The 57671-nt window shown below is 44.1% G+C and carries 57 protein-coding genes (2 of these 57 running past the window's edge); 32 read left to right on the forward strand and 25 right to left on the reverse strand.

Going from position 1 to position 57671, the window contains the following annotated elements; translation table 11 throughout:
• The 17 genes from A391_RS0103150 to A391_RS0103230 form a co-directional block, all read left to right on the forward strand.
• Positions 1-1143, forward strand: partial view of a UDP-N-acetylmuramoyl-L-alanyl-D-glutamate--2,6-diaminopimelate ligase gene (locus tag A391_RS0103150; RefSeq protein ID WP_019897274.1) — the 3' portion only. It extends 321 nt beyond the left edge of the window; 1143 of the gene's 1464 nt are visible here — the last part of the coding sequence; its start codon lies off the left edge, out of view; it ends in the stop codon at positions 1141-1143.
• A complete protein-coding gene (locus tag A391_RS0103155) occupies positions 1140-2492 on the forward strand; it encodes a UDP-N-acetylmuramoyl-tripeptide--D-alanyl-D-alanine ligase (protein ID WP_019897275.1) in 1353 nt (450 codons plus the stop codon). The genes A391_RS0103150 and A391_RS0103155 overlap by 4 nt, the downstream gene beginning before the upstream one ends.
• An 18-nt stretch (positions 2493-2510) precedes the next feature.
• Positions 2511-3614 (forward strand): phospho-N-acetylmuramoyl-pentapeptide-transferase, encoded by a 1104-nt coding sequence (gene mraY, locus A391_RS0103160; RefSeq protein ID WP_019897276.1) that lies wholly within the window; start codon positions 2511-2513, stop codon positions 3612-3614.
• Between the two features lie 15 nt (positions 3615-3629).
• Entirely contained in the window at positions 3630-4988 is a 1359-nt protein-coding gene (gene murD, locus A391_RS0103165; protein WP_019897277.1) for a UDP-N-acetylmuramoyl-L-alanine--D-glutamate ligase, read from the forward strand.
• On the forward strand, positions 4985-6148 hold the full coding sequence (gene ftsW / locus A391_RS0103170; RefSeq protein ID WP_019897278.1) for a putative lipid II flippase FtsW: 1164 nt from the start codon (positions 4985-4987) through the stop codon (positions 6146-6148). The genes murD and ftsW overlap by 4 nt, the downstream gene beginning before the upstream one ends.
• Positions 6145-7236, forward strand: coding sequence for an undecaprenyldiphospho-muramoylpentapeptide beta-N-acetylglucosaminyltransferase (murG, locus tag A391_RS0103175; protein WP_019897279.1), 1092 nt, complete (start codon positions 6145-6147; stop codon positions 7234-7236). Before ftsW ends, murG begins: the two co-directional genes overlap by 4 nt.
• Complete coding sequence (murC, locus tag A391_RS0103180; RefSeq protein ID WP_019897280.1) at positions 7233-8678, forward strand: UDP-N-acetylmuramate--L-alanine ligase; 1446 nt, start codon at positions 7233-7235, stop codon at positions 8676-8678. The genes murG and murC overlap by 4 nt, the downstream gene beginning before the upstream one ends.
• Positions 8675-9565, forward strand: coding sequence for a UDP-N-acetylmuramate dehydrogenase (gene murB, locus A391_RS0103185; RefSeq protein WP_019897281.1), 891 nt, complete (start codon positions 8675-8677; stop codon positions 9563-9565). Before murC ends, murB begins: the two co-directional genes overlap by 4 nt.
• Complete coding sequence (locus A391_RS0103190; protein WP_019897282.1) at positions 9565-10470, forward strand: D-alanine--D-alanine ligase; 906 nt, start codon at positions 9565-9567, stop codon at positions 10468-10470. The genes murB and A391_RS0103190 overlap by 1 nt, the downstream gene beginning before the upstream one ends.
• Entirely contained in the window at positions 10460-11293 is an 834-nt protein-coding gene (locus tag A391_RS0103195; RefSeq protein ID WP_019897283.1) for a cell division protein FtsQ/DivIB, read from the forward strand. The genes A391_RS0103190 and A391_RS0103195 overlap by 11 nt, the downstream gene beginning before the upstream one ends.
• A 19-nt stretch (positions 11294-11312) precedes the next feature.
• The gene (ftsA, locus tag A391_RS0103200; RefSeq protein ID WP_019897284.1) at positions 11313-12551 is read left to right on the forward strand and encodes a cell division protein FtsA; all 1239 of its coding nucleotides are present in this window, start codon (positions 11313-11315) and stop codon (positions 12549-12551) included.
• A 110-nt stretch (positions 12552-12661) separates the two neighbouring features.
• Positions 12662-13840 carry a cell division protein FtsZ gene (gene ftsZ, locus A391_RS0103205; protein ID WP_019897285.1) on the forward strand — a complete coding sequence of 393 codons (1179 nt, stop codon included), beginning with the start codon at positions 12662-12664 and terminating at the stop codon, positions 13838-13840.
• A gap of 163 nt (positions 13841-14003) precedes the next feature.
• The gene (lpxC, locus tag A391_RS0103210) at positions 14004-14933 is read left to right on the forward strand and encodes a UDP-3-O-acyl-N-acetylglucosamine deacetylase (RefSeq protein WP_019897287.1); all 930 of its coding nucleotides are present in this window, start codon (positions 14004-14006) and stop codon (positions 14931-14933) included.
• A 69-nt stretch (positions 14934-15002) separates the two neighbouring features.
• Positions 15003-15185 carry a hypothetical protein gene (locus tag A391_RS0103215; RefSeq protein WP_019897288.1) on the forward strand — a complete coding sequence of 61 codons (183 nt, stop codon included), beginning with the start codon at positions 15003-15005 and terminating at the stop codon, positions 15183-15185.
• A gap of 61 nt (positions 15186-15246) precedes the next feature.
• Complete coding sequence (locus A391_RS0103220; protein ID WP_232416132.1) at positions 15247-17196, forward strand: lytic transglycosylase domain-containing protein; 1950 nt, start codon at positions 15247-15249, stop codon at positions 17194-17196.
• A gap of 157 nt (positions 17197-17353) precedes the next feature.
• Positions 17354-18301, forward strand: a complete 948-nt coding sequence (locus A391_RS0103225) for a complex I NDUFA9 subunit family protein (protein ID WP_019897291.1) — start codon at positions 17354-17356, stop codon at positions 18299-18301.
• A 38-nt stretch (positions 18302-18339) separates the two neighbouring features.
• Complete coding sequence (locus A391_RS0103230) at positions 18340-19548, forward strand: multifunctional CCA addition/repair protein (RefSeq protein ID WP_029143960.1); 1209 nt, start codon at positions 18340-18342, stop codon at positions 19546-19548.
• Between the two features lie 90 nt (positions 19549-19638).
• Here the strand turns inward: A391_RS0103230 and A391_RS0103235 are convergent, their stop codons facing one another.
• From A391_RS0103235 to A391_RS0103265, 7 genes are all read right to left on the reverse strand, one after another.
• The gene (locus A391_RS0103235) at positions 19639-19860 is read right to left on the reverse strand and encodes a DUF2788 domain-containing protein (protein WP_019897293.1); all 222 of its coding nucleotides are present in this window, start codon (positions 19858-19860) and stop codon (positions 19639-19641) included.
• 22 nt (positions 19861-19882) lie between these two features.
• The gene (locus tag A391_RS13670; RefSeq protein ID WP_019897295.1) at positions 19883-20512 is read right to left on the reverse strand and encodes a DUF1294 domain-containing protein; all 630 of its coding nucleotides are present in this window, start codon (positions 20510-20512) and stop codon (positions 19883-19885) included.
• Between the two features lie 12 nt (positions 20513-20524).
• Positions 20525-21082 carry a nucleoid occlusion factor SlmA gene (gene slmA, locus A391_RS0103245; RefSeq protein WP_019897297.1) on the reverse strand — a complete coding sequence of 186 codons (558 nt, stop codon included), beginning with the start codon at positions 21080-21082 and terminating at the stop codon, positions 20525-20527.
• A 28-nt stretch (positions 21083-21110) separates the two neighbouring features.
• Entirely contained in the window at positions 21111-21740 is a 630-nt protein-coding gene (locus tag A391_RS0103250) for a pyrimidine 5'-nucleotidase (protein ID WP_029143961.1), read from the reverse strand.
• A gap of 104 nt (positions 21741-21844) precedes the next feature.
• Complete coding sequence (gene argB / locus A391_RS0103255) at positions 21845-22729, reverse strand: acetylglutamate kinase (protein WP_019897300.1); 885 nt, start codon at positions 22727-22729, stop codon at positions 21845-21847.
• Between the two features lie 61 nt (positions 22730-22790).
• The gene (gene argA / locus A391_RS0103260) at positions 22791-24407 is read right to left on the reverse strand and encodes an amino-acid N-acetyltransferase (RefSeq protein WP_019897301.1); all 1617 of its coding nucleotides are present in this window, start codon (positions 24405-24407) and stop codon (positions 22791-22793) included.
• A gap of 120 nt (positions 24408-24527) precedes the next feature.
• Positions 24528-25040 carry a class I SAM-dependent methyltransferase gene (locus A391_RS0103265; RefSeq protein WP_019897303.1) on the reverse strand — a complete coding sequence of 171 codons (513 nt, stop codon included), beginning with the start codon at positions 25038-25040 and terminating at the stop codon, positions 24528-24530.
• Positions 25041-25195: 155 nt separating this feature from the next.
• Here A391_RS0103265 and A391_RS0103270 point away from each other — a divergent pair, with 155 nt between their 5' ends.
• The gene (locus tag A391_RS0103270) at positions 25196-25579 is read left to right on the forward strand and encodes a surface-adhesin E family protein (RefSeq protein WP_019897305.1); all 384 of its coding nucleotides are present in this window, start codon (positions 25196-25198) and stop codon (positions 25577-25579) included.
• Positions 25580-25617: 38 nt separating this feature from the next.
• Here A391_RS0103270 and A391_RS0103275 read toward each other — a convergent pair whose 3' ends face one another.
• Positions 25618-26352, reverse strand: coding sequence for a 16S rRNA (uracil(1498)-N(3))-methyltransferase (locus A391_RS0103275; protein WP_019897306.1), 735 nt, complete (start codon positions 26350-26352; stop codon positions 25618-25620).
• Positions 26353-26454: 102 nt separating this feature from the next.
• Here A391_RS0103275 and A391_RS0103280 point away from each other — a divergent pair, with 102 nt between their 5' ends.
• From A391_RS0103280 to ppa, 10 genes are all read left to right on the forward strand, one after another.
• Entirely contained in the window at positions 26455-27021 is a 567-nt protein-coding gene (locus A391_RS0103280) for a thioredoxin family protein (RefSeq protein ID WP_019897308.1), read from the forward strand.
• A gap of 9 nt (positions 27022-27030) precedes the next feature.
• Positions 27031-28851: an AMP-dependent synthetase/ligase gene (locus A391_RS0103285; protein ID WP_019897309.1), complete on the forward strand. Its 1821-nt coding sequence runs from the start codon at positions 27031-27033 to the stop codon at positions 28849-28851.
• Between the two features lie 55 nt (positions 28852-28906).
• Positions 28907-30007, forward strand: a complete 1101-nt coding sequence (locus A391_RS0103290; RefSeq protein ID WP_019897310.1) for a Gfo/Idh/MocA family protein — start codon at positions 28907-28909, stop codon at positions 30005-30007.
• Between the two features lie 227 nt (positions 30008-30234).
• Complete coding sequence (tkt, locus tag A391_RS0103295; protein ID WP_019897311.1) at positions 30235-32220, forward strand: transketolase; 1986 nt, start codon at positions 30235-30237, stop codon at positions 32218-32220.
• 195 nt (positions 32221-32415) lie between these two features.
• Positions 32416-33435, forward strand: coding sequence for a type I glyceraldehyde-3-phosphate dehydrogenase (gene gap, locus A391_RS0103300; protein WP_019897312.1), 1020 nt, complete (start codon positions 32416-32418; stop codon positions 33433-33435).
• Between the two features lie 11 nt (positions 33436-33446).
• The gene (locus A391_RS0103305; RefSeq protein ID WP_019897313.1) at positions 33447-34628 is read left to right on the forward strand and encodes a phosphoglycerate kinase; all 1182 of its coding nucleotides are present in this window, start codon (positions 33447-33449) and stop codon (positions 34626-34628) included.
• Positions 34629-34730: 102 nt separating this feature from the next.
• Complete coding sequence (pyk, locus tag A391_RS0103310) at positions 34731-36167, forward strand: pyruvate kinase (protein WP_019897314.1); 1437 nt, start codon at positions 34731-34733, stop codon at positions 36165-36167.
• Between the two features lie 188 nt (positions 36168-36355).
• On the forward strand, positions 36356-37258 hold the full coding sequence (locus A391_RS0103315; RefSeq protein ID WP_019897318.1) for a phosphoribosylaminoimidazolesuccinocarboxamide synthase: 903 nt from the start codon (positions 36356-36358) through the stop codon (positions 37256-37258).
• Between the two features lie 34 nt (positions 37259-37292).
• Positions 37293-37589: a YkvA family protein gene (locus A391_RS0103320; RefSeq protein WP_019897320.1), complete on the forward strand. Its 297-nt coding sequence runs from the start codon at positions 37293-37295 to the stop codon at positions 37587-37589.
• A 102-nt stretch (positions 37590-37691) separates the two neighbouring features.
• The gene (gene ppa / locus A391_RS0103325; RefSeq protein ID WP_019897322.1) at positions 37692-38240 is read left to right on the forward strand and encodes an inorganic diphosphatase; all 549 of its coding nucleotides are present in this window, start codon (positions 37692-37694) and stop codon (positions 38238-38240) included.
• Between the two features lie 73 nt (positions 38241-38313).
• On the opposite strand, the gene A391_RS0103330 is transcribed toward ppa, so the two are convergent.
• The 3 genes from A391_RS0103330 to A391_RS0103340 form a co-directional block, all read right to left on the reverse strand.
• A complete protein-coding gene (locus A391_RS0103330) occupies positions 38314-39006 on the reverse strand; it encodes a VIT1/CCC1 transporter family protein (protein ID WP_019897324.1) in 693 nt (230 codons plus the stop codon).
• Positions 39007-39214: 208 nt separating this feature from the next.
• Positions 39215-41242: a sodium-translocating pyrophosphatase gene (locus A391_RS0103335; RefSeq protein ID WP_019897329.1), complete on the reverse strand. Its 2028-nt coding sequence runs from the start codon at positions 41240-41242 to the stop codon at positions 39215-39217.
• Positions 41243-41469: 227 nt separating this feature from the next.
• Positions 41470-41889: a DciA family protein gene (locus A391_RS0103340; RefSeq protein ID WP_019897331.1), complete on the reverse strand. Its 420-nt coding sequence runs from the start codon at positions 41887-41889 to the stop codon at positions 41470-41472.
• 38 nt (positions 41890-41927) lie between these two features.
• On the opposite strand from A391_RS0103340, the gene A391_RS0103345 reads away from it, so the two are divergent.
• The 3 genes from A391_RS0103345 (at position 41928) to A391_RS0103355 (ending at position 45982) form a co-directional block, all read left to right on the forward strand.
• Complete coding sequence (locus A391_RS0103345) at positions 41928-42896, forward strand: M23 family metallopeptidase (RefSeq protein WP_019897333.1); 969 nt, start codon at positions 41928-41930, stop codon at positions 42894-42896.
• Between the two features lie 150 nt (positions 42897-43046).
• Positions 43047-45770, forward strand: a complete 2724-nt coding sequence (secA, locus tag A391_RS0103350) for a preprotein translocase subunit SecA (protein ID WP_019897335.1) — start codon at positions 43047-43049, stop codon at positions 45768-45770.
• Positions 45771-45784: 14 nt separating this feature from the next.
• Positions 45785-45982, forward strand: coding sequence for a DUF1289 domain-containing protein (locus A391_RS0103355; RefSeq protein WP_019897336.1), 198 nt, complete (start codon positions 45785-45787; stop codon positions 45980-45982).
• Positions 45983-45999: 17 nt separating this feature from the next.
• Here the strand turns inward: A391_RS0103355 and A391_RS0103360 are convergent, their stop codons facing one another.
• The 14 genes from A391_RS0103360 to rsxA all read right to left on the reverse strand — a co-directional run bounded on the left by A391_RS0103360 (position 46000) and on the right by rsxA (position 56797).
• Complete coding sequence (locus tag A391_RS0103360; protein ID WP_019897337.1) at positions 46000-46779, reverse strand: DNA-binding domain-containing protein; 780 nt, start codon at positions 46777-46779, stop codon at positions 46000-46002.
• A 13-nt stretch (positions 46780-46792) separates the two neighbouring features.
• Positions 46793-47713, reverse strand: a complete 921-nt coding sequence (locus A391_RS0103365; RefSeq protein ID WP_019897338.1) for a DUF692 domain-containing protein — start codon at positions 47711-47713, stop codon at positions 46793-46795.
• A gap of 23 nt (positions 47714-47736) precedes the next feature.
• The gene (locus A391_RS0103370; RefSeq protein ID WP_019897339.1) at positions 47737-48063 is read right to left on the reverse strand and encodes a hypothetical protein; all 327 of its coding nucleotides are present in this window, start codon (positions 48061-48063) and stop codon (positions 47737-47739) included.
• 72 nt (positions 48064-48135) lie between these two features.
• A complete protein-coding gene (locus A391_RS0103375; protein WP_019897340.1) occupies positions 48136-48393 on the reverse strand; it encodes a zf-HC2 domain-containing protein in 258 nt (85 codons plus the stop codon).
• Positions 48394-48403: 10 nt separating this feature from the next.
• Entirely contained in the window at positions 48404-48961 is a 558-nt protein-coding gene (locus A391_RS0103380) for a sigma-70 family RNA polymerase sigma factor (RefSeq protein WP_019897341.1), read from the reverse strand.
• Position 48962: 1 nt separating this feature from the next.
• On the reverse strand, positions 48963-49400 hold the full coding sequence (locus A391_RS0103385) for a DUF1841 family protein (RefSeq protein WP_019897343.1): 438 nt from the start codon (positions 49398-49400) through the stop codon (positions 48963-48965).
• A 7-nt stretch (positions 49401-49407) separates the two neighbouring features.
• Positions 49408-50487, reverse strand: a complete 1080-nt coding sequence (locus A391_RS0103390; protein ID WP_019897344.1) for an FIST C-terminal domain-containing protein — start codon at positions 50485-50487, stop codon at positions 49408-49410.
• Complete coding sequence (gene nth, locus A391_RS0103395; RefSeq protein WP_019897346.1) at positions 50484-51149, reverse strand: endonuclease III; 666 nt, start codon at positions 51147-51149, stop codon at positions 50484-50486. The genes A391_RS0103390 and nth overlap by 4 nt, the downstream gene beginning before the upstream one ends.
• A 17-nt stretch (positions 51150-51166) precedes the next feature.
• Complete coding sequence (locus A391_RS0103400; RefSeq protein WP_019897349.1) at positions 51167-51865, reverse strand: electron transport complex subunit E; 699 nt, start codon at positions 51863-51865, stop codon at positions 51167-51169.
• Positions 51862-52524: an electron transport complex subunit RsxG gene (gene rsxG / locus A391_RS0103405; RefSeq protein ID WP_019897351.1), complete on the reverse strand. Its 663-nt coding sequence runs from the start codon at positions 52522-52524 to the stop codon at positions 51862-51864. Before rsxG ends, A391_RS0103400 begins: the two co-directional genes overlap by 4 nt.
• An 8-nt stretch (positions 52525-52532) precedes the next feature.
• Entirely contained in the window at positions 52533-53552 is a 1020-nt protein-coding gene (gene rsxD, locus A391_RS0103410) for an electron transport complex subunit RsxD (RefSeq protein WP_019897352.1), read from the reverse strand.
• Positions 53553-53604: 52 nt separating this feature from the next.
• The gene (rsxC, locus tag A391_RS0103415) at positions 53605-55512 is read right to left on the reverse strand and encodes an electron transport complex subunit RsxC (RefSeq protein WP_019897357.1); all 1908 of its coding nucleotides are present in this window, start codon (positions 55510-55512) and stop codon (positions 53605-53607) included.
• Entirely contained in the window at positions 55509-56087 is a 579-nt protein-coding gene (rsxB, locus tag A391_RS0103420; protein WP_019897358.1) for an electron transport complex subunit RsxB, read from the reverse strand. Before rsxB ends, rsxC begins: the two co-directional genes overlap by 4 nt.
• A gap of 116 nt (positions 56088-56203) precedes the next feature.
• The gene (gene rsxA / locus A391_RS0103425; RefSeq protein ID WP_019897359.1) at positions 56204-56797 is read right to left on the reverse strand and encodes an electron transport complex subunit RsxA; all 594 of its coding nucleotides are present in this window, start codon (positions 56795-56797) and stop codon (positions 56204-56206) included.
• Positions 56798-57229: 432 nt separating this feature from the next.
• Between rsxA and dapA the strand changes: the two genes are divergently transcribed.
• A protein-coding gene (gene dapA / locus A391_RS0103430; RefSeq protein ID WP_019897360.1) for a 4-hydroxy-tetrahydrodipicolinate synthase crosses the window boundary here: on the forward strand, positions 57230-57671 show its 5' portion. 434 nt of this gene lie beyond the right edge of the window; 442 of the gene's 876 nt are visible here — the first part of the coding sequence; its start codon is at positions 57230-57232; its stop codon lies off the right edge, out of view.

Raw genomic sequence — 57671 nt, forward strand, 5'->3', positions numbered from 1 at the left:
GTGAGCCAATGGATTGCGCAGGCCATGCAAGCTTTGGGTGAGAAAACGGCAGTTATTGGCACCATAGGCAGCGGTTTTACCGATGTTAGCGGCAACGGCTTAGTGGAAACCAGTAACACCACACCAGATGCGATTTTGTTGCAAAAAATGTTGGCAGATTATGCCAATCAAGGTGCTGTAGCGGTTGCGATGGAAGTTTCATCGCATGGCTTAGATCAAGGCCGTGTGAATGCGATTGAGTTTGATTTTGCCGTTTTTACTAACCTGACGCGTGACCATCTGGATTATCACCAAACGATGGACGCTTATGCGAGTGCGAAGCGTAAGTTATTTGATTGGCCAAGTTTACGTACTGCGGTAGTGAATGCTGATGATGATTTTGGCAAAGAGGTGGCGGAGTCGTTGCGTGTAAGTGGTAAGTCATTAGTGACTTACGGTTTGATGCAGGGTGATGTACGTGCGGACACGCTGACGTTGAGTGCTAACGGAATTAGTATACAGGTGATTACGCCGCAGGGTGTGGCAGTGCTAAGCGCGCCAGTATTGGGGCGGTTTAATGCTTATAACTTGCTAGCAGTGCTGGCAACCTTATTGGCGCGCCAAGTGCCATTAGGTGACGCGATATCTGCTATTGCACAGATTAAGCCTGTGGCTGGACGTATGCAGCAATTTGGTGGAAAGGATAAGCCGTTAGTGGTAGTGGATTATGCACATACGCCTGATGCTTTGGAGAATGTGTTAGTGAGTCTGCGTGAGCAAACGCAAGGTAAGTTAATTTGTGTGTTTGGTTGCGGTGGTGATCGTGACGCAGGTAAGCGTCCGCTGATGGGTTCGATTGCTGAAAAGTATGCACACCATGTGGTGGTGACTAGCGACAATCCGCGTAATGAAAACCCTGCTTTGATTATTGAGCAAATCGTTAATGGTATGACGGTGTTGCCAAGCATCGCGCCTGATCGTGCAGTTGCGATTCAGCAGGCAATTAAGTTTGCGAATAAGGATGATGTTGTGTTGCTGGCGGGCAAAGGGCACGAGGATTATCAGGAAATTGGCGGCTTAAGAACGCCATTTAGCGATATTGCCGTTGCGCAGTCTGCATTATTGAATTGGGTGCCTGATCAGGCAATGGCGGTGGGTGAATGATGATGTTATCAGAAGCAGCAGCGGCATTAGGCGTAAAGCACGTGGGTGCTGATGTGCAATTTACCTCTGTGGGTAGTGATAGCCGCAATATTGTGGCGGGTCAGTTATTTGTGGCGCTTAAAGGTGCGAACTTTGATGGAAATACTTTTGCAAAAGAGGCACTAAAACTGGGTGCCGTGGCTGTGCTGGTTTCTGATAAGACCGTGCAAGTTGAACCTCGGTTGGTCGTTGCGGATACGAGACTTGCCTTGGGTGAGTTAGCTAAATACTGGCGCGGAAAATTTAACGTTCCTGTGGTTGCAGTGACAGGAAGTAATGGCAAAACGACCACCAAGGAAATGCTGACGGCTATTTTAAGCGTTGCTAGTCAGGGGCGTGAGTATGTGCACGCGACCTATGGCAACTTAAATAACGATATTGGTCTGCCGCTGACCTTGCTCAAAATGAACCCAAGTCACCAATATGCTGTGCTTGAAATGGGCATGAACCATTTAGGTGAAATTGACTATTTAACACATATTACCAAACCCGATGTGGCGTTAATTAATAACGCAGGCATAGCGCATATTGGTGAGCTAGGCTCGCGTGACAATATTGCCAAGGCAAAGGGAGAGATTTTTGCCGGATTAAAGCATGACGGTATCGCCGTGATTAATGCAGATAGTCATTATGCTGGGTACTGGAAGTCACTAAACCCAAAAAGAAAAGTAGTGACTTTTGGTTTGAGTAAAGCAGAAAATGTAAGTGCACACTATCAAGCAGGTGAAGGTTTTAGCTTGATGACATTGTCTACGCCAGTTGGTGAACTAAGCGTTAAGTTGAATGTGCAAGGTGAGCATAATATTAGTAATGCCTTAGCCGCAAGTGCAACGGCTTATGCCTTAGGTGTCTCGCTTGCTGATATTGGACGTGGCTTAGAAAGTTTCACAGGCGTATATGGACGCTTGGAGCGTAAAGCGGGTGCCAATGGGTCAGTTGTGATTGACGATACGTATAACGCGAATCCAGACTCAATGAAAGCGGCTATTGATGTGCTGGCGAAGCTAACTGGCAAAAAACTGTTGATATTAGGTGATATGGGTGAATTAGGCCCAGATGCGAAAAATATGCATACAGAAGTTGGGGCTTACGCCAAGGCCGCAGGCTTAACAACACTTTATTGTTTAGGTGATTTAAGTGTAGAGGCCGTGCGAAGTTTTGGAAGTGGTGCTGAGCATTTTGGCTCCCCTGAAGCCATCACTCAGGCTGTATTGCCACAACTTGAGACGGGCGTCACTGTGTTGGTTAAGGGTTCGCGTTTTATGCAAATGGAGCGTGTGGTGAATTTGTTAGTGGAAAACAAGAAGTAGCGAATTGGGAGACAAAAAATGTTACTAGAACTAGCACAATGGTTAGCACATGATATTCGTGGGTTTAATGTATTTAACTACATTACCTTGCGTGCAGTTTTAGCCACGCTGACTGCTTTATTGATTTCATTGATGGTAGGGCCAACCTTAATTCGTAAATTGACCCAATATAAAGTGGGTCAGGCCGTGCGTGATGATGGACCACAAACGCATTTGATTAAAGCGGGTACACCAACCATGGGTGGCGCATTGATTTTGGTGTCAATCGCGATATCAACTTTGTTATGGGCTGATTTAAGTAATCGATTTGTTTGGGTGGTGCTGTTTACGACACTAGGTTTTGGCATTATTGGCTGGGTGGATGACTGGCGCAAAGTGGTACACCGTAACCCTAAAGGCTTATCAGCTAAAGAGAAGTATTTTTGGCAGTCAGTGGTTGGTTTAAGCGTTGCTGTGTTCTTGCAGCAAACAGCTGTTACACCAGCAGAAACGACCTTGCTGATTCCATTCTTTAAGAATCTAGCCATTCCACTGAGTGGCTTGGCTTTTATTGTGCTGACCTATCTTGTGGTGGTTGGTAGCAGTAATGCAGTGAATCTCACTGATGGTTTAGATGGTTTAGCGATTATGCCAACCGTGATGGTCGCGGGTGCGTTAGCGATTTTTGCGTATGTGACTGGCCACTTATATTTCTCTAAATACTTAAGTATTGCTTACGTGCCAGGCGCAGGTGAATTGACTGTGTTCTGTGCTGCCATGGTGGGCGCGGGCTTAGGCTTCCTTTGGTTTAATGCATATCCGGCTGAGGTATTTATGGGCGATGTTGGCGCGCTTGCATTAGGTGCGGCCCTAGGGATTGTTGCGGTGGTGGTGCGTCAGGAAATCATCTTATTCATTATGGGTGGCGTGTTTGTGATGGAAACTTTGTCGGTAGCAGCACAGGTGACTTATTTTAAATATACCAAGCATAAAACCGGTACGGGTAAGCGCATATTTTTGATGGCGCCGTTGCATCACCATTACGAGCAAAAAGGCTGGAAAGAGACGCAAGTCGTAGTGCGATTCTGGATCATTAGCATGATGTTGGTATTAATTGGTCTTGCCAGTCTGAAAATCAGGTAATTAGTGAAATTAAACATGCAAATTGCGTTAAAAGACAAAAATGTATTAGTGCTTGGCCTCGGCGATACCGGGTTGTCGGCATTGCGCTGGCTAAATAGCCAAGGCGCCTGCTTGTCTGTAGCAGATACTCGTGCAGTGCCGCCTGGGCTGGATACACTGAAAGTGGAGTTGCCTGACGCGATTGTGTATACCGGTGCGTTGAAACCAGCTGTGTTTGACGGTGTGGATTTGGTTGTGATTAGCCCTGGTGTAGCACTGAGTGAGCCTGAAATACAAGCTGCAATTGAGCGTGGTGTGAAGGTGGTGGGGGACGTTGAGTTGTTTGCGCAATATCGTCCAGCCAGTGCTAAGTTGATTGCGATTACAGGAGCTAATGGCAAAACCACAGTGACTACCTTGGTTGGTGAAATGTGCAAGGCTGCTGGTTTAAAGACTATTGTCGCTGGCAACATTGGTTTGCCAGTACTTGATACCTTAAGTATGGAAGCACCAGATGTTTATGTGCTGGAGCTTTCTAGCTTTCAGTTAGAAACAACCAATAGTTTGTTAGCAGATGTAGCCACCATGTTGAATTTATCTGAAGACCATATGGATAGATATGACAGCATGCAAAGTTATGCTGTGGCTAAAGCGCATATTTTTTACCAAGCAAAATTACAGGTATTAAACCGCGATGATGCATGGAGCATGATGATGTCACGCGCTAAGTTGGCACAAGTGACATTTGGCTTAGATGCACCAGAAGATGAACAAAGCTATGGGATTAGACAAGCGGATGGTGAGGCTTGGTTGAGCTATGGCAAGCAAGATTTGATGAATGTTAGCGATCTTAAAATCGCTGGTTTGCATAATGCAAGTAATGCGTTGGCTGCTATGGCACTTTGCCGTGGCATTGGTTTGGAGTTTGCGCCGATTATTCAGACTTTATATAACTTTAAAGGTTTGCCGCACCGTGTGGAGTGGGTCGCCAATATTGATGACGTTGATTATTACGATGACTCAAAAGGCACTAATGTTGGAGCAACCTGCGCAGCCTTATCAGGCTTGTCGCAAAAAGTTGTGTTGATTGCCGGTGGTGATGGCAAGGGGCAAGACTTTTCGCCACTTAAAGAGGCAGTGAGTGCTAACGCACGTGCGGTAGTGTTAATTGGTAGGGATGCGCCGTTAATTGACGCCGAGCTGTTATCAACTAATGTGCCGTTGTATCACGCGGCGGATCTGCCAGAGGCCGTGACGATTGCTAAGAAAATGGCACAAACGGGTGATGCCGTACTGTTATCTCCAGCCTGCGCCAGCTTTGATATGTTTAAAAACTATGTGCACCGCGCAGAAGTGTTTGTGGCAGCAGTGAAGCGTATGGAGCAGGCCATATGATTACCACGATGCTAAACCGTGACCGCATCAACTCCCCTAGCTACGATCAAAGCTTGCTATGGGTGACATTGATTCTGCTAGGGATTGGTTTGGTGATGGTGTATTCAGCATCGATTGCAATTGCTGAGTCAGATAAAGCACTTGGTTATAACAGTAGTTATTACTTGGTACGTCAAACGATATTTTTGATAGTGAGTTTAACTGCTGGGTTTATTGCATTTAACGTACCGATGGCGTGGTGGCAAAAAATGGCGCCGTATTTGTTTTTGTTGGGTTTGGCATTGTTGGTATTAGTGTTGATACCAGGTATTGGCAAGGTAGTGGGTGGCAGTCGCCGTTGGTTGTCATTGTTTGTAATTAACCTACAGCCCTCTGAGTTTATGAAGCTATTCGCCGCCATGTACGTGGCAGATTACACCGTGCGTAAGGCTGCGGTGATGGATAGCTTCACCAAAGGCTTTATGCCGATGCTGTTTGTGATGTTGCTTGTTGGCGGCCTGTTATTAAATGAGCCTGATTTTGGTGCGTTTGCTGTGATTGCCGCAATATCAATCTCCATTTTGTGGTTAGGCGGTATTAACGCAAGAATTTTTGGCGGCTTGATTGTGTTGCTAGTGGTTGGTTTTGTGTTCCTGATTTGGAGCTCACCTTATCGTCTAGAGCGTGTGATTGGCTTTATGGATCCATGGGCAGATCCATATGGTAAAGGATACCAACTCTCACATGCATTAATCGCCTTTGGTCGCGGTGAGTGGTTTGGTGTGGGCTTAGGTGCCAGTGTGGAGAAATTACTTTATCTGCCAGAAGCGCATACAGACTTCTTACTAGCGGTGATTGCTGAAGAATTAGGCTTTATTGGTGTACTAACTGTGATTGGCCTATTTGTATGGATATTAATGCGTGCGTTTGGGATTGCTAAAGAAGCAATTGAAAATGAACGCTACTTCTCAGCTTTGTTGGCACAGGGTTTAGGGGTCTGGATTGGTGTGCAAAGCATTATCAATATGGGTGTGAACATGGGCTTGTTGCCAACCAAAGGGTTGACGCTACCTTTAATGTCGTTCGGTGGTAGTGGCATTTTGGCTAACTGCGTTGCACTTGCCATATTGCTACGTATTGATTTTGAGAACCGTCGACTTCAAAAAGGGCTGCCAGCATGAGTAAGGCAACAACCAAAACTTTGATGGTGATGGCTGGCGGTACTGGTGGACATGTCTATCCTGCTATGGCAGTGGCTGATACGTTGAAAAACGAAGGCTGGAATATCGTTTGGCTGTGTACGCAAGGCGGCATGGAAAACAAACTGATTGCGGACAAAGCTTACGATAAAGCCATGATTACCATGCAAGGTGTGCGTGGCAATGGCCTATTAGGTTGGTTGTTATTGCCAGTGAAGTTGGTAAAAGCATTTAGCCAGAGCTTGAAAGCATTAAACCAGTATCAACCAGATGTGGTGTTAGGCATGGGTGGTTTTGCAGCATTTCCAGGCGGATTGATGGCGAAATTGCAAGGTCTGCCATTGGTGATACATGAGCAGAACTCAGTAGCTGGCTTAACAAATAAAGTATTGGCAAAAGTGGCTACACAGATTTTAGCTGCATTTCCCTCAGCATTTGGACAGAAAGCGCTATTGGTAGGTAATCCTGTACGTGCGGATATTTCAGCGATAGCAGCGCCAGCGCAACGCTTTGCAAACAGAACAGATGCACTAAGGTTGTTGATTGTGGGTGGTAGCTTAGGCGCGCAAGCGTTGAATGAGGTGATTCCGCAAGCATTGGCAAAGTTACCAGCAGACCAACGTCCGCAAGTGGTACACCAAGCTGGCGTGAAGCATATTGAGGTATTGCAAAACAATTATAAGCAAGCAGGCGTTGTCGCAGATGCGCGTGCTTATATCGATGATATGGCAGCCATGTATGCATGGGCGGATTTTGTGATTTGTCGTTCAGGCGCGTTAACCGTGGCTGAGGTTTCAACTGCGGGTTTGGGCTCGCTAATGGTGCCGTTCCCTTTTGCGGTAGACGACCACCAAACAGGCAACGCCCAATACTTAGCAGATGCAGGCGCCACAATATTGGTGCAACAAAAAGAATTGAGTGTAGAGAAATTGACGCAGATATTAAAAGAATTGAATCGTGAAAAATGCCTAGAAATGGCTAAAAAAGCACGCGCATTAGGCAAACCAGAAGCTACCGCCGATGTTGCAAAAATTTGCGTACAAATGGCAGTGCAAGGAGGTGCAGAATGAAACATAAAGTAAAAAATATCCATTTTGTTGGGATAGGCGGCTCAGGCATGAGCGGGATTGCTGAAGTGCTCATTAACTTGGACTTCAACGTCAGTGGTTCGGACTTAGCCTCTAATGCAACGACCAAACGCTTGGTTGCCTTTGGTGCAACGGTTTACCAAGGTCATGAAGCAGGAAATGTGAAAGATGCTGATGTGGTTGTGGTGTCATCTGCGGTAAATGAGGCCAACCCTGAGGTTAAAGCGGCACGAGAGAAAAAAATTCCAGTGGTGCCACGTGCGCTCATGCTGGCGGAACTCATGCGTTTTAAACAGGGCATCGCTGTAGCTGGCACACATGGCAAAACGACCACGACTAGCTTAATCGCCAGTATCTTGGCAGAAGCAGGCATGGATCCAACTTTTGTGATTGGTGGAAAATTAGAAGCAGCCAATGCTAATGCCAAACTGGGAACAGGTGAATATATTGTTGCTGAGGCAGATGAGTCCGATGCTTCATTTTTACACCTAACACCTGTGATGGCAGTGGTCACCAATATTGACCAAGATCACATGGATACCTATGAACACAGCTTTGAAAAACTAAAAAGTGCGTTTGTAGAGTTTTTACAGCAATTGCCGTTCTGGGGCATGGCAGTGGTGTGTGTAGATGATGCCAATATCCGCGAAATACTACCACGCGTGACTAAGCCAGTGATGACCTATGGCTTGAGTGAAGATGCGCGCATCCGTGCTAAGAATGTGCGCGCCGATGATGGCAAGATGCACTTCACTGTACAACGCATTAACGGCGTGACGACTGAGTTTGATGTGACCTTGAATTTACCAGGTAACCATTATGTATTAAACGCGTTGGCCGCGATTGCGATTGCTAGTGAATTGAATGTGCCGGATGCTGCCATCATTAAAGCCTTAAAAGAATTTAAGGGTGTGGGTAGACGTTTTGAGCGCTATGGTGAAGTGCCAGCAATGCCACGTAATGAAGCCAATCATGGCACGTTTACATTGATTGATGATTATGGGCACCATCCTGTAGAGATGCAGGCGGTGATCGCAGCTGCGCGTGGCGCATTCCCAAATAGACGTTTAGTGATGGCATTCCAGCCCCATCGTTATACGCGTACTAGAGATTGTTTTGAAGACTTTGTAAAAGTGCTGTCTAGTGCCGATGTTGTGTTGCTAACAGAGGTGTACTCAGCGGGTGAGGCACCGATTGTTGCAGCCGATGCGCGCTCGCTAATACGGGCGATTCGTGTCGCAGGCAAGGTGGAGCCTTTATTTGTAGAAATGACAGATGAATTGCCACAAGCCATTTTAGATGTTGCACATGCTGATGATGTGGTGATTGTGATGGGGGCGGGTTCGATAGGTCAGGTTGCGTTAAAGACCAAAGAGTTGCAGTTGAATAAGGTATCGCAATCAAAAGGAGTAGCTGCTGCATGACTCAGCACACAGGAAAACTGCTTTTAAATGAGCCATTGGCGCGCTATACCAGTTGGCGCGTCGGAGGACGTGCGGATCAACTTTATATTCCAGCAGATTTGGAAGACTTACGTCATTTTTTACAAAGTCTGGATGAAGCTGAACCAATCTACTTTATAGGTTTGGGATCAAACTTATTGGTACGAGATGGTGGTGTGCGCGGCACGGTAGTGTTGATGCATAACGTGTTAACTACACTACAAATGGATGGCGAAGCTGTCTATGTAGAAGCTGGTGTGACTTGTGCCAAATTAGCAAAATTTTGCGCTAAAGAAGCTAGGCAAGGCGCTGAGTTTTTTGCGGGGATCCCAGGTACTTTAGGTGGCGCACTAGCCATGAACGCAGGCTGTTATGGCAGTGAAACATGGAATGTAGTGAAGCGTGTAACGACGATTAATAAGCGAGGTGAGCTTAACACTCGAGATGCAGCTGAGTTTATTCCGAGCTATCGACATATTGATATGCCAGTGTCAGATGAGTGGTTTGTGGCAGCATGGTTAAGACTAGAGCATGGCGATGCGCAAGAGTCGGCACAGAAAATTAAAGGATTGCTAGCAAAACGTCTTGCCGCTCAGCCATTGAATCAACCAAGCGCTGGTTCTACATTTAGGAATCCCCCGGGTGATTTTGCGGCAAGGCTAATAGAGGCGAGTGGATTAAAAGGCTACATCATTGGTGGTGCGCAAGTGTCTGAAAAGCATGCCAATTTTATTGTCAACATTGGCGGTGCAAATGCTTTGGATATTGAACTGCTGATTCAGCACATGCGAGAAACTGTACTAGAAAAACAAGGGGTTGCACTTCAACAAGAAGTTAAAGTGCTAGGCGAATTAGAGGTAAGAGAATAATGCAGGGTTTTGGAAAAGTAGCAGTGTTGTTAGGTGGTAAGTCTGGCGAACGTGAAGTTTCGCTTAAAAGTGGCGCGGCTGTGCTTGCAGCATTGCAAAGACAAGGGGTTGATGCCCATGCGTTCGACCCTGCCACAAGACCATTACACGATTTAGAGTCATTTGATTTAGCCATGATTTCATTGCATGGGCGTTTTGGTGAAGATGGTGCGATGCAAGGGGCTTTGGAGTTATTAGGTATTCCATACACGGGTAGTGGTGTGATGGCATCCGCGATTGGTATGGATAAATGGCGCACCAAAATGATGTGGTCAGCAGCTGGGGTGAGCACTCCAGCATTTGAAGTAGTGACTGCAGATTCAGATTTTGACGCGATTGAAAAAAAACTAGGTTTACCTTTGTTTGTAAAACCAGCCAATGAAGGCTCCAGCATTGGCATTAGTAAAGTAAAGCAGGCCGGTGGCCTTAAAGCGGCATATGAGTTAGCAGCTAAGTCTGACCCCTTAGTAATTGCTGAGCAATTTGTTGGCGGTGGTGAATACACCGTAGGTATTTTGGGTAATCAAGCACTCCCGATTGTGCGCATAGTGCCAAAAAATGAATTTTATGATTTTGAAGCTAAATACTTGCGCGATGACACAGAGTACAGATGTCCATCTGGCTTGAGTGCAGAAAAAGAAGCACTTATCCAGCAAGAGGCATTGCTTGCATTTAATACGATAGGTTGCCAAGGCTGGGGGCGTGTAGATTTTTTAATGGATGAGGCAGGTAAGCACTACTTTTTAGAGGTGAACACTAGCCCAGGGATGACAGATCATAGTTTGGTACCAATGGCAGCGAAAGCCGCTGGTATTAGCTTTGATGAGTTAGTGGTGAAGGTGTTGAGGTTGGCGCATGTGGGATAGGCCTGCATTACTCAACTGGATAGCAAACCTACTGTACGCATTAAGTATGGTGGCGGTGTTATATGCAGTGGTGTATGTAGTCGTGCATTTGCCGATTTTTCCACTTCGAGAAGTGAAGGTGGATGGAGAGCTGCGCCATGTAAGCCGTGAGCAGGTGAAACTGATTGTAGCAAAGCATTTAAAAGGCAATTTTTTTACGCTGGATTTAATTAATGCACGTGATGCGTTTGAAAAATTACCATGGGCCCGCAACGTAAGTGTGCGTCGTCGCTGGCCAGATAAATTGGAAGTAGTGATTGAAGAGCATCAAGCGCTTGCACGTTGGGGTAACACTGCATTGGTGAATAAGCAAGGAGAGCTATTTCATGCGGCTTCTAGTAGTGATTTGCCAGTATTTTATGGCCCAGACAATGGCGTGATTGAAGTGGCATCGCAATATGATGCTTTAAGCCAAGTGTTGAAAACCGCTAAGTTAGAAGTAGCTACGTTAGCGCTAACACCTAGACGCGCATGGCAGATTACAACAACCAACGGCATCGTGCTTGAACTGGGTCGAGTGGAGATGCAAGCAAGGCTAGAGAAGTTTGCCAATATTTATAGCAGTACATTGGTTGGCTTGAATAAAAAAATTGCATATGTGGATTTGCGTTATCCGAGTGGATTTGCGGTGCGCAGGCCCACCGAGGCGATTAGTACAGAAAAAGAAAAAGTTGCGAGTGTAGCAAGTGACCATCAAGCAACAGATATTGCCAGCAAAAAGACGGCTGACATAAAAGGTATTAAAAGCGAAGCAATAAAAAAACGCACGGGAACCGTGACCTAATTCACGGAAGGGATGAAGAATGAGCAGAATAAAAGAAGATAAGAATTTGATTGTAGGCTTGGATATCGGCACATCTAAAATTGTGGCGATTGTTGCCGAGTTGCAGCCAGAAGGTACCTTAAAGGTGATTGGCTTAGGCCAGCATATTTCACGCGGTCTTAAAAAAGGCGTGGTCGTGAATATTGAATCTACGATGCAATCTATTCAGCGAGCTCTAGAAGAAGCTGAGCTGATGGCTGACTGCAAAATCAATAATGTCTATACCGGCATTGCAGGCAGCCATATCAAGAGCCTTAACTCACACGGTATGGTCAAGATTAAAGATGCTGAAGTCTCTCAAATGGATGTAGACCGTGTGATTGAAACCGCGCGCGCGATTGCATTGCCAGCAGACCAGCAAATTTTGCATATTCTCACTCAAGAATTCATTATCGACGGCCAAGAAGACGTGCGCGAGCCATTAGGCATGAGCGGCATGAAGTTAGAAGTAAAAGTGCATATCGTGACTGGTGCCGTCGCTGCCGCCCAGAATATTGTGAAATGCATTAAGCGCTGCGGTATTGAAGTGAGTGATTTGATCTTACAGCCTTTGGCTTCAAGTCTTGCAGTGCTGACAGAAGATGAAAAAGAGCTAGGTGTTTGTTTGGTTGATATTGGTGGCGGTACTACCGATATCGCAGTATTCAAACAAGGGGCAATTCGCCATACCGCTGTGGTGCCAATCGCTGGCGACCAAATGACAAATGATGTGGCGGTTGCTTTCCGCACACCAACACAATCAGCAGAAGATATCAAGATTAAGCACGGTTGTGCATTACGCCAACTAGCAGACCCACGTGAAGTGGTGGAAGTGCCAGGCGTAGATGGTCGTGATCCACGTCAGTTATCAGTGCAAACCTTAGCTGAGGTGCTAGAGCCAAGAGTAGTAGAGCTTTATGAGCTAGTGTTGAATGAGTTACGCCGTAGTGGCATGGAAGACATGATTGCATCAGGCATCGTCATCACTGGTGGTTCAGCGATGATGCGCGGCATGGTGGAGTTGGGTGAAGAAATATTCCATATGCCTGTACGTTTAGGCATGCCACGTTATGTCGGTGGCTTATCTGAAGTGGTGAGCAATCCGCGCTACGCGACAGGTGTGGGTCTAGTATTAATGGGTAAGCAACAGCTAGAACGCCATTTAACTGGACAAATGGAATCAAGTTCATTTGGACGAATTTTAGAAAGAATGAAGAGTTGGTTCCAAGGTAATTTCTAAAAGTTACCTTAGTAACAAGTAGTTTTTAAGTAGTCGTAAGTGTTTAGCAGTGAAAAGTAGTAAGGCAGAAGTAACAGTTAAAGTGAACGCTAAAAAGAGGAGGCAGTAAAATGTTTGAGATTATGGAAAAAAATTCGCAAGAAGCCGTGATTAAGGTCATTGGTGTTGGTGGTTGCGGCGGCAACGCAGTTGCGCACATGATTGAAAAAAATGTGGGTGGCGTTGAATTTATTTGCGCGAATACTGATATGCAAGCTTTGAAAAAGAGCCAAGCAAAAACAGTATTGCAAATTGGCGAGGCAATGACACGCGGCTTGGGCGCAGGTGCAAAACCTGAAGTAGGTCGTGAAGCTGCATTAGAAGACCGCGACGCAATTGCAGAGCTGATTGAGGGTGCTGATATGCTGTTTATCACTGCAGGTATGGGTGGCGGTACAGGTACAGGTGCTGCACCAGTGATTGCACAAATCGCTAAAGAAATGGGTATCTTAACGGTTGCAGTGGTGACTAAACCTTTTGCATTCGAAGGAAAACGCACTAAAGTCGCATCTGATGGTCTAGATGAATTATCAAAGTATGTAGATTCACTGATTGTGATTCCTAACGAAAAATTGATGGAAGTATTAGGCGAGGACGTACCGTTCCTGGAAGCATTTAGGGCGGCTAACGATGTATTGCACAATGCGGTATCAGGCATTGCCGAAATCATTAATTGTGCAGGTATGGTGAACGTTGACTTTGCTGACGTACGCACTGTAATGTCTGAAATGGGTATGGCAATGATGGGTTCTGCACTTGCAACAGGCCCAGATCGTGCGCGTATCGCGGCTGAGCAAGCGGTGGCAAGTCCATTGCTTGAAGATGTCAACTTAGCAAATGCGCGTGGCGTTTTAGTGAACATCACCACTTCAAGTGCTTTCAAAATGAAAGAGTACTACGATGTGATGAACACGATTAAAGCATTCACAGCAGAAGATGCAACCGTGATTGTAGGTAATGTTTTTGACGACAGCATGGGTGATGGTTTACGCGTCACCATGGTGGCAACAGGTTTGACAGGCGCACAACGCCGTCAGCAAAAACCAGAGTTGCGTGTGATGCCACAACAAGTAGTACGTGATGGCACCACTAACCAACCGATTTTTGTTGGTAACGCAAACATCACTACTGATGATGAAGCGCCAGCAGTGTTTGGTTCAAATAGCCGTCGTGCGCAAGTTGAAGCAATGAAAATGTCAGGGGTTGAAGAATATGACATCCCGGCATTTTTACGTAAACAAGCTGACTAATTAACATCGCACTAAGGGTTAATGCTGATAGGGCAATGTAGCCAGCGAAATGCTGTCGCCTTGAATTATGTTATTATTTAATTGATTCGTAAGGCAAATAGTTAGGCTTTAAATGTTGGCTAGTGTGCTGTACAGAAACTTAGAGAATGGAAATTGATTAGGCATGTTAAAGCAACGTACACTTAAAAAAGCGATAAGCGCCACAGGCGTTGGGTTGCACAATGGCGAAAAGGTTACTCTTACCCTCCGCCCAGCTGCACCTAATACTGGTATTGTTTTCAAACGGGTTGATCTGCCTCAACCTAATGAAATCTTGGCAACTCCTGGCGTAGTGCATGACACAAGAATGTGTTCTGCGCTAGAGTCCAATGGCGCACGCGTTGCAACAGTTGAGCATGTGATGTCTGCACTTGCTGGTTTGGGTGTCGACAATGTGTATGTAGAGGTTGATGCTTCTGAAATTCCAATTATGGACGGAAGCTCAGGCCCTTTTGTATTTTTATTGCAAGAAGCGGGTATCGTTGAACAAGCGGCCGCTAAAAAATTCATACGGATTAAAAAGACGGTAGAGGTCAAAGAAGGTGATAAATGGGTCAGGTTTGAGCCTTATCACGGCTTTAAAATTGACTTTACGATTAATTTTAACCATCCTGTATTCGAGCATTCTGGCAACAATGTCAAAATAGATTTTGCTGCCGATTCTTATATCAAAGAAATCAGTCGTGCACGTACATTTGGCTTTATGCACGAGGTTGAATATTTACGCTCCAATGGTTTAGCGCGCGGTGGAAGTTTAGATAACGCGATTGTGTTGGATGAGTACCGTGTATTGAATGATGATGGTTTGCGTTACGACGACGAATTTGTTAAACATAAAGTGTTAGATGCGATTGGTGATTTGTATATGTTAGGCCATCCAATATTAGGGGCTTTCTATGCTTATAAGTCAGGTCATTCATTAAATAATCAATTGTTGCGTGCACTCATGCAAGATGAAACTGCTTGGGAATATACAACTTTTGAAAAGCAAGAAGATGCTCCAGCAACCTTCTTGTCTCAGCCTGCACAATTGCAGGCAAACCCTGTGTATTAAAATCGTTAGACAAAAGTCACTGCGCTTAAACAGTCAAGTAAGATTAGTCATTATTAAGAGGAGGCGTATATGTTAATGATTCGCCTGATATTCGTTTTATTAGTGATTACCGCCATGGTGTTGCTAGGCTTGTATTTATTATCAAGCGACAAAAAGTATCTGCATTACTTCAAACAAACCATTAAATATACGTTCTTCTTGGTCATTGTCACCGCTGTATTCTTTGTGTTGCGTCGTATTCTTTATGTTTAGCCTATTCAAAAAACGATTAGACCTATTTCCATCGCGATATATTAGTAAGCTTTGCTTAGCCTTGTTGCTGTTATCAGGCAATGTTGCGGCAATGTCATACCAAGCGTTGTTTGAGCACGCACGTGAAGCCTATGCCAAAAGAAATGAACTAGCTTTGGCTGAAGATGTTAATCAGCTTAATGAACAGCAATATATATTGGCGCCTTATGCCGCCAATTGGCTAATGTTGCTTAGGTTAGATCAAGCTGATAATGCTGAAGTGCAAGCATTTCTTACGCAGTATGCTGATATGGCTTTTGTGGATCGTTTACGCGGTGAATGGCTTAAGAAACTAGGAAAGAAGCAAGAGTGGTCATTGTTTTTTGAGCATCACCAGAACTTTAAACGAGCTGATACTGCAGTTGAGTGTTATGCATTGTATGGAAAAAGTCAGCTTGAGCATCAAGATGTGGCTGCCCAAGTTAAAAAAATCTGGTTGAGCTCTGCAGACCTGCCAAGTAGTTGTACACCACTGTTTGACGCAATGCAGCAGGCTGGGGAGTTAGCTAATAGCGATATTTGGGCAAGATTAAGGCTAGCCTTGCATGATGGACAGTTGAATGTTGCTAAGAGCATTATTTCTCGCTTGCCATTATTTGATAAAAACAATATTGAACTGCTGGAAGTAGCAAAGCAAACGCCTAAGCTGTTACTTACTAATAAAACAGTGAATGTCAGAATTAACAACAAGAAAACTGTTTTAAAGACACCTTCGTTTAAGGCGCGAGATGACATAGAAGTTAATCTGTATGCGCTTGATGTGTTGGCGCGTAGCAATATCGACGATGCAGTCGCAGTCAATTTGCAACTTCAGCAGCAATGGTCAAAACCTGATGCGGCGTTTGCATGGGGCCGAATTGCTTATCATGCTGCACGTAAGCATCACCCTCAAGCGCTTGAGTATTATGCAAAAGCGCGTGAAGCTTCGTTAGATAAAGAGCAGCTGGCATGGATGACACGTGCAGCTATGCGCGCACATGATTGGGATGTGCTGTTAGAAGCAATTAGTAAGATGAGCGCTGAGCAGCAGCAGGAAGGTGCATGGCGTTATTGGAAGGGCCGCGCGCTAAAGGAAAAATCCATACTGGTTGAAGCCAATAAAATATTGGGCCCGCTATCTACTGAGCGGCATTATTATGGCTGGCTGGCGCTTGAGGAACTGGATAGCGTGATGAATAGCCCACAGTTGCAATATACCCCAAGCGAAATAGAAGTGACGGCCATCGCTAGCCAGCCTGCGATTAAGCGCGCATTTGAGTTGCAAAAACTGGATATGCGCTGGGAGGCTAAGGCTGAATGGGTATGGGCAACCCGTGATTTTGATGACAAGCAGCTACTTGCTGCGGCAGAGTATGCACAGCGTCAAAAATGGTACGATGTGGCAATCAGTACTGCAGATAATACTAAGCAGTTACATGACTTTAATTTACGTTATCCAACACCATATCGTGATTTATTTAGAGCAGCCGCTGTCAATGAGAACGTAGATGAAGCTTGGATTTATGGCTTAACTCGTCAAGAAAGCAGATTCATGCATTATGCAAAATCTGGTGTTGGTGCCTCTGGTTTAATGCAGTTGATGCCAGCGACTGCAAAATGGGCAGCTCAGCGTATGGGATTAAGTGATTACACCCATGACATGATTCACGATTTAAAGTTTAATGTTGGCATTGGTACTTACTACATGCGTTATACCTTAGAGGTGATGAATGGTCAGGCGGTGATGGCAACGGCGGCATATAATGCTGGGCCTAGTCGTGCACGGCGCTGGGTAGCTGACGAACCCTTAGAGGCAGCGATTTACGTAGAGACGATCCCTTTTGGTGAAACCAGAAGCTATGTACAGAAAGTGATGGCAAATGCGCAGATATACGCGCCAAGATTAGGCCTTCCAGTACAAAGTCTAAAGGCGAGAATGGGCACTGTTCCTGGACGGATCACGTCCGAAGTGATTTTGGCGGATGTGGAGTAATGGCTCTGTATATGTAGAGGCTCTGTCAATAATGAGTGAGCAGTTTAAATTGAATAATGTGAGTAGTAATTAATGATCAAGTCATTGCCATATCACCAAAGTTCGGTAGATAACTGGCGATGTTTTAGAGTGAAACAGAGAAGTCAGAAGGATTGTCATGCAATTAAAAAAAATATGTGTGTTGGGTGGTTCTGGGTTTGTTGGTAGTGCTATCGTTGCTAAGTTAGATGCTGCAGGATACCAAGTCACAGTGCTAACGCGCAGAAGAGAAACTGCCAAGCATCTATTTTTGTTACCTAATGTTAATGTGGTTGAGTGTGATGTACTGGATTACCACGCACTTAATGCCGTACTGAGAGGTGTTGATGCTGTGATTAATTTGATTGGTATTTTGCACCAAAGTCGTCGTTTAAGTTTTAATACTGTTCACCACCAATTGCCAGCGCAACTTGCAAAGATTTGTGCTGATTTAGGTATCAAACGCCTCATTCAGATGAGCAGTCTACGTGCGGATGAGAATGCCCCAAGTCAATATTTGCGCTCAAAAGCCGCTGGTGAAACTGCACTAAAAGCACTGCAAGATAAAATTAACATCACAATATTTAAGCCCTCCATTATTTTTGGGCGTGGTGATCAATTTACTAATCTTTTTGCGACATTGATTAAATTACTGCCAGTGGTGTTACTTGCAAAACCCAACGCTAAATTTCAGCCTATTTGGGTAGAAGATGTTGCCAGCTGTTTTGTGAATAGTTTAGAAAACAGCGATACTTATGGTCAAACCTATGAGTTGGCTGGACCTAAAGTGTACACATTCCGAGAGTTGTTGCAGCAGATCATGGTTGTGTTGGCAGTTAAACGCACGACTATTGGCTTAAACAATACGCTTTCATATTTGCAGGCATTGATAATGGAGTTTCTGCCGGTTAAGTTAATGTCGCGAGACAATATCAAGTCAATGGAAGTCGATAGCGTTAGTCAGCACCCACTACCTGCAATTTTGGCAGTAGAGCCAAGTGCATTAGAGGCGGTGTTGCCAGAATACTTGGTAGATCGCACAGCGCGTGGCGCTTATGATCGTTTCCGCAGCGTGGCAGCACGTTAACTTGGGCTGGTCACTTAGCTAAAGTAATGGTTAGTGTTATGCAAACCTACATTGTTGGTGGAGCAGTCCGTGATGAGTTGTTAGGCTATCCTATCAAAGATAAAGACTATGTCGTCGTTGGTAGCACGCCAGAGCAAATGGTGGCGGCAGGCTTTAGACCAGTAGGTAAAGATTTCCCCGTATTCTTACACCCTAAAACGCATGATGAATATGCACTTGCACGTACAGAGCGTAAAACTGCAAAGGGCTATAAAGGATTTGTCGTGCATGCGTCGCCAGAAATCACATTGGAGCAAGACCTAGCAAGACGTGATTTAACAGTGAATGCTATCGCAAAAAATGAGGTGGGGGAGTTTATAGATCCCTTCCACGGCATTAATGATATCAAGTCTAAAACACTACGTCACGTGAGTGATGCTTTCGTAGAAGATCCAGTACGTATCTTACGTATTGCGCGTTTTTCTGCGCGTTTAGCAGATTTTAATATAGCTCCAGAAACCTTAAGTTTAATGCAACAGATGGTAGATGCTGGTGAGGTTGATGCACTCGTAGCAGAGCGCGTATGGCAAGAGCTTGCCAAAGGCTTAATGGAGAAAAAACCTGCGCGCATGTTTGAAGTGCTACGGTCGTGTGGTGCATTAAAAAGGATTATTCCCGAGTTGGATAATCTTTGGGGTGTTCCACAGCCACCTCAACATCACCCTGAGGTGGATACAGGCGTTCATGTCATGATGGTGCTTGATTATGCGGCACAAAAAGCTTTTTCATTGTCTGTGCGCTTTGCTGCGTTAATGCACGACCTTGGCAAAGGAACTACCCCTAAAGAAATACTACCACGACATATTGGGCATGAAGAGCGTGGGGTGCACTTGGTGAAAGATGTATGTAAACGCTTACGGGTGCCTAATGACTGTAAAGAACTTGCAGTGATGGTGGCTAAATTTCACGGTAAGTTATATCAGTCATTAGACATGCGTCCTAGTACATTATTAGAGTTTTTAATCCAGCTAGATGCAATTAGACAGCCAGAAAGATTCAACGGGTTCTTACAAGCATGTGAGGCAGATTCACGTGGCAGAACTGGGTTGGAAAATTGCCCCACGCCAGCGGCAGATTTAATGCGTAAAGTGTTAGATGCTGCATTCACTATCGATGCAGGCGCTATCGCCAGTAAACAAAGTGATGTGGAAAAAATCAAGATTGCAATTTTTGAGGCAAGAGTCGAGGCGATTAAGCGTGTGCTTTAGGTAAGTATCCAGTTTGATCAATCATGTAGATGCGAAAGTGGAGTATATTTAAGTAGCTTTGGCTTTGAGGATTTAATTTCAAGATTGATTTTATATGCCAAGTGCATTCTGAATAAAGTATTTTGCTACATAGCCTACTAGGCCAAAAGTTAGGCCAAGAAATAGAACAAATGCACCAAACTTACCGGCCTTTGATTCCCAAGCTAAGTGACCAACAATAAATAACATCAGCAACATTAAACCACCTACACCAAACGTCATACCAAATTCGGTGATTTGTGCTTCAGTAAAACCAAAAATTGTACCTTCCAACTTTATCTCCAGTGTATCTAAGCTAAATATGATATTTCGTGAGATGAAAAATCAAAATATTTTGTAAGTAAGGCAGTGCATACAGCATCACCGCGCTGCAGTTTATTAAAACAGTATGTTTGTATGTCACTACAAAAGATTGCTTCTTGTGTTTATGGTTAAAAAGTTTCTGTGCTACATATGCACTAGGCCAGCTACCAATTAAGCTTAACCAGTGTAGTGTAGATTCTGGCGTCCGCCAAGCCTTCTTAATGGCGGATGTTTTATCTTGATAATAGTACAAAAAAAGTAATAAATTAGCGCCAAATAACATCAACGTAAAAGTAACGGGTAGCACTCCTTTGAGTGTTCTTTCAATGACTAATAAAAAAAATATCAAGATGAATGCTAAAAAAGCCGAACTTAATTTCGTCGGCTGTTCAATCTTGTTAACGTTTGCTGACTTGTTAAGGTAGGCCACATGAGTGGCACGGAATCTTCCTCTGCCATCTTTGATTAACTCGTAACTAATTTGCTCATTAACCTCGGGTCTTTTATTTAAAGGATGTATGTCTGAAATATGTAGGAACACATCTTTGCTATCACTTGTTGCACGAACAAATCCAAAACCCTTGTCGTCTTGCCATTTAATAATTTTTCCTTGATAACGCATTATTAAATGATGTTATAGAAGATTGGGGAGTTGTTGCTCAATAAATTCGGTAGGCTTGCGTTTGAAGCCACTTTTAGCATATTGGTTCCATCTGCCAATAATGTAGCAAATAATTAGATTTGCTTGCGCTTCTGCATCATTCTTATGGCCAGTCTGTGCTTCAGCAATGCGTAAACATTGTTTTAGTGTGACTTCAATGCGGTCGTAAAGTTGGTTGATACGCAATTGTAGCTTGTCATCTTCATTCACCAACGCATCACCAATCAGCACGCGTGTCATGCCAGAGTTTTTTTCTGCAAATACCATGAGCATGGTCACAATGCGTTGTATTTGTCTGAGGCCTTCAGGCTCCTCTGCGCTGATTTTATTAATCAGACCGAAAATAGTTTCTTCAATAAACAGAATCAAACCTTCAAACATTTGTGCTTTATTAGCAAAGTGGCGATAAAGTGCAGCCTCAGATACTTCTAATTTTGCGGCTAATGATGCTGTGGTGATTTTTTCTCTTTTTGGAGATTCCAGCATTTTTGCCAAAGTTTCTAAAATTTGTTGTTTACGTTCGCCTGCCATATGATTTTCCTAACAAATGATTTTTTAATTATATCTTAATGTGAGTAAGTGCTAACACTGACGGTAGTCGATAATCTACAAAATTTGGTTTATGTAGCTTTTTAGATATCCAAATTGTTTTCATCCCTAGGCGTTTGGCTGTCATGAGTGCTGGAAGACTATCTTCTAGCATGACACAGTCACTTGCTTTGGCGTTAATCGTTTTGAGTAAGCGTTGAAAACCACGTGCGGAAGGTTTTGCATGAAACTGTGTAGACTCAACACTAAAAACAATTTCAAACACATCTGCAATTCCTAGTAGCTCGAGTACTCTGATAGCGTAACTTCTTGGCGCGTTAGTGAAGACTAACTTACGGCCTGTGAGTGAATTTAACATGTGTTTGAGTCGTTTGGTCTGAATGACCATGTCGGGTAGCGTCGTTAAACGGTGCGTTTCATGTAAAAAATGATGTGGGTTTGTGCCGTGATGCCGCATTAACCCTTTGAGAGTGGCGCCATATATGCGCCAATAGTGCTGTCGTAATGCATGCGCGTCGGGCTCACTCAGTGATAGCTCATCCATGATGTACTGTGTCATGGCGCGGTTCATGACAGGAAAGATATGCGCACTGGCATTGTGCAGTGTGTCGTCTAGGTCAAAAATCCAGATTCTGCTCATGCTTGGCGTTAATCGATTATCTGAATCGGCACGGATTGCGTTGCGATGCCTTTCACCACGCATACTCAGGTTAAGTATTGCTTGAGATCATCTGTGCCTGATGTTTATTTTGCTTTAATTAGTGTGCCTACACCTTCGTCGGTTAATACTTCTAACAGTAAGGCATGCTCAACACGACCATCAATAATATGTACAGCTTTTACACCACTACGTGCTGCATCTAGTGCAGAGCTAATTTTAGGTAACATACCACCAGATAGCGTACCGTCTGCCACCATGTCGTCAATTTGCCTTGGGGTTAAGCCAGTGAGCAGCTCACCATTTTTATCTAGCACGCCAGGTGTATTCGTGAGCAGAATCAATTTCTCTGCATTGAGTATTTCTGCAAGTTTACCTGCAACTACGTCTGCATTGATGTTGTAAGTTTCGCCATCAACGCCTACACCGATAGGTGCTACTACTGGGATAAAGTCGCCAGTGTCTAAAAAATTAATGATGCTAGGGTCAATCGCTGAAATTTCGCCTACTTGTCCAATATCAATCATTTTGGTGGCGTCATCTTTATCTGCCATTAAGAGCTTGTGCGCGTGAATGAAATTACCATCCTGACCTGTTAAGCCCACCGCTTTCCCACCGTGGCGGTTGATTAAGTTCACAATTTCTTTATTTACTTGTCCACCAAGCACCATTTCAACAACATCCATGGTTTCTTCATCGGTGACGCGCATACCCTGGATAAACTCGCCTTTTTTGCCTAGTTTATCAAGCATTTCGTTAATTTGAGGACCGCCGCCATGCACGACGACAGGATTCATACCCACCAGTTTCAGCAGTACCACGTCTTTGGTAAAGCACTCTTTTAAGTGCTCATCTGTCATCGCGTTACCGCCGTATTTAATGACAATCGTTTTGTCGAAAAAACGTTTGATGTAAGGTAACGCTTCAGCCAGCGTCTTTGCTTTTTTTGCAGCAGTTGATTGGTTTAGCATGAGTTTTCCGTGAGCTTAAATTTGGGTCAATTTGGTTTCTGTCATTGTAACTAAATTTTGTTTACAATGTTTTGCTAAACACCTTAGATTTACGTTGATAGTTGTAAAGTTTTTGTTTCTCCGCCGGCAGTTTTTCAACGCCTTGTTCAGTGAAGCCTCGCTCTAAGAACCAGTGCTCGGTACGTGTAGTCAGGCAAAATAAACTTTTAAGCCCGAGTTGCTTGGCAACACTGGCGCAGTAATAAAACAATTTATCACCACGACCACCACCGCGGTATGCTGGGTCTATGGCTAGGCATGCGAATTCGGCGGTTTTTTCTGATTCAAATGGGTAAAGTGCTGCGCAACCAATAATACGATTGTCATGCTCCATGACGTGAAAATGGTCAATTTCCATTTCCAGCCGCTCACGGCCGCGACGCACTAAAATGCCATCGTTCTCAAGCGGTTCAATTAGTTTTAGGATGCCGCCAACATCATCAATGTTGGCTTGTCGCATACTCTCCAGGCTGAGTTCGGTGACCATGGTGCCGATACCATCCAGCGTGAATAATTCTTGGATAATCGCGCCATCAATATGGCGACTAATCATATGAGTTCTTGCGACGCCATGCTCACAGGCCCGCACTGCTGCCGGTAAATAATAGGTGACGTCCTCAGAGATGTTGATCGCTTGTTCAGTTTCGCGCACATTTCTTAATAAATTTTTAGCCTTCTCTGCCGTCATCTCACGTAATAACTCACCACGTAAGTTATGCACACCTTCTGAGTCCATCAAGAAAATAAGCTTGTCAGCATCTAGTGCAACCGCGGTGCTCACGGCCACATCCTCTAAACTTAAGTTAAATGCCTCGCCCGTAGGAGAGTAGCCAAGCGGTGATAGCAATACCATCTCGTTGTCATCTAAGCGTTTTTGAATGCCAATAGCATCCACTTTACGTACTTCACCCGTGTGTTGAAGGTCTACACCATCATGCACACCTAGTGGTTTTGCGGTGACAAAGTTGCCACTCGCCACGCGGATATCTGCACCAGCCATTGGTGAGTTGGCAATGCCCATCGATAATAAAGCTTCAATTTCTACACGAATTGCACCATTGGCTTCCTTTACTGCTTCCATCGCTGCATTATCCGTCACACGTAATCCATTGTGGAATAGTGGGGTAATACTGTCGCGCTTAAGTCGTTGCTCAATTTGCGGACGTGAGCCATGTACAAGCACTAATCTTACTTCTAGGCTGGCTAATAGGTTGAGGTCATGTGAGAGGGCGATAAATTGTTGCTCACTTACCACCTCACCACCAAATGCAATCACAAATGTCCTTCCACCAAAGGCATGGATGTATGGAGTGGCTGAGCGAAACCATTGCACAAAATCTTTAGCGCTGGTGCTATTAACTGATTCTACTTGTTTTGCTAAATGTGAGGGTGCATGCTCATTGACTTGATTCTTATTGGTTTCATTTTGTGCGAATGTGGCATCGCTCTCTGCGTAAAGATTCGCAGGAGTCGTTTCTAGCGCGACTGCGATTTTACGTAGCAATGATTCAGAAACACCGAGCTCACCACGTTCTATACGAGATAGATTGCCAGCATCTGCATCAGTTTTGAAGGCTAGTTGTTGTAGCGTTAAATTGAGTGATTTTCGTTTGCTACGAATGCATTGACCAAGTGACATGATTAGATACCAGTTTAATTTGTAATATTTACATTAATATAGATTAAAATTGTAATTAATACAAATTAAACGTGTCATTCGCGCATCTTTGATGTGTGAGTCGATTACATGTCGATATGATTAAGTATGCTTTTTAGCGCAAATGCGTTGCATCACTGCTGGCCTTGGTTCCTGCTCGTCTCCTTGTTCAAAACCAATAATGCTTAGCAGAGGTGTGTAAATGTTCAGTAACTCATCAGGCAATAAAAGAAAGTCGGGGTTGCTCGGTTTGCCGTGGCGTTCATTGCCGATCATGAATGTTTCGTAAATGAGTACACCGCTAGGGTTAAGTATATCCGCAAGTTTGGTAAGCAAAGGCCTATGCAGGTAGCGACTAACGATAATTCCATCGTAACTGTGGTTGAATTTTGGAAGTTCGCTAGTTTCAAGGTCAAGAATCAAAACGTTGATATTCTCGACATCTTTCATGCGTGAAGTTGCGATTGGGTCACGGTCAATTGCATCAACCATGTAACCTTGCCCTGCCAGCCAGATGGCATGACGTCCATTGCCACAGGCCAGATCTAGTATATGCCCCTTGCTTTTAATCTGTGGTGCATACTTGATTATCCATGGGGAGGGGTTTTCTAGCATATTGAGCCTTAAGTTATGTTGTGTCGCTTAATTGAGCTTTAAGTGTTACTTGCTGTCAGTCTGATGCAAATTAATAAATGATGGTGCAGTGAAGAGTATTTATCCGATAAACTCTAGTGGCAAAATTACAATCTACATCATGCTGAAGGTAAACAATGAACAAATTTTTGATGATTTTAGTGTTGGTCCTTATTTCAGGCAAAGCCTTTGCTGAGTGGACAATGATTCAAACAAATGATGACGGCAATATGTTGATTGATTTCGAGACGCTACAGAAAAACGAAAATTTAATCACAGTTTCAACCTTAAATGACTATTATGTGCAGCAGCCAAAAGGTGAAATGTCATCTGAATGGCGAGAGGTGCACGATTGTAAAAACAAGCAGTTCAAAGCACTCTCCATTAAATATTATGCTGAGAATATGGCAAAAGGCAGCATCTTGGCCACTTATCTCTTACCAGAAGCAGAAATCGCTTGGTCTGCTGTGGTGCCTTATAGCATTGGTGAGGTAAAAGCCAACGTAATATGCAGCCGCTAACGGTTGCAAGCAATTGTATTATCAATATTGATGGCTTGCTAGAAGTCACCCCATACTAATTGCATGGCAGCAATAGCCGTTAAAGCCGCAGTTTCTGTGCGTAAGATGCGGGGGCCAAGTACGATGGATTGAAACTGATGTGAGGTTGCAAGGTCGATTTCCTCTTGACTCAGGCCTCCCTCTGCACCAATCAGTAACTGTATCTCACCCGTTGGCTTTTGAATCTCAGTTAAACGCTTTGCGCCTATCGGATTAAGTAGGATGCGTGTAGTGCCGACGCTGGGATTTTGGCTAAACCAGTTTTCGAGTGATATAGGCGTCAACACCTTAGGCACATACGCGCGCCCAGATTGCTCACATGCCGAAATGGCAATGTTTTGCCAATGTTCGGTGCGTTTTTCTGCGCGCTCGGCAGAGAGTTTCACCACGCTACGCTTGCTGGTGATGGGTTGAATATTTTTTACGCCAAGCTCTACTGCTTTTTGAATGGTGAAATCCATTCTATCTCCGCTGGAAATCGCCTGTAATAACGTGATGTTAAGTGGGGATTCGTTATGCACTTCACTTGCATGCGTAATGATGGCCGTTACGCTATTTTTTTTCACGGTGGTCAGAGTGCAGTCGTAATTATGTCCGTCACCGTTAAACAAAATCGCATGATCCCCTTCAGTGAGGCGTAGTGCGCGTGTTGCGTGGACTGCAGCACTTTCTGAAAGTTGAACGGTTTCATTGAGTACCAAAGGCGAGTTGGTATAAAAGCGCAAATTAGCCATAAAGCGGGCGACTCCAAAAGTAAAACAAGATGTAAAACAAAAGTGATAATATAAACATTAACGTTGTCACAGTAATAAGTATAGCGAAATAAGGAGAATAAGATGGTCAGCTTAAATCCCCCCGTATGTAATTTTGGACAGCCTGCAGTGGATTTTAATTTATTAGGTGTAGACGGTAAGCGATACACGCTGGCAAATAGCGCAGGTGAAAATGGATTGTTAGTCATGTTTATCTGTAACCACTGCCCTTATGTGAAAGCAATCAAAACGCGCTTGGTTGATGATTGTCGCGAGCTGTTGAAGTACGGTATCAACACTATTGCGATTCAAAGTAATGATACCGAAAACTATCCTGAAGACTCTTACGAGCGCATGATGGAAGAAGCTAAATTGTTTCATTTTCCTTTTCCTTATGTGCTGGATGAAACGCAAGAAGTCGCTAAGGCGTATGGCGCAGTGTGTACGCCAGACTTTTTTGGGTTTAATGCCGATCTTGAGTTGCAATATCGTGGTCGATTTGATGCCGCAGGCCGTCGCCAATCTGATGAAAATCATCCGAGAGACCTGTTTAATGCGATGAAGTTGATTGCCGAAACTGGTGAAGGACCTAAAGAACAAATCCCAAGCATTGGCTGTAGTATTAAATGGTTCCCAGAGGAGTCTATTTAAACGCCAGTCATGAGTCATGATGTCGTGGATTATATTTCCCCAGAGACAGTATTCACGCTAGACGAGTTGTTTCATGAGCGGGTAAGTCGCTCACCTAACGGTATTGCCTACCGTTATTATGACGAGCAAGCTGGTAGATGGTGTGAGCTAACCTGGTTAGCGATGTTGCAAGAGGTGATTAACTGGCAGCAAGCTTTGATGCGCGAGAAACTTGCCGTAGGCGACCGCGTTGCGATTATGCTCAAAAATTGTCCTACTTGGGTTGTTTTTGATCAGGCTGCATTAGGATTAGGTTTAGTCACAGTTCCATTGTATGTGTCTGATAGACCGGAAAATGTCGCGTACGTGTTGCAAGACTCTGGGGCCAAATTGCTGCTGGTCAACAGCACGGATGATTGGCATCCAATTGATCAGTTAAACGTTGATTTTACTAGCCTTCAGCGTGTGGTGACCTATAAGTCCTTGTTAAATGACGATAATGACCAACGCATCATTGGTTTGGATAAATGGTTGCTGTCCTCAAGCTCCAATCAGTTCAAACATTTAGTGTCTAGTGCAGACGTGCTAGCAACGATAGTATATACCTCAGGTACAACGGGTAAGCCTAAAGGGGTGATGCTCACGCACGGCAATATTATGCAAAATGCATGGGGTTCATTGGGTGTTTTTACCGTTTACCCGCACGATGTTTTCCTTTCATTTTTACCGTTATCACATGCACTGGAGCGGATGGCTGGGTATTGTTTGCCCATCATGTCAGGCGCCAGCGTTGCGTTTGCAAGGTCGGTGCAACAGTTGCAGGAGGACTTAGCTAATGTTCGCCCTACTATTATTGTGACAGTCCCTCGGATTTTTGAGCGTATTCAGTTTGCATTGCGTGGCAAGTTGGAAAATGGCCCTGCTTATGCAAGGTGCTTGTTTGAGTGGGCCGTCAAAGTAGGATACAGCCGTTTTGAATATGAACAAGGGCGTCGTCGTTGGCATTGGCCACATTTGTTTTGGCCACTTTTAAAAACACTGGTGGCGAGTAAGTTGCAAGCACGTTTAGGTGGTCGGTTACGCTTGGCTGTTGCAGGCGGTGCGGCACTGTCAGCGGATAGTGCGCGAACTTTTATTGGTTTAGGTGTGCCGATTGTACAGGGGTATGGTCTTACTGAAACAAGCCCCGTGATTAGTGTGAACCATGCGGAGAGTAATCTGCCCAGTAGTGTTGGGCATACTCTGCAAGGGGTACAAGTTCGGTTAGGCGAGTTTGATGGCTTGGAAGTGCGTGGTCCCAATGTCATGCAAGGATATTGGAATAATCAAGCAGCCAATGAAGCGATATTCACAGACGATGGATGGCTAAAAACAGGAGATGTTGCCAAGATTGATGAGACAGGCCGCATCACGATAACTGGGCGCATCAAAGAAATTATTGTGCTTTCGAATGGTGAAAAAGTACCGCCCGCCGATATTGAAGCGGCAATCTTGAGGGATCCTTTATTTGAGCAAGTAATGTTGGTTGGTGAAGGTAAACCGTATTTAGGGTTGTTTGCTGTGGTAAACCGCGAGCAATGGCAGGTCATAGCGAACGAGCATCATTTGCCTAGTGCATGGCCGGACACGCTAAATCATCGCCAAGCAAATATTTTTGCGCTTAAGCGTGTGGCCGCACAAATGAAAGCTTTTCCTGGTTATGTAAAAGTTAGAAAAATTGCCTTGCTGCACGAAGCGTGGACAGTGGAAAATGGTTTGCTAACACCAACCTTGAAAATTAAGCGTCATCTTATTTTGCGACAGCATCAAGTGCAGTATGCACAATTATATGAGCGCTTTAAGTTAGCATAAGTGTTTTTAAGTTTTATAGCTAAGTGTTGTTCTGAGTGGCAGGGCTGACTTAAAGTTGATTTTACAAAATAAAGGATTGATTGTGACGCATGCAGTGACTGAAAATAGAAAATTACGCTGGGGTATCTTAGGTGCAGCACGTGTTAATGAGCGCCTGCTCCCAGCCATAGTTGAGGCATCTAATGCGCAACTTGTTGCGATTGCTAGTCGCCGTGAAGGTGCTGCAAAGGCTACTTTAGAAAAATATGCTCCATGCCATGTGAGCGCCGTACAATGTTATGACGATATGGATGCGCTGATTGCAGATACCAATGTAGAAGCCATTTACTGCCCAATGGCCAATCATGAGCATGCTGAATGGGCGCTGAAGGCAATTAATGCGGGTAAGCATGTGCTCATTGAAAAGCCGATGGCGCTTACTGTCGCTGATATTGAAAAAATTGAACAAGCTGCGCTAAAAAACAATGTAAAAGTGATGGAGGGCTTTATGTATCGCTTTCATCCGCAACATACGCGTATTCAAGAGATTGTTGCATCGGGCCTGATTGGTGATGTGCTATCCGCACGCGCTAGTTATTCATTTTTAATGCGCCCAGCGCGTATGTACCGTATTGCCAGCGGTGTAGCACAGGGCGGCGGCGCAATGTGGGATATCGGTCCGTATGCAATCCATTCTTTGCGTTGGGTAATGGGTTTAGGCGTTGGTATAAATAGTGCGAAGCCTGCAGAGCCAAAGTCAGTGATGGCACATGCGAAATTAAATGAGGCCGGGGCGGATATCGTTACTAGCGGTGTATTGGATTTTGGCCAAGATGCAGAAGGTCGTGCGTTATTTGGTCATTTTGATGTGAGTTTTGAACGTTCGCGTAAGTCTGAGTATGAAGTGATCGGCACTAAAGGCTGGGTGAAATGCCACGCTGCATGGGTGTTCCAGAATGATGTGCCTGTTATTTCATGGGCAACAGAAGATGGAAAATATGCAGAAGAACGCTTCGCACCAAGTAACCACTTCAATCTAGAAATTGAACACTTCAGTAATTGTGTATTGAACAATCAGCCAACCCATTTAACTTTTGCTGATGCTAAAGCGAATTGTCAGGCGATAGAGGCTGTGCTGCAGTCTGTTGCTAGTCAGCATTTGGTTAAAATGGGCTAAAATTTAGCGCTTTTTTGCAGTCGGTATTTGAAAGTGGGGCTTTGTTGAAAGTCACCACTTTTCTTACGTTGTACTTGCCGAAAAGCGCTATCTAAGCAATAATTTAGCTTTCACGTAAAAGCAGTTAAATTTACTGTATTTTTGAAAACTTCAATTAAGGTTTATGAGGTTTTGCGCAAAACGCTATCTTTATAAGTCCTCAAGTATTAATCATTAGGGAGAAAACAATGGCAACACGTAAAGACCTAGCTAATGCAATTCGTGCGTTATCTATGGATGCAGTGCAAAAAGCTAACTCAGGCCACCCAGGTGCGCCTATGGGTATGGCTGAAATCGCAGAGGTATTGTGGAATCACCACTTGCGTCACAATCCAACAAATCCAAACTGGGCTGATCGTGACCGCTTTGTGCTCTCTAACGGCCATGGCTCAATGTTGATCTACTCATTGTTGCATCTAACAGGCTACGACTTGCCTATGGATGAAATCAAAACATTCCGTCAATTGCATTCAAAATGTGCTGGTCACCCAGAATACAGCTATGCACCAGGCATTGAAACAACAACAGGTCCATTAGGTCAAGGTATCACCAACGCGGTTGGTTTTGCAATGGCTGAGAAATTATTGGCTAACCAATTCAACAAGCCAGGTCACGACATCGTTGACCACTACACATACTGCTTCTTAGGTGACGGCTGTATGATGGAAGGCGTGTCACACGAAGCTTGTGCTTTAGCTGGTACATGGGGCTTAGGTAAATTGGTTGCTTTCTGGGATGACAATGGCATCTCTATCGATGGTCACATCGAAGGCTGGTACACAGACGACACAGTTAAACGCTTTGAAGCTTATGGCTGGCACGTTCAATCAGTAGATGGTCACGATTCTGACGCTATCGACGCAGCGGTTAAAGCGGCTAAAGCAGTGACAGACAAACCATCATTGATTTGCTGTAAAACCATCATCGGCATGGGTTCACCAAACAAATCTGGTTCACATGACTGCCACGGTTCTGCATTAGGTTTAGAAGAAGTTGCTGCGACTCGCGCTAATATCGGCTGGCCACATGAGCCATTTGTGATTCCTGCTGACGTTTACGCTGGATGGGATCAAAAAGCGAAAGGCGCTTCAACAGAAGCAGCTTGGAACGAAAAATTTGCTGCATACGCTGCTGCATTCCCAGCTGAAGCTGCAGAGTTCAAACGCCGTATGGCAGGTGACTTGCCAGCTAACTGGAAAGAAGCAACTGATGCGTTCATCACTGCAACTAACGAAAAAGCAGAAGGTGTTGCAACTCGTAAAGCTTCACAAAATGCGATTACTGCACTAGCACCAGTATTGCCAGAGTTCTTAGGTGGTTCTGCTGACTTAACAGGTTCTAACCTGACAGCGGCTCCAAGCTTCAAACACGTATCTGGTAAAGAGCCAGGTAACTACATCTCTTACGGTGTTCGTGAGTTCGGTATGTTTGCAATCATGAACGGTATGGCATTGCACGGTGGTCTATTACCATTCGGCGGTACATTCCATATGTTCTCAGACTACGCTAAGAGCGCATTACGTATGGCTGCATTGATGAAACAACGTACGATCGCTGTTTTATCACATGACTCTATCGGTCAAGGTGAAGATGGTCCTACTCACCAACCAATCGAAAATACATCAGGTTTACGTTACATCCCTAACATGGATGTATGGCGTCCAGGTAGTTCAACAGAAACTGCTGTTGCTTGGGTAGCAGCTGTTGAGCGTAAAAATGGTCCAACAAGCTTAGTATTAAGCCGTCAAAACGTGGCTGGCATCAAGCATGATGCAGCACAGTTAGACTTAATCCGTAAGGGTGCTTATGTGTTCTCTGATGTGGCTGGTAAAGCAGACGCGATCATCATCGCAAACGGTTCAGAGTTAGAGTTGGCTATTAAAGCTGCTGCTGAATTGAATGCTGCTGGTACTAAAGTACGTGTAGTTTCAATGCCATCAACAAACGTATTTGACCGTCAAGACAAAGCATACAAAGACAGCGTATTAACTCCAGGTGTTAAACGTGTAGCGGTTGAAGCCGCTCACTCAGACTTCTGGCGTAAATATGTAGGTCTTGAAGGCGCTGTTGTTGGTATCGACACATTCGGTGAATCTGCACCTGGTGGTGTATTAATGAAGCATTTTGGCTTTACAGTTGAAAACGTAGTTGCAACTGTTAAATCGGTGCTTTAATTCGCTAGTGTGACCAAGCGGTATCAGTTTTTAAGTTTGGTCAGTTAGTATTAAAAAGGCACCTCAATATTGGGGTGCCTTAATTTTTTATAGCGCTAGTTTTTATAGCGGATGTCTAGCTTTAAGTGGTAGATGAATTTAAGCTATGTATGCTTTAACTGGCTTGCAGTTAATTGAAAATATTTAGGAATTATCATGGCAATTCGAGTGGCAATTAATGGTTATGGTCGTATTGGACGTATGGTGTTGCGTGCAGTGTATGAATTAGGTCGCAAAGACATTGAAATTATTGCAATTAATAGCGCAGGCTGTGATGCCGAAAGCAATGCGCACTTAACGCGTTACGACAGTGCACACGGCAGATTTCCATTTGATGTAGGTGTCGATGGCGATGCCATGATTATCAATAGCCAGAAAATTAAAACATTTTCAACACGTAATCCAGCTGAACTGCCATGGCGTGACTTAGGTATTGATGTTGTACTAGAGTGTACAGGTGCCTTCAATAGTAAAGCTAAAGCACAAGTGCATATCGATGCAGGTGCAAAAAAAGTGTTGTTATCAGCACCAGGCGATAAAGATGTTGATGCAACTGTAGTATATGGCGTCAACCATGATGTCATTAAAGCAAGTCATACCGTAGTATCTAACGCATCATGTACAACCAATGGTCTTGCCCCAATGGTCAAGCCTTTGAATGACAAAATTGGTATCGTCAACGGATTGATGAATACGATACACTCATATACGAACGATCAAGTGTTAACTGATTCACATCATTCAGATATGCGTCGTGCACGCTCTGCTACTACTTCGCTAATTCCAACGAAAACAGGTGCAGCAGCAGCGGTAGGATTGGTATTGCCAGAGTTGAACGGTAAATTGGATGGTTTTGCGATTCGCGTACCTACCATCAATGTGTCAATTGTTGATTTGACGTTTACACCATCACGTCCAACGACAAAAGAAGAAATCAACCATATTATGCACGAAGCGGCTAACAGCGGCGCGCTTAAAGGTATTTTGTCCTACAACGAAGCACCGTTGGTGTCTATTGATTATAACCACACCAATTTCTCATCAAACTTTGATGCCACTTTAACTAAGGTAACTAAAGATGGCATGTTGGTTAAAGTCTGTGCATGGTACGACAACGAGTGGGGTTTTAGTTGCCGTATGCTAGATAACGTCACCGCTATGATGGCTGCTAAATAAGGAGGTTTGTCATGAATGTAATCAAAATGACAGATCTGGATTTAAACGGTAAGCGTGTATTAATCCGTGCAGACCTTAATGTACCTGTGGCTGATGGGAAAGTGACTTCAGATGCACGTATTACCGCTTCAATGGCGACGATTGAATTTGCCATTAAAGCAGGCGCTAAAGTGATGGTGACTTCTCATCTAGGACGTCCTGAAGAAGGTGTTTATTCAGAAGAAAACTCATTGCAGCCAGTGGTGGATGTTATCTCAGCTAAGCTGGCAAAGCCGGTACGACTAATCAAAGATTGGGTTGATGGTGGCTTTGAAGTGGCAGCGGGTGAGTTAGTTGTATTAGAAAACTGTCGCTTTAACAAAGGCGAAAAGAAAAGTAATGATGAGCTGTCACAAAAATATGCACAGTTATGTGATATTTTTGTGATGGATGCTTTTGGTACTGCACATCGTGCAGAAGCAAGTACACATGGTGTTGCAAAGTTTGCACAAGTAGCAGCAGCGGGCATCTTGTTAGTGAATGAGCTAGAAGCTTTGACTAAAGCCTTGCTGAATCCAGCGCGTCCAATGGTGGCGATTGTTGGTGGTAGCAAAGTGTCAACTAAGCTGACCGTGTTGGAGAGTTTGTCCGAAAAAGTGGATCAAATGGTGGTGGGCGGAGGTATAGCTAATACCTTCTTAAAAGCTTCTGGTTTTGAAGTGGGTAAATCATTGTGTGAAGATGATTTAGTGCCTGTGGCACGCACCTTAATGGACAAAATGTCCCAAAGAGGCGCAGCAGTGCCAGTTGCGGTTGATGTAGTCTGTGCTAAGAAATTTGATGCAAATGAGCCAGCCATCAAGAAGGACGTGGCTGATGTGGCCGCAGATGATATGATTTTTGATATTGGCGCGAAATCTGCTAATGAATTAGTAGAGATCATTAAAAATGCAGGGACTGTGGTTTGGAATGGCCCAGTGGGTGTGTTTGAGTTTGATCAGTTTGGCGAAGGTACTAAAACAATTGCTAATGCCATTGCAAATACAAAAGCATTTACTTTAGCGGGTGGGGGCGACACGATTGCTGCTATTCAAAAATACGGTATTGAAAGTAAAGTAGATTATATTTCAACAGCAGGTGGTGCCTTTTTAGAGTTTTTAGAAGGCAAAAAATTACCAGCGGTTGAGATTTTGGAATTACGTGCTAAAAGTTAACTAGCCCGAACCTTTAGTATTAAATGCATGACTTTAAAAATGGGGCTATCAGCCCCATTTTTATTTTGAGTTTGTTATTTTTAGAGAAATTAAGGTAAAAGTTTGACATTACGTAAAACAAAAATTGTGGCAACACTAGGCCCATCCTCCACTAGCGAGGAGATGCTTGCCCGAATGATTACCGCAGGCGTTAATGTTGTACGATTGAACTTTTCACACGGTAGTGCAGAAGATCACATTAAGCGTGCAGAAATTGTGCGTAATATTGCAATCAAACTGGGGCGCCCTGTTGGTGTGTTGTGTGACTTGCAAGGGCCTAAAATTCGAATTGGTAAATTCGAGCTTGGTAAAATCACGTTAAAAACAGGCGATATCTTTATTTTGGATGCTGATTGTGAACTAGGTAATCAATACCATGTTGGACTAGATTACAAAACACTCCCGCAAGAAGTGTCAGAAAATGCCATATTGTTGCTAGATGATGGCCGCATTACTATGCAGGTGGATAGAATCAAAGGTAATCAAATCCATTGTGTCGTATTGAGCGGCGGTGTTTTGTCCAATAATAAGGGCATTAATCGTCAGGGTGGAGGCCTATCCGCAGAGGCTTTGACTAAAAAAGATAGGGAAGATATTAAAACAGCGGTTGCATTAGAGGCAGATTACATTGCCATCTCATTTCCTAAGTCTGCGCTAGATGTAGAGCTTGCAAGAACCTTAGTGCGGAAGGCTGGGGGCACGGCAAGCATTATTGCAAAAATTGAGCGCGCAGAAGCAATTAATGATTTAGAAGCGATTATAGATGCGTCTGACGCGATTATGGTGGCACGAGGGGACTTGGGTGTTGAAGTAGGCGATGCCGCGGTGCCTGGTTTGCAAAAACGGATGATTCGGATGGCACGTGCACAAAATAAACTAGTGATCACAGCGACGCAAATGATGGAGTCTATGATTACTAGTCCCATCCCGACACGTGCAGAAGTTTCAGATGTCGCAAATGCAGTATTAGATGGTACAGATGCAGTAATGTTGTCAGCAGAGACTGCCGCTGGACAATATCCTTTAGAAACAGTAGAAGCTGTGCATCGTGTAGCAATTGAAGCTGAGAAAGAATATTTTAGTCAGCATCATGCGCAAAAGCTTGATCAAGTGTTTATTAAAACGGATGAGGCTGTTGCTGCCGCTGCCATTTACACAGCTCAGCACTTAAAAGTGAAAGCAATTGCAGCACTGACGCAATCTGGTAATGCTGCACAATGGCTATCACGTGCGGATGCAGAGGTGCCAATTTATGCATTATCACCTGATAAGCTAGCACGCAGAAAGCTTACATTGCACCGCGGAGTCTATCCATATCCGATTGAGCAAGCCGATAAGAATAGAGATGAAATCATTGCAGAGATGGAGCAAGTACTACTCAGGCAGCGCGTTGTGGCTGAGGGTGACTTGGTGTTGTTAACTTTTGGTGAGCCTATCGGGCATCCTGGCGGCACCAACACATTGAAAATCATTAAAATTGGTGAGCATCGAAAACATTAAATCTGGACATCTCACTTAATCAGTATGCTGATCAGTAAGTATCTATATTAACTGGCTTTCCAGCGGATTTGGCTAGTTTATATCAATATTTTTACGGTCAATTGGTCTTTTTAGAATTCATCAAAATTAAAGTACGTTTATAATACGTACTTAGCTCAACTTACTCATTAATATAGTCATCATCACACATGAATAATCCATTATTAGAAACCAGCATTAAAAGTCTAAAACGTATTCACCAAGGTAAAGTCCGTGATATTTATGACATTGATGCTAATACCATGTTGCTGGTGAGTACGGATAGGCTCTCTGCATTTGATGTGATTTTACCTACAGGCATTGCCAACAAAGGTGCAATGCTCACGCAGATGGCCAACTTTTGGTTTGATAAGTTGCAGAATGTGGTACCTAACCATTTAACTGGAATCACCCCTGCGAGTGTGGTGAGTGATCCTGCGGAAAAAGCACAATTAGCTAATCGTTCAGTCGTGGTTAAAAAGCTAAAAGCATTACCGATAGAGGCCATTGTGCGTGGATATTTAGTGGGAAGCGGCTGGAAAGAATATAAAGCGAAAGGCACGGTGTGTGATATCCCATTGCCAGCTGGTTTACAAGAGGCATCGAAATTGCCCGCACCATTATTTACACCGTCTAGTAAGGCAGCAGTGGGTGAGCATGATGAAAATATCAGTTTGGCGCAGTGTGCTGAGCTCATTGGTGCTGACATGGCTGAGCAAGTAGCAAAAGCTGCGATAGCGCTTTATACGCAAGCAGCTGAATACGCACTTACACGCGGTATTATTATTGCGGACACTAAGTTTGAGTTTGGTTTGGATGAAAATGGTGTGTTACATGTGATGGATGAAGTACTAACACCCGACTCGTCACGTTTTTGGCCTGCTGAGAGCTATGTCGTGGGTAAAAACCCACCAAGCTACGACAAGCAGTATGTGCGTGATTGGTTGGAAGCCAGTGGTTGGAATAAAACACCGCCTGCACCAGCCTTGCCAGCAGATGTTGCCAGCAAAACAAGCGAAAAATACATGGAGGCCTTTGAGCGACTAACTGGGCAGCCATTAACGCTTGAGTAAGCGCTTAATGAAACGATTGTTGTATTAGGCTGCTGTGCTAAATAAACTCAAGTCATTGGCTAGGCAACTCAAAAAAGAGCTTGCAGTCTATCGATTAGTCTTAAAACACCCACAAACACCTTGGCTGGCTAAATGCCTGTTGTGGCTGGCTGTGGGTTATTTATTGCTACCGTTTGATCTTATTCCTGACTTTATTCCAATATTAGGTCAGTTAGATGAGGTGATTATTATCCCAGCGTTGCTTTACTGTGCATTGTTGTTGATTCCTAAATCTGTGATTCAAGATTGCCACGAGCAAGTGCAACAAGCTGACGTATCAGGAAATAGTTAGGCATCCTACACTTTGTTACGACTTTTTTCTGTGCGTTCTTTGTGGGCTTGCTATAATTGCGCCTCAAAATTCATTAGTAGTATTTATATTTAGGAATAGACCATGTCATTAAACCAAGTGCCAACCGGTAAAGATGTCCCTAACGATTTCAATGTAATTATTGAGATTCCAATGCAGGGTGACCCAGTAAAATATGAAGTAGATAAAGAAAGCGGCGCAATCTTTGTTGACCGCTTTATGGGTACTGCAATGCAATACCCAACCAACTACGGCTATGTGCCACACACATTATCTGATGATGGCGACCCTGTTGATGTGTTGGTGATGACACCTGTGCCATTGATTCCTGGCGTGGTTGTGCGTTGCCGTCCTTTAGGTGTGTTGCTGATGGAAGATGAAGCAGGCCTTGATGCAAAAGTATTAGCGGTGCCTGTTGATAAAGTGTGTGGTTTATATGGTCATTTGAAAGCACATACTGATGTATCAGAATGGCGCTTGAACATGATTGCCCACTTCTTTGAGCATTACAAAGATTTAGATAAAGGCAAATGGGTTAAGATTAATGGCTGGGGCGATATCGAAGCAGCTAAAAAAGAAATCTTACAAAGTGTAGAGAATTACAATAACGCACAAGTTAAACCAGCGTTCTAAGTAAATTACAGAAGCACACTGGTCGGACAAATAAAAAGGCAGCTTAGGCTGCCTTTTTTGCGTCTAAAATGGATTAAGCGGTGACAACACCAAAAAGTTTGCCAACCCCAGCAGTCGCAGCCATGGCGATTACGCCCCAGAATGCTACACGAGCAATGCCAACCGTTATATTTGCTCCACCAGCTTTTGCTGCAAGCCCGCCAAGTGCGGCTAAAAAGACGAGTGATGTGGCACCCACGTAATTGGCAATATTAGACTCTGGTGCAAAGTAGGTGACTAATAGCGGCAATACAGCACCAACCGCAAAGGTGGCGGCAGAGGCAACAGCAGCCTGCATTGGTTTGGCATTCATGGTGTCTGTAATGCCAAGCTCATCTCTTGCATGGGCGCCAAGTGCGTCGTGTGCGGTAAGTTGAACGGCTACTTCATGCGCTAACTCTGCAGATAAGCCACGCTGCATATAAATACCCGTTAACTCTTTCAGTTCGCTTTCGTGGTCATTTGCTAGCTCCAAGCGTTCGCGTGCAAGGTCTGCAGCTTCGGTGTCTGATTGTGAGCTGACAGAAACGTATTCACCAGCGGCCATCGACATTGAGCCAGAGACTAGGCAAGCAACGCCAGTCATCAATATGCTGTCATTAGAGGCACCAGCTGCGGCAACGCCGATGATTAAGCTGGCTGTTGAGATAATCCCATCATTGGCACCTAGCACTGCTGCGCGTAGCCAGCCAATACGGTGAGAGCGGTGAAATTCAGAGTGTCGCATGAGAATCTGCATGTAAAGTCGAGTTAAATATAATGTTACTGTATTACAAGGCTTATTGCGTGATTTAAATACGTGCTTTCAACTGGTGCTTAGAATCATGAGCAGAAAGATGAAGATTTTCTATGCAAAAAGGCGACCTAAGTCGCCTTTTATTGTTAAGTACTTATCGTGATGGTGCTTGCAGTAGTGGTACTGACAGTACCTGTAATTACAATAGTGGTACGATCAGTAAAGCCACAATATTAATAATCTTGATCAGTGGGTTTACCGCAGGACCTGCAGTATCTTTGTATGGGTCGCCAACGGTATCGCCAGTTACTGCGGCTTTGTGAGCATCAGATCCTTTGCCACCGTGATTGCCATCTTCAATATATTTCTTAGCATTGTCCCAAGCGCCGCCGCCAGTACACATGGAGATTGCCACAAACAACCCTGTGACAATCGTTCCCATCAGCAAGCCTCCAAGTGCGACAGGGCCTAGTAGTAAGCCAACGGCAACAGGTGCTACTACAGGTAAGAGAGATGGAATCATCATTTCTTTAATCGCAGCAGTCGTGAGCATATCAACCGCTTTGCCATATTCTGGTTTTGCTGTCCCCTCCATAATGCCTTTAATATCACGGAACTGGCGGCGTACTTCTTCAACCACCGCGCCTGCCGCACGACCAACTGCTTCCATCGCCATTGCAGCGAATAAAAATGGAATTAGGCCGCCAATAAATAAGCCAATAATTACCATTGGGTCACTTAAGTCGAACTTAACATCAATACCAGCGCCTTCAAGTTTGTGCGTGTAGTCTGCAAATAACACTAAAGCAGCTAAACCTGCTGAGCCAATCGCATATCCTTTGGTGACTGCTTTCGTTGTATTGCCAACGGCATCCAATGGATCTGTAACCTCTCGCACACTACTTGGTAACTCTGCCATTTCAGCAATGCCGCCTGCATTATCAGTAATCGGGCCGTAGGCATCTAACGCTACGACGATACCTGCCATACTCAACATCGATGTTGCTGCAATGGCAATGCCGTACAAACCGCCTAAATGATAGGCAGACCAAATGGCAATACAGACTGATAACACTGGCCAAGCGGTAGATTTCATTGAAATACCGATACCAGCAATGATGTTGGTCGCGTGTCCAGTGGTTGAAGCCTGTGCCACGTGCCTTACAGGTGCGTAATCTGTACCTGTGTAGTACTCTGTAATCCAAACCAATGCGGCAGTTAACACTAAGCCTACTGCGCATGCGCCAAATAGCTGGTTGGCAGAAATAACCAAGTCACCAGCAGTCAACCCGTTAGGGAACATTTTGGTTGTAACAAAGTTAAATGCACCTAATGATAATAAACCAGCAACCGCAAGCCCTTTGTATAAGGCAGGCATCACGTTTTTCATGCCTGGAGATGCTTTCACAAAGAAGCAGCCAATGATAGAAGCAACAATAGAAACCGCGCCTAACATGAGTGGGTAAAGCACACCGTTTGCACCATCGGTTGTAATCAATAAGCTACCTAATACCATCGTCGCAATAATCGTCACTGCGTAGGTTTCAAATAAGTCTGCTGCCATGCCAGCACAGTCACCTACGTTATCGCCTACATTATCTGCAATCACGGCGGGGTTGCGTGGGTCATCTTCTGGGATGCCCGCCTCAACTTTACCTACTAGGTCAGCGCCTACATCGGCCCCCTTGGTAAAAATACCACCACCTAAACGTGCAAATATAGAAATAAGAGATGAGCCAAATGCAAGCCCAATTAACGGATCTAAGTCTGTTGCAGCTTCACCACCCAAATAGGCATAAAAGCCTGTCACACCTAACAAGCCTAGGCCTACCACTAGCATGCCTGTAATCGCACCACCTTTAAATGCCACATCAAGTGCCGGAGCGATGCCTTTGGTCGCGGCTTGGGCAGTACGCACATTCGCCTTCACCGAAACGTTCATGCCAATAAAGCCGCATGCGCCCGATAGCACGGCACCTAAAACGAAGCCAATTGCCGTAGGAGTGTTTAGGAAAATGCCAATTAAAATAGCTAGGATAACGCCAACGATGGTGATAGTTTTGTATTGACGGGCTAAATATGCGGCAGCCCCTTGTTGAATCGCACTGGCAATCTCTTGCATGCGTGCATTGCCTGCTGGTAAACCTGAAATCCACTTACTCATTACTGCACCATACAGTACCGCCAATATCGCGGCGCCTATGGCAATCATTAGTTCGACTGACATGACTTCTCCCTATCTAAATTTTTATTAAAACTACAAAATAAAACTAGTGTGAAAACGAAACCAAGTGCTAAACATCTGTTGCAGGTAAAGCTTAAGTTGAGGTTTAATACTCCTTGAAATTTGTAAATGAATTGTAACTTAACCTCATTATTGCACTATTAGGCTAGGCGAACAATAGAGTTGCAAGATAACTATTGATGAACCAGTTCTATCTTGATGCAGACAAGCTATTTGCTTGCGTTTTTGAGTAGTTTGGTAAGTGACTCACCTAGCGATGTACCAGATAGTTTGACCTCTAGTTTTTGTAGCTGATGAATGGCCTCGGTGCTCAACGATTTTGTGAACTTAGGCACAGGAAGAGGGCTAGATTTTGCTTGCACTTTTACCCGAATTGCAGTAACTTCGTACCCTTGCTTTTCTAGCTTAATCAACAAGCTAGGGATTAAAAGTTTAATTTTTGCAGCAACCGCGTTGTTGTTTGCATATACGGTGAATTGATTGTTCTTGATGCTGCTGATGTGGCTAAATTGGGCCATGTTGTCAGGTGCGATTTCCACCCAAAGTTTTTGGGCCGCCTGTGACTCTAGGGTTCGTTTATTGAGCTCAATTAACTCTGGCTGCTTGAGTAATGTATTAAATCTTTGCATAGTGCGATTGTAAGGTGCTGGCAGGGATTAGGGGTAGTATGAATATCATTTTGGTCTCAAATAATATGGCAAAAGCCAGAACGCTCTCAATACTGCAAGTCAGTATGATTGTGTTTGCACTGGTGATGTTGCCAGTACTCACTGTGCTTATGTTCATTGTGCCACAGGAGCCAACTGCACAACAGGGTGTTAAGTCATTGATCCCACATCATTTGCGATTTTCTTTTAATAACCCACAAAAGCATCTTGATGCCTACGCTGTGCAATTAGGCGAAATGCAAGCACGCATGATGCGTTTAGATGCCCAAAGTGAGCGATTGGCAAAACTGGCGGGTGACAAAAAGAACATCCGTAATAACAAGGTGGAGCCGTCTTTAACGCCTAAGCCAAATTACACGCCAACTTCAAGCCTTGGGCCGGCTCTCGCCACCCCTGTCCTTAATACAGTAACAGGTGCAAATCAGGGTGGACCATTGGTGCAAAGTGCACCACTGACAGAGGTTGAGCTACAAAATCAGATTGCTGATTTAATGGCGCAGATAGAGTTTAAAACAGAGTATTTAAGTGAAATAGAAGCGAAACTTCTGCAGCAAAGTGTGTTGAAAAATACCTTGCCTAATAGCAGTCCGGTTGATGCAGCATTTAATTCCTCTAGTTTTGGCTGGCGCCTCGATCCGTTTAATGGACATCGCGCGTTTCATGAAGGGTTAGACTTCACAGCCTCTACAGGAACTGCGATTTACGCGGCAGCAGGTGGAATTGTATCAACATCAGAGCAAACGCCTGATTATGGTAAAATCGTCAAAATCGATCATGGTTCTGGCTTGGAAACGCGTTATGCACATGCCTCAACATTGTTAGTTAAAGTCGGGCAACGCGTGGCAAAAGGGCAAAAAATTGCAGAAGTTGGCAGTACCGGCAGATCAACAGGCCCACATTTACATTATGAAATCAGATTAAACGGTAATCCTCTGGACCCAAGAAAATATCTCAGTGCATCGCGCTAATGATGAGCCCTTGAAATAATAAAAATAAACCCCATTAAATTCCTTATGATTTATTACCTCACAGCCATTTCAAGTTTACAATCACACTCTTAATTTCAATTATTACTCAATTTAAAGTTGTTTATCCTCTAGCGGAAAGTCTTTCATTTCATGATATCTACGTTGTTCAAAAAATTATTCGGTAGCCGTAACGATAGGCTAGTTAAGCAATATGCACAGAAAGTAGAGCAAATTAATGCATTAGAGCCTGCGATGCAGGCCTTAAGTGATGATGAGCTACGCGCGAAAACAGAAGAATTTAAGCAACGTTATACCAATGGTGAGTCTTTAGAGAAGCTTCTTCCTGAAGCATTTGCTGTGGTTCGTGAAGGTGGGCGCCGTGCCTTGGGTATGCGTCATTTTGATGTGCAGCTTATCGGCGGTATGGTGTTGAATGCTGGCAAAATTTCCGAGATGCGTACTGGTGAGGGTAAAACATTGGTAGCAACCTTACCTACCTACCTGAACGCCATCACAGGTAAAGGCGTACATGTCATTACTGTGAATGATTACCTTGCAAAACGCGATGCGGAGTGGATGGGTAAGCTATATAACTTTTTAGGCTTATCAATCGGTATTAATTTATCGCAAATGCCGCATGACGCAAAGCGTGATGCATACGCCGCAGATATTACTTACGGTACTAATAATGAATTCGGTTTTGACTATCTACGCGATAATATGGTGTATAGCCGTGATGAGCGTGTGCAACGTGGTTTAAATTACGCCTTAATTGATGAAGTCGATTCGATTTTAATCGATGAAGCGCGTACGCCATTGATTATTTCAGGCCAAGCGGATGACAGTGTTGCTTTGTATAAGCAAATCAACGACGTAGCTGCTAAGCTGATTCCACAAAAAGAAGAAGAGGGCGAAGGCGACTTCTGGGTAGATGAAAAAGCGCAGAATGTGGTGATGTCTGAACAGGGCCATGAACACGCTGAGGCAATCTTGGCGGACGCAGGCTTATTGGCGGAAGGCTCAAGTCTGTACGAGGCTTCTAACATCACCTTAGTGCATCATTTATACGCTTCTCTACGTGCACGTAACCTTTATCATCGTGATCAGCACTATGTGGTGCGCGATGGCGAAATTGTGATTGTGGATGAGTTTACTGGCCGTATGATGTCTGGTCGTCGTTGGTCTGATGGTTTGCATCAAGCCGTAGAAGCTAAAGAAGGTGTTGAGATTCAAAAAGAGAATCAAACTTTAGCTTCGATTACATTCCAAAACTATTTCCGTATGTATAACAAACTGTCTGGGATGACAGGTACTGCGGATACTGAAGCTTATGAGTTTAACCAAATTTACGGTTTAGAAACTGTTGTGATTCCAACGCACCGTCCGATGCAACGTAAAGATGCAATGGACAAAGTGTATAGAACATCTCGTGAAAAATACGAGGCGGTGATTTTAGATATTAAAGATTGCCAAAGTCGCGGGCAACCTGTGTTGGTCGGTACGACGTCAATTGAGAACTCAGAGTTGATTTCTCAATTATTAACTGAGGCAAAGCTAGAGCATCAAGTGTTGAACGCCAAGCAACATGAGCGTGAAGCACATATTATTGTGCAAGCAGGTCGTCCAGGTGTGATTACCATTGCAACTAATATGGCCGGTCGTGGTACTGACATTGTCTTGGGTGGTAACCCTGAGCCTGAAATTTCAGCAATCCATGCTGATGAAACATTAACCGATGAACAAAAAGTGAACAAAGTGGCTGAAATTAAAGCCGCTTGGCAAGTAGTGCATGATGCCGTATTAGCTGCTGGTGGTTTACATATTGTGGGGACAGAGCGTCATGAATCTCGCCGTGTAGATAATCAGTTACGCGGTCGTTCAGGTCGCCAAGGTGATGCAGGCTCTAGCCGCTTCTACTTATCGTTAGAAGATCAGTTATTGAGAATTTTCGCTTCAGATCGCGTTTCAGCGATTATGGGCAAACTAAATATGCCAGATGGCGAGGCGATTGAACATCCGTGGGTAACGCGCGCGATTGAAAACGCACAACGTAAAGTTGAAGGCCGTAACTTTGATATTCGTAAACAATTGCTGGAGTTTGATGACGTATCTAACGACCAGCGTAAAGTGATTTATGAGCAACGTAACGAGTTGCTTGAAGCCGTGGATGTGGGCGATACGATTAAAGCGATGCGCGAAGATGTGATCGCTGCAATGATTGCGACACATATTCCACCAGATAGCGTTGAAGAATTATGGGATGTGCCAGCGCTAGAGCGTGAGTTAAAATCAGAGCTTGGTTTAGAGATTGCCTTGCAAAAAATGCTGGAAGAAAACCCAGACTTACACGAAGAAACATTACGTGAGCGTATATTTGCAGCGGCTAATGCGGCATATCAAGCAAAAGAGGATTTGGCTAGCCCAGACATACTGCGTCAGTTTGAGCGTTCAGTGATGCTACAAAGCTTGGATAATCACTGGCGTGAGCATTTAGCTGCGTTAGATCATCTGCGCCAAGGAATTCATTTGCGTTCTTACGCGCAAAAGAACCCTAAGCAAGAATACAAACGCGAGGCATTTGAGCTATTTGAGGGCTTATTAAACACCATTAAATCAGAAGTGACCAAAGTGACAATGTTAGTACAGGTGAAAACTGAGGCTGATGTAGAAGCGGTAGAAAAACCAGTCGAAGTTGAGAATGTGCAATATCAGCATGCGGATTATGATGAGGCGTTAGCAGCAGACGGACCTGCGGATGTTGCTGAGACATCACAACAGCCTAATGTGCGTGATGGCGTTAAAGTGGGTCGTAATGACCCATGTCCATGCGGATCAGGCAAAAAATATAAACAGTGCCACGGCGTATTAAGTTAAGAATAGGGTTAGACATGTCAGAAAATACAGAAGAGATTCAATCCCCTTGTATTGGGGTTTGCAGCATTGATGATACGACAGGTTTTTGCCACGGTTGTTATCGCACGAAAGACGAAATTAAAGCTTGGTGGAACATGGCGCCAACCGAGCAAAAAACTTTACTCTCCGCGTTAGATGCACGACAAAGTGAGATGGTTAGTTTTGATGACTAAATAGCTATGCTCTTTAACTAGAGCCTATGCTGATGTGCATTAGTACCAAGGATAACCCCTTGACCTCTTAAGTCTTCTAAAATCCCCAATCCAAACTGCATGATTAACGCTGGTTGGGGATGCTTTAACTCTTCTGCCAGTAATTTAAGTGCTTGCTCTGCGGTCATGCTCTCTTGCTGACATAGTGTCAGCAATCTAAAGGTCATCGGGTTTAGTGCTATAAACTTAATATCGTCATCGATATTTCGATACACTAACAGCTGAGTAGGTTCTTTAGTATCAGGTTTGTGCTTTGGCGAAATCTTGTGTACCGCATAATCATATTCCAGCAATAGCATGGCATTGGTAAATACAATCTTGTGCTTAGCTAGGTCACCATCTGCATCTATATTAAAAGCCTCGTCTGTGATGCTCGGTAAAGTACTGAGATACAGTTCTATCCATTCGTAATGGCATAGTGCTTCTAAGTAAACAGGTCGTTGTTGAGGTGAGGCTTGGTTAGTCTGCTGTAGAAAAGTGATAAACTCTTGCGGAATTTTACGAAAAAGCGGGCTGTCTGCAGCATAGTCTTTCAAAAAACTTTTCACTAGTTTTAACCAATTACGCTTACCAACCGTTTTTCGAGCAACAGGGAAGCATGCAGACACAGACTCATATAAGTTGTTAAATACAATTTCATCGTACACCGCCATTCTCTCAGGCGCTACGCCAACAGGTATTGGTTGTTGGTGAGGGTCGCGTATCCGTGATGTAAACGTTTGCTGGTATTGTTGGAAGCTTAGTAGGTTATCAGACATTGCGAAGTTTCTTCTATGTCGTCAGTTCTTCTAACGACATAGTGCCAGCTCTGACTGTGCGTTGAATTGCCTGATCTTGTAGGTCTGCAATTTTGTTTACTTCCGCCATTAATACCTCTAATGCTGGAATGTTGCTATCACGTTCAAGTAATGTAGGGAACACGCCAAATAAATCATAGGCATCTTCAAGTAGCGCCCAAACGGGGTCGATGACATTTTCGCCATGCGTATCAATAAGTAAATCTGCTGATTGTTGATAATGCCCTGCGATGTGGCTGTAAATAATCCGTTCATGTGGAATGCCACGCAGAAAAGCATGCGGATTAAAATTAAAATTCACGCTATTAACGTAAATGTTGTTAATGTCTAAGTGTAAAAGACAATCTGCTTCACTGAGTACTGCGTTAAGAAAGTTAAGTTCACTCATTTCTGAGATGGGTGCTGCTGCATAAAATGAGGCATTCTCTATACCAATACGACGGCCAAGGATGTCTTGCGTTTGACGGATGCGTTTTGCTACATAGTGCACAGCCTCTTCGGTAAATGGGATCGGTAGCAGGTCATATAAATAACCTTGTTTACCTTGGAAGGCATCTGTGCAGTAACTTAAGTGTTCAGTGTAGGTATCGATGTTGTAGTGGTTTAAAAACTGCTTAACCTGATTCAAAAAATCAATATTGAGTGGGCTGATGCCGCCTAGTGATAAGCAAAGGCCGTGGCAAACGATAGGGTAGCGTGCCGCAAACCAGTCCAACTGTTTTGTAGCTTTGCTGCCAGCTTCAATCCAGTTTTCTGGTGCTATTTCAACAAACTGAATGTTAGAGATTAATGGCTGGTTATACAGTGATTGAATCTGGGGTATTAGCTCTCGCTTTAACCCCAGTCCTGCGCCATGAATTTGAGATTGATTAATATTAACCAATGGATTCATCATACACAATCTCTAACGAGTATTGCTTATTTCTTCTCGCCACCACATGAGCCTTCTTTAGCTTTTTCACCACCGCAGGTGCCTTCTTTCATTTTCTCTGCACTGCCACATTTACCAGTACCGCATTTACCATCTTTCATTTTCATTTCTTTCGCTTTTTCAGCGGTACCACATTTGCCAGTGCCACATTTACCATCAGCAGCTTTTGCATCATGTGCGTCTGCTATTTGATAGCCTGTAGCAAGTGATTTTAATGCAAATGGGTTTTCAGCTGCATTCACTGTTGTTGCAGCAACTGAAAGCGCTAATGCACCACCAATAGCTAGAGAAAGAGTTTTTTGTGTTTTGTTCATCATCATTTCCTTTAGATTAAATAGTAAATACTGTTTGTGTTTCAGCCAACTAATACTACGGAGACTGTTGCGCTACTGAGAGTGTTGATTCGACTTTAGCTTTTCAACAATTCTCGTTTTTGCATCTAATGGTAGTTGAATAGCGCTATCGTTTTCTATGTTGGTTCTAATCTTACGCAAGCCAACAAGCAATACATTCAATTGTTTCCTGAATCGATTGCATGCACCGCACATCATAAGATGCAGTCTTAGTTGCATAAGTTCATACCAAGACAAAGGATGGTCTAGAGACTGAGAGATAAGTTGGCTGGCTTGTTGACAGGTAAGCATATGAATTACCCTACCCCTTCACCCAATTCATCTCTAAGCATTTTCTTAATCCCATCCTAGCTCTATATAACATTACCCAAGCATTGGTCGGGGTAATATCCAGTTCCTTACAAATATTTTCATTTTCCATTTCATGTACATCTCGTAACATGAAAATAGCTTTTAGTTTCTTGGGTAGCTTTTGCATGCATGCGTCCAATACGCTTAAAAATTGGCTTTGTTCTAGTGCATGGTCAGGCATGTCAAAGAATTGTGGCTTGTCTAACCAATGGCCAGTTTTATCGAAAAAGTCATCCATACTTTCATTAGACGCATCTAAGTCGATGATGTCAGATACAGGCTGTTCACGGATGAGTTTCCGCTGCATATCAATGATTTTATGTTTGAGTATGCCAGTGAGCCATGTGCGTATAGATGAATCACCTTCAAAGCTATTATTTTTGATGGCTGCGAGCATGGTTTCCTGCACAGCATCTTCAGCTTGGTGGGTGTCTTTTAAACGCGCTAGGGCAAAGCGATACAAATAGTCGCCGTGGTCGTTGAGCCAATCGTTGACATTGTTGCTCATATTAAGCCGCTGCTCTTTGCTGTAACAGGCCCAAGTAGTGTGCTGAGTCTAATGGTGTGTTGTTACGTTGAGATTGCCAAATAGTTTCAGCAAGGCAATCTAATATATCATGTTGTGCCATGTGCTGATCACCATGTTTTTGTTTGAGTTTTTCATAAACCTGGCCAATGCCAATTGGCTGGTTAATCGATATTTGCTCAATGACAGATAAGTGTAAACTCAAGTGTAGAAATGGGTTTGTTTCCCCTTGTTCGGGAAAGTATTGCTGTTGCATATAACGTTCAGGCGCATCTAGTATGGTGTGGTACTCAGGGTGCATCTGCATCACTTCCACTGCGATTTTTTCCAAGTCAGAAAGTGTTGAGTGCTGTTTAAATTTAGCCCACGCATCAAACAAAAATTGTCTGGCTTGGTCGCGGCTGGGATTATATAAACTCATAAGATACCTATCGTGCTGAAAATAATGAAAGAACGGTAGAGTAAGGCAGTAGTTGGTTCTGCCCATCAATACAGGTAATTTCACCGTTACCGTAAAAGCCTAATAATGGCATATTTGGGAATTTCTGCGTAATGACTTTTAGGTCGAGATCTTCTCCGTTATACAAATATGGACCGCGACCTAAACAAGAGAATAACAATCCAAAGTCTGGGTGGCTACCCAGCTCATTTGCCAGTGTATCTGCTGTTAGCGCCATATCGGCTTCGGCCGTGGTTGCATCGCGTAGAGCCCAGCTTACATAGTGACCAACAGGCAGTGCATGGGCGAGTGTAATGCTGCCATTTTCCTCATCATAACTAATGATAGACGTTTGATGATAGTTCCCCTGAGCAATTGCGTCTGCACTCTCAGCATAAACAGCCATCATTAAATGTAGGGGAAATGCTTCTTCGGTTTTATAATGATTATTCCAAGCTTTTTGTAATGCTCTTAGTGCTTTTTGTTTACCTAATATTTCCAGATCAAACTGCTTGCTTGCATTCACTTGCTTTGGTGTACTGAGTAACATTAAACCGTGAGAGGCTTTTGTTGCCATTTTTACACCAGATAAAAACATCTCGATATGGCCTTTTACATCACCTTTTGCATTTTGCCATACTGAAAATGGCCCATGCCCCGTTGCGTCGCCAGATATACCACCATAACGAATATGATGATTGAGCCATGTGCTGTTAATCGCGCTGGGGGCGGCCATTGTAAGTAGCGGTTGTCCGGCATCGTTATGTTGCGCTAGTGCTAACTTGATGTCACCGCCAAATACCATTGCAGCAGCAGCGGGTGTGTCGAGCACCCAGTCTTCTTCAGTAAATATACCTGTTGCTGAACAGCCAGCCACTTGCGTACAACCAGCCACTTTTGCCGCAGCCATAATGGCGGCTTGGGGGTTACTTGCAAATTCTGAAGTTAGCAGCAATAAAACGCCATTGGCAGTGGTGATGCCAGCTTTGCTCATTGCATTGTTAACGGCCTGACTAGCCAGCGCTGGAGAAGCTTGGCGACCTAGCACAATGCTGGTAGCGACTTTCATCTTTTTGCTGATTCAGTTGTCTGTGGCAAGTGATATTCTTTTGCCTGATACTCACATAGGTCTTCTATACAACAATCTGCACATTTTGGTTTGCGTGCAGTACATACGTAACGACCATGCAGTATCAGTAGGTGATGTGCATCCTGCATAAATTCTGCTGGAATCGTTTTAATGTATTTTTTCTCGACGTCAAGAACGGTTTTACCCGTAGCCAGTTTGATGCGATTGCCTAATCTAAATAAATGCGTATCCACGGCAATGGTGGGTTCGCCAAATGCCGTATTTAAAACGACATTAGCTGTTTTGCGGCCAACCCCTGGTAATGCTTCTAAAGCAACACGTGAGTGTGGCACTTGGGATTGATGTTGATTGATGAGTATCTGGCACGTAGCTAACACATTTTTGGCTTTAGCATGATACAGACCGATAGTTTTAATGTAACTCTCTAGCTTGATTAAGCCAAGTGCCAACATGCTTTCTGGTGTATTGGCGACTGCAAAAAGTTTGTCGGTTGCAAGGTTAACGCTTTTATCGGTTGCTTGTGCAGAGAGCATGACTGCAATCAGTAACTCAAAGTGACTACGGTAGTTCAGCTCTGTTGCTGGATTAGGAATGGCTAGCTTTAAGCGTTTAAATATCTCTAAGCGTTTTTCAGCATTCATTTCATGCGCCTGGCAGATTAAGTGTTAAGTGCAGGGTGAAATTCAGCCTCTGTCGTGTGGCCTTCATGGGTGCTGTCTTTTGCTTTATTTCTGATGTCAATCCAGTTACGTGCAGCGATGAGCATGCCTAGGCCTAAAAATGCGCCGGGCGGTAGAACTGCCAGTAAAAATCCATGGTAATCAGGAATAACCGTCAAGACGAACTGCTTGGCTGATGGCCCAAATACTAAATCTAAACCTGAAAATAATGTACCCTTACCTATTACTTCACGCATCCCGCTTAGCAAAGCCAAAACTAAGGTTAACCCTATTCCCATCATCAATCCATCTAAAATAGATGGTATAGGCGCATTCTTAGCTGCAAATGACTCAACGCGAGCTAGCACGATACAGTTCACAACGATCAATGGGATAAAGATACCCAATACTTTATGTAGAGGATGCGCAAATGCATTAATTGAGAGATCAATAACGGTCACTAGGGCGGCAATTACCAAAATAAAGACAGGTACTCGAATTTCATTAGGTACATATTTACGAACAGGTGAAATAGCACCGTTTGCAGCCGCCATCACCAAAACCGTTGCCAAGCCAAGGCTCACACCGTTCACCACAGTGGTTGTGACAGCTAGCGTTGGACAAAGACCTAATAATTGGACAACACCAGGGTTTTGTTTCCAAATTCCATTCAGGGAGATTTCTTTATAAATGCTCATGAGTTGTCCTTACCTTGTAGTGCTTTATCTGCAATATTATTTTCTAATAATCTTGATTTGTTCTCATTAAAAAATTGTAGTGCTTTTGCAACGGCTTTTACCACTGCGCGAGGTGTGATGGTTGCGCCAGCCATGTATTCGAACTTCCCGCCATCTTTGACCACTGCCCAATCTTTGGCAACAGTTTTCATCAAAGATTCATTGTTGAATTGCGTAATCCAATCATCACGCTCAATCTCAATGTAATCGCCAAGTCCAGGTGTTTCTTTATGCGTAAGCACACGTACACCGCTAACCGAACCGTCGGCACGAATTGCGATTAGCAATTTAATATCACCGGCATAACCATCATGCGCAATTGCTTCTAAAATAATACCTACGGGCTCATTCCCTAATGTGGCGATATTAGCTTTGCTAGGAGTACGATTACCAAGTAGTTGGTTTGGTGGAATCACCAATTCTGTTTTTAATAAATCGTTGTCGTAAACGTCATGCGGTAATATTTGTGAAAAAAGGGCTAGACGTGCTTCAGCCTCGCTCGCTTCGATGGGCGCACGGGTGATCAAGAAAATATAAGCAAGAATCGCCGTGCCTACTAATGCAAATGCAGTAAGCGTGCTCGCAGTTTTAAGGGCGTGTTTAATTAGGGTGTCTGACATTGTTATTCCTATTGCTTATGTCCGAATACTCTTGGTTGCGTATACGCATCAATCAACGACACGCACATATTCATGATCAATACCGCAAACGCTACACCATCAGGATAACCGCCATATACGCGAATCAAATACGTGAGTACAGCGGCACCTGCTGCAAAATATAACTTGCCTTTAGGCGTGGTTGGACCACTTACCGGGTCAGTAATAATGAAGAATGCGCATAGCATTACTGCGCCACTCATGAGGTGAAATCCCGGATTAGCAAAGTGAGTGGGATCAACAATGTTAAAGATTAGGGAAATTAAAGCCATCGCGGCAATAAATGCCGTAGGCAGGTGCCAAGAAATAATACGTTGCTGGATTAAATATAAACCACCCAGTAAATAGCCCGCAGTGACAAACTCACCGCCTTTTGCACCAAAGTGCCCGAAAATAGGAGCTGATGAGATATCTGCAACCTCCTGTTTAAGCATCAGTTGTGTTTTTAGATAATCCAACGGTGTTGCTGAAGTGACTGCGTCCAATTGAACACCAACTGGTAAGACATTGCTGAAGATTAGCTTTAGTTGATCCATCATGCCTAGCGGAGCTTCTGCCAATGCTAATGGTGTAGGCCATTTAGTCATGATGACCGGAAAAGAAATCAGGAGCACTGCATAACCTACCATCGCCGGGTTAAACGGGTTGTAACCTAGTCCACCATATAGTTGCTTAGCAATGGCGATGGCAAAAAACGTGCCTACCACTACTAACCACCAAGGTGCAAGAGGTGGTAGCGCTAGCGCCAATAGCCATGCTGTCACAATCGCGCTAAGGTCAGAAAGGCTAGGCGCAACTGGGCGTTGTCTTATTTTCAGAATAGCAGCTTCTGTGATTAAAGCTGTCACAGTCGCCAATGATAATGTCACTAATATCCCGCCGCCATATACCCAATAATAAGCAATAATGCCTGGCACAAGCGCGAGTAATACTTTTAGCATAATGATGCTAACGGTAGGTGCGTCAGTAATGTAGGGTGAGCGGTTCAAGAGTTCTATCCTATTAATAATTCAGCTAATCACAATTAATGAAGTATCGCCATTAATCAGGGTCTTTAGCTTCAACCATCTGCTTTGCTTTTGCGCGTATGGTTTCAATTTCAGAGATTTCTGCTTTGACTTTTGGGCTGAGGTCCTCAGTGTTTTTGGGCGCAACCCCAGCCTGAGCTGCGGCTAGTTTTTGAGCCTTAGCGCGCTCAATGGCCGCTGCAATTAATGCTTGTTTGTCTTTTTTAGCCTGCTCATCACTAACTGTAGCTGTAGGTTCAGATTTATTTTCGATAATTGTCGGTGCCTCTTCACTACCAGTCTTTGTTGCATCAGTCTGTGCAGCGGCTAGTTTAAGTGCTTTTGCTCGCGCTACCGCTGCAGCAATCGCAGCCTTTTTGGCTTCATCAGCTTCAGCGCTACTAGCAGGCCTTTCTTTATCCGCTTTAACCGGCTCCGGTTTAGGTTCGTCATTTTTTGCACTAGCCGCACGCTCTGCATGTTTTTGCGCACGCTCTAGTTTTTCGCGTTCAATGCGCGCTAATCTAAACTCATTGCGTTCACGTGCTAAATCTGCAGCCTCTTGCGCTTTATCTGCTGCGATGATTTCACTTTTTGCATAGCGATAATATTGTACTAGTGGGATATTGCTCGGGCATACATAAGTGCAGCAGCCGCATTCAATACAATCAAATAAATGATAGTCACGCGCTTTTTCTAAATTATCTGACTTAGCAAACCAGTAAAGCTCTTGTGGTTGCAAATTCACCGGGCAGGCATCTGCACAACGTGTACAACGTATGCAGGGCATCGCAGGTGGTGGCGCGGCAAACAGGCTTGGGCTAGCAGCAATGATGCAGTTAGCCGCTTTTGTGACGGGTACATCCGTGCTTGGTAAGTCAAAACCCATCATAGGGCCACCCATGACAAAATGAGTGGTATCTGTTTTTGCACCACCCGCTGCTGCAACAAGTAGCGGTATGGGAGTGCCTAGCAAAACTTCAAAGTTTTGAGGAGTTTCAACATTACCTGTCACCGTTACAACGCGACTGACGCTAGGCTCACCAAATGTGAAGTATCGATAAATAGCCAATACAGTGGCCACGTTAAATACTTGGATACCTACCTCAGTTGAGCGCTTGTGGTGCGGCACTTCTATCCCTAGTAGCAGATGAATAAGTCTGCGTGCATCACCACTTGGGTAAAGTGTAGGTACAGTTGTTACCGTTGCATTAGTTAATGTCTGGCTAGCTAAGGTCATTGCGCTAGTTGCTTCAGGCTTGTTATCTTCTATGCCAATCATCACTTTAGTGGCGCCAAGCAAGTGTTGGACGATTTCAATCCCTTGGATAATGTCGTGAGCATGCTCTCGCATTAGCATGTCATCGCAAGTGATGTAAGGCTCACACTCTGCTGCATTAATAATCAGCGTGTGAATTTCTGATCTGCCATCTTTGCGCAGCTTAATGTGGGTGGGGAATGTAGCTCCACCCAGACCAACAATGCCAGACGAACGTAAGCTGGTGATTAGCTCGTTGATGGCTGTGTTTTTCCAGTCAATCGGCTTTAGTGGCTTCCATTCATCTTTGCCATCGGGCGCTAATGTCACGCACATGTCTGGCAGGCCAGAAGGGTGCGGAATCACGGCATCTTCAATCGCGGTAATCGTGCCAGAGGTCGGTGCATGTATAGCTGCTGACACAGTACCCTCTGCCTCTGCAATCATCTCGCCTTTTAATACATAGTCGCCTACTTTTACTTTTATTTTTGGGATGTAACCTACGTGTTGACGTAGTGGTAAGGTTAGCTTTTCTGGAATTGGGAGTTGCGCAATCGGCCGAGTGGTTGATTCATGTTTGTGACCGTCAGGATGCACGCCACCATGAAATTTATACACTTCATTAGTACTATCTGAAGTGAACCCTTTGATCAGTTTACTAGCGAATTCAATGATGTTATTCATGATGATGTCTTGCCTTGACTCTCAGGCAATGCCTTGATTGGAAATACCGGATATTTCCATTTCCAGTTATCAGGGGTTTCTGCTACAGGCTCCATCGTGATGCAGTCAACAGGGCACGGCGCTAAGCACAATTCGCAGCCAGTACATTCAGACGAGATAATCGTATGCATATGTTTAGCTGCGCCTAAAATCGCGTCGACAGGGCACGCTTGTATGCATAAGGTGCAACCAATGCAGGTGGCTTCATCAATAAAGGCGACAGATTTTGGTTTGGGTAGCCCATGCTCAGCATTGAGCGGCTTGTACTCTACACCAAGAAGATCAGCCAGCGCATGCACACCAGCATCGCCACCAGGCGGACATTGGTTGATGTCTGCTTCACCATTAGCAATTGCAGTTGCGTAAGGTTTGCAACCAGGGTAGCCGCATTGGCCACACTGCGTTTGGGGAAGTATGGCGTCAATGCGCGCGACCAATGGGTCACCCTCTACTTTAAAAAGTAAGGCCGCAATGCCTAACAAAATACCGAGCACTAAAGCTAGCCCAAGCATGATGTAGATGGAGGTAAATAACATATCGCTAGTTTTTGATGATTGAGTTAAATAAAATGGCTTAATATTTTAATGGACAATGGTGTAGATTCGGTTGATAAAAGCCAACCATTTGCACGATCTCTTATTGTTTGAAAGGGTTAGTATTTGTCTAGCCCCATAAAGCCCATAAAGGCCAAACTCATGAGGGCCGCCGTAATCATTCCGATTGCTGAGCCTTTGAATGCAGCGGGTACGTCTGCCCCTTCTAAACGCTCACGCATAGAGGCAAATAAAATAAGCACTAATGAAAAACCCAGTGCACCGCCTAGGCCAAAAAACAAAGACTCTAAAAAGCTATGGCTTGCCTGTGCATTAAGTAACGGGATGCCAAGCACGGCGCAGTTGGTTGTGATAAGCGGTAGAAAAATACCTAAGCCCTGATAAAGCGCAGGGAAGTTTTTCTCCATGACCATTTCTGTAAACTGCACTACTCCAGCAATAATCACAATAAAAGAGAGCGTTCTTAAGTAGAACAAACCATTTGGCTCTAGTAAGTAATAGTTGATGCCCCAACTGGTCATTGAGCCAATGCTAAGAACAAATGCAGTAGCTCCTGCCATGCCGATAGAGGCTTCTAATTTCTTAGATACCCCCATGAATGGACATAGGCCAAGAATTTTCACCAACACGATGTTATTTACAAACACGGTGCCAATCAAAATCATAATGTAGTGATGAAAATCAAAAGACATATTCTAAATATGGGTTTTCAACGATAATTCCTGAGATTATACCGTGTTTGTTACTCTGGCAAACAGTTAAAGCCTCACTTGCTAGCGGTTGGACGTGTAAATGGTGCAATTAGTTTTAACTTCAAGTTTTGTGAGTCATTAAGCGCTGTTGGTAACGAGATAATATCTTGAAGTCATGAGTATTCTTTTAATCAGAATGTCACGGATTTAATATAGTGTCTTGAGGTGAGTTTGTAAGGTGGTTTGATGCGTACCCTGCTTATTTGTGCGTTGGTAATGTTTTGAAATTAACGTGTTTTAACTTTAAGTTGAAATGGCAGTGGGCAAATGTTTCTTTAAATTCATTAGTAAATCAAAATTGTGCTTAATAAATAAAGAAAATTCTAGAACATTCAGGTTAAAATATAACATTATGAATCAGGTAGATTTCCTATGTTGCAAGGCAGTTTAGTTGCTATTGTTTCGCCCATGTTTGAAGACGGGCGTTTAGATATCCCATCTTTAAAAGCACTGATTGATTATCATATTGATCAAGGGACAGATGGTATTGTGATCGTTGGTACTACGGGGGAGTCTCCTACTGTAGATTTTGACGAGCACTGTTTGCTGATACAAACAGCCGTCACACAGGTGAATGGCAGGGTGCCTGTCATCGCAGGTACTGGCGCTAATTCAACAAAAGAGGCCATCGTGCTGACACAAAAGGCAAAAGAGTTAGGCGCAGATGCATGCCTTCTTGTTGCGCCTTACTACAATAAGCCTACACAAGAGGGTTTATACCAGCACTTTAAAGCTGTCGCAGATGCTGTCAATATCCCGCAAATTCTCTACAACGTACCTGGCCGTACTGGCTGTGACATCAGCAATGACACAG

This window comes from Methylotenera mobilis 13, assembly GCF_000384255.1.
GTDB classification, from domain to species: domain Bacteria; phylum Pseudomonadota; class Gammaproteobacteria; order Burkholderiales; family Methylophilaceae; genus Methylotenera; species Methylotenera mobilis_B.

Coding starts and splice junctions, on each gene's coding strand:
- A391_RS0103155 (WP_019897275.1), top strand. CDS start 1,140: ATGATGATGTTATCAGAAGCAGCAGCGGCATTAGGCGTAAAGCACGTG.
- mraY (WP_019897276.1), top strand. CDS start 2,511: ATGTTACTAGAACTAGCACAATGGTTAGCACATGATATTCGTGGGTTT.
- murD (WP_019897277.1), top strand. CDS start 3,630: ATGCAAATTGCGTTAAAAGACAAAAATGTATTAGTGCTTGGCCTCGGC.
- ftsW (WP_019897278.1), top strand. CDS start 4,985: ATGATTACCACGATGCTAAACCGTGACCGCATCAACTCCCCTAGCTAC.
- murG (WP_019897279.1), top strand. CDS start 6,145: ATGAGTAAGGCAACAACCAAAACTTTGATGGTGATGGCTGGCGGTACT.
- murC (WP_019897280.1), top strand. CDS start 7,233: ATGAAACATAAAGTAAAAAATATCCATTTTGTTGGGATAGGCGGCTCA.
- murB (WP_019897281.1), top strand. CDS start 8,675: ATGACTCAGCACACAGGAAAACTGCTTTTAAATGAGCCATTGGCGCGC.
- A391_RS0103190 (WP_019897282.1), top strand. CDS start 9,565: ATGCAGGGTTTTGGAAAAGTAGCAGTGTTGTTAGGTGGTAAGTCTGGC.
- A391_RS0103195 (WP_019897283.1), top strand. CDS start 10,460: ATGTGGGATAGGCCTGCATTACTCAACTGGATAGCAAACCTACTGTAC.
- ftsA (WP_019897284.1), top strand. CDS start 11,313: ATGAGCAGAATAAAAGAAGATAAGAATTTGATTGTAGGCTTGGATATC.
- ftsZ (WP_019897285.1), top strand. CDS start 12,662: ATGTTTGAGATTATGGAAAAAAATTCGCAAGAAGCCGTGATTAAGGTC.
- lpxC (WP_019897287.1), top strand. CDS start 14,004: ATGTTAAAGCAACGTACACTTAAAAAAGCGATAAGCGCCACAGGCGTT.
- A391_RS0103215 (WP_019897288.1), top strand. CDS start 15,003: ATGTTAATGATTCGCCTGATATTCGTTTTATTAGTGATTACCGCCATG.
- A391_RS0103225 (WP_019897291.1), top strand. CDS start 17,354: ATGCAATTAAAAAAAATATGTGTGTTGGGTGGTTCTGGGTTTGTTGGT.
- A391_RS0103230 (WP_029143960.1), top strand. CDS start 18,340: ATGCAAACCTACATTGTTGGTGGAGCAGTCCGTGATGAGTTGTTAGGC.
- A391_RS13670 (WP_019897295.1), bottom strand. CDS start 20,512: ATGCGTTATCAAGGAAAAATTATTAAATGGCAAGACGACAAGGGTTTT.
- slmA (WP_019897297.1), bottom strand. CDS start 21,082: ATGGCAGGCGAACGTAAACAACAAATTTTAGAAACTTTGGCAAAAATG.
- A391_RS0103250 (WP_029143961.1), bottom strand. CDS start 21,740: ATGAGCAGAATCTGGATTTTTGACCTAGACGACACACTGCACAATGCC.
- argB (WP_019897300.1), bottom strand. CDS start 22,729: ATGCTAAACCAATCAACTGCTGCAAAAAAAGCAAAGACGCTGGCTGAA.
- argA (WP_019897301.1), bottom strand. CDS start 24,407: ATGTCACTTGGTCAATGCATTCGTAGCAAACGAAAATCACTCAATTTA.
- A391_RS0103265 (WP_019897303.1), bottom strand. CDS start 25,040: ATGCTAGAAAACCCCTCCCCATGGATAATCAAGTATGCACCACAGATT.
- A391_RS0103270 (WP_019897305.1), top strand. CDS start 25,196: ATGAACAAATTTTTGATGATTTTAGTGTTGGTCCTTATTTCAGGCAAA.
- A391_RS0103275 (WP_019897306.1), bottom strand. CDS start 26,352: ATGGCTAATTTGCGCTTTTATACCAACTCGCCTTTGGTACTCAATGAA.
- A391_RS0103280 (WP_019897308.1), top strand. CDS start 26,455: ATGGTCAGCTTAAATCCCCCCGTATGTAATTTTGGACAGCCTGCAGTG.
- A391_RS0103285 (WP_019897309.1), top strand. CDS start 27,031: ATGAGTCATGATGTCGTGGATTATATTTCCCCAGAGACAGTATTCACG.
- tkt (WP_019897311.1), top strand. CDS start 30,235: ATGGCAACACGTAAAGACCTAGCTAATGCAATTCGTGCGTTATCTATG.
- gap (WP_019897312.1), top strand. CDS start 32,416: ATGGCAATTCGAGTGGCAATTAATGGTTATGGTCGTATTGGACGTATG.
- A391_RS0103305 (WP_019897313.1), top strand. CDS start 33,447: ATGAATGTAATCAAAATGACAGATCTGGATTTAAACGGTAAGCGTGTA.
- A391_RS0103315 (WP_019897318.1), top strand. CDS start 36,356: ATGAATAATCCATTATTAGAAACCAGCATTAAAAGTCTAAAACGTATT.
- ppa (WP_019897322.1), top strand. CDS start 37,692: ATGTCATTAAACCAAGTGCCAACCGGTAAAGATGTCCCTAACGATTTC.
- A391_RS0103330 (WP_019897324.1), bottom strand. CDS start 39,006: ATGCGACACTCTGAATTTCACCGCTCTCACCGTATTGGCTGGCTACGC.
- A391_RS0103335 (WP_019897329.1), bottom strand. CDS start 41,242: ATGTCAGTCGAACTAATGATTGCCATAGGCGCCGCGATATTGGCGGTA.
- A391_RS0103340 (WP_019897331.1), bottom strand. CDS start 41,889: ATGCAAAGATTTAATACATTACTCAAGCAGCCAGAGTTAATTGAGCTC.
- A391_RS0103345 (WP_019897333.1), top strand. CDS start 41,928: ATGAATATCATTTTGGTCTCAAATAATATGGCAAAAGCCAGAACGCTC.
- secA (WP_019897335.1), top strand. CDS start 43,047: ATGATATCTACGTTGTTCAAAAAATTATTCGGTAGCCGTAACGATAGG.
- A391_RS0103355 (WP_019897336.1), top strand. CDS start 45,785: ATGTCAGAAAATACAGAAGAGATTCAATCCCCTTGTATTGGGGTTTGC.
- A391_RS0103360 (WP_019897337.1), bottom strand. CDS start 46,779: ATGTCTGATAACCTACTAAGCTTCCAACAATACCAGCAAACGTTTACA.
- A391_RS0103365 (WP_019897338.1), bottom strand. CDS start 47,713: ATGATGAATCCATTGGTTAATATTAATCAATCTCAAATTCATGGCGCA.
- A391_RS0103370 (WP_019897339.1), bottom strand. CDS start 48,063: ATGAACAAAACACAAAAAACTCTTTCTCTAGCTATTGGTGGTGCATTA.
- A391_RS0103375 (WP_019897340.1), bottom strand. CDS start 48,393: ATGCTTACCTGTCAACAAGCCAGCCAACTTATCTCTCAGTCTCTAGAC.
- A391_RS0103380 (WP_019897341.1), bottom strand. CDS start 48,961: ATGAGCAACAATGTCAACGATTGGCTCAACGACCACGGCGACTATTTG.
- A391_RS0103385 (WP_019897343.1), bottom strand. CDS start 49,400: ATGAGTTTATATAATCCCAGCCGCGACCAAGCCAGACAATTTTTGTTT.
- A391_RS0103390 (WP_019897344.1), bottom strand. CDS start 50,487: ATGAAAGTCGCTACCAGCATTGTGCTAGGTCGCCAAGCTTCTCCAGCG.
- nth (WP_019897346.1), bottom strand. CDS start 51,149: ATGAATGCTGAAAAACGCTTAGAGATATTTAAACGCTTAAAGCTAGCC.
- A391_RS0103400 (WP_019897349.1), bottom strand. CDS start 51,865: ATGAGCATTTATAAAGAAATCTCCCTGAATGGAATTTGGAAACAAAAC.
- rsxG (WP_019897351.1), bottom strand. CDS start 52,524: ATGTCAGACACCCTAATTAAACACGCCCTTAAAACTGCGAGCACGCTT.
- rsxC (WP_019897357.1), bottom strand. CDS start 55,512: ATGAATAACATCATTGAATTCGCTAGTAAACTGATCAAAGGGTTCACT.
- rsxB (WP_019897358.1), bottom strand. CDS start 56,087: ATGTTATTTACCTCCATCTACATCATGCTTGGGCTAGCTTTAGTGCTC.
- rsxA (WP_019897359.1), bottom strand. CDS start 56,797: ATGTCTTTTGATTTTCATCACTACATTATGATTTTGATTGGCACCGTG.